The sequence below is a fragment of the Cetobacterium somerae ATCC BAA-474 genome (assembly GCF_000479045.1).
Classification (GTDB): Bacteria; Fusobacteriota; Fusobacteriia; order Fusobacteriales; family Fusobacteriaceae; genus Cetobacterium_A; species Cetobacterium_A somerae.
Map to the genome: position 1 here is coordinate 42,068 of NZ_KI518171.1, position 57,671 is coordinate 99,738.

At 30.4% G+C, this 57,671-nt stretch carries 44 protein-coding genes (1 of these 44 cut by a window edge); 10 read left to right on the plus strand and 34 right to left on the minus strand.

Going from position 1 to position 57,671, the window contains the following annotated elements; genetic code table 11:
• The 8 genes from HMPREF0202_RS15520 to HMPREF0202_RS08290 form a co-directional block, all read right to left on the minus strand.
• Nucleotides 1-530: SDR family NAD(P)-dependent oxidoreductase (locus tag HMPREF0202_RS15520; RefSeq protein ID WP_040406954.1), on the minus strand; the 530-nt coding region annotated here is incomplete at its 3' end.
• Between the two features lie 12 nt (nucleotides 531-542).
• A complete protein-coding gene (gene kduI, locus HMPREF0202_RS08260; RefSeq protein ID WP_023050430.1) occupies nucleotides 543-1,379 on the minus strand; it encodes a 5-dehydro-4-deoxy-D-glucuronate isomerase in 837 nt (278 codons plus the stop codon).
• Nucleotides 1,380-1,432: 53 nt separating this feature from the next.
• Nucleotides 1,433-2,314, minus strand: coding sequence for a carbohydrate ABC transporter permease (locus tag HMPREF0202_RS08265; RefSeq protein ID WP_023050431.1), 882 nt, complete (start codon nucleotides 2,312-2,314; stop codon nucleotides 1,433-1,435).
• A gap of 38 nt (nucleotides 2,315-2,352) precedes the next feature.
• Nucleotides 2,353-3,330, minus strand: a complete 978-nt coding sequence (locus tag HMPREF0202_RS08270) for an ABC transporter permease (protein ID WP_023050432.1) — start codon at nucleotides 3,328-3,330, stop codon at nucleotides 2,353-2,355.
• Between the two features lie 142 nt (nucleotides 3,331-3,472).
• A complete protein-coding gene (locus tag HMPREF0202_RS08275; protein ID WP_040406956.1) occupies nucleotides 3,473-5,011 on the minus strand; it encodes a type 2 periplasmic-binding domain-containing protein in 1,539 nt (512 codons plus the stop codon).
• A gap of 13 nt (nucleotides 5,012-5,024) precedes the next feature.
• Nucleotides 5,025-6,398, minus strand: coding sequence for a sulfatase-like hydrolase/transferase (locus HMPREF0202_RS08280; protein WP_023050434.1), 1,374 nt, complete (start codon nucleotides 6,396-6,398; stop codon nucleotides 5,025-5,027).
• Nucleotides 6,399-6,484: 86 nt separating this feature from the next.
• Entirely contained in the window at nucleotides 6,485-8,779 is a 2,295-nt protein-coding gene (locus HMPREF0202_RS08285) for a polysaccharide lyase 8 family protein (RefSeq protein ID WP_040406958.1), read from the minus strand.
• A 16-nt stretch (nucleotides 8,780-8,795) separates the two neighbouring features.
• A complete protein-coding gene (locus HMPREF0202_RS08290) occupies nucleotides 8,796-13,727 on the minus strand; it encodes an autotransporter outer membrane beta-barrel domain-containing protein (RefSeq protein ID WP_023050436.1) in 4,932 nt (1,643 codons plus the stop codon).
• 256 nt (nucleotides 13,728-13,983) lie between these two features.
• On the opposite strand from HMPREF0202_RS08290, the gene HMPREF0202_RS08295 reads away from it, so the two are divergent.
• Both HMPREF0202_RS08295 and HMPREF0202_RS08300 read left to right on the plus strand, forming a co-directional pair.
• Entirely contained in the window at nucleotides 13,984-14,625 is a 642-nt protein-coding gene (locus HMPREF0202_RS08295; protein ID WP_023050437.1) for a lactate utilization protein, read from the plus strand.
• Nucleotides 14,625-15,170: an LUD domain-containing protein gene (locus tag HMPREF0202_RS08300; RefSeq protein WP_023050438.1), complete on the plus strand. Its 546-nt coding sequence runs from the start codon at nucleotides 14,625-14,627 to the stop codon at nucleotides 15,168-15,170. Before HMPREF0202_RS08295 ends, HMPREF0202_RS08300 begins: the two co-directional genes overlap by 1 nt.
• Nucleotides 15,171-15,228: 58 nt before the next feature.
• Here HMPREF0202_RS08300 and HMPREF0202_RS08305 read toward each other — a convergent pair whose 3' ends face one another.
• From HMPREF0202_RS08305 to HMPREF0202_RS08325, 5 genes are all read right to left on the minus strand, one after another.
• Nucleotides 15,229-16,419 (minus strand): glycoside hydrolase family 88 protein, encoded by a 1,191-nt coding sequence (locus tag HMPREF0202_RS08305; RefSeq protein ID WP_023050439.1) that lies wholly within the window; start codon nucleotides 16,417-16,419, stop codon nucleotides 15,229-15,231.
• 140 nt (nucleotides 16,420-16,559) lie between these two features.
• Nucleotides 16,560-18,557: a helix-turn-helix domain-containing protein gene (locus HMPREF0202_RS08310; RefSeq protein WP_023050440.1), complete on the minus strand. Its 1,998-nt coding sequence runs from the start codon at nucleotides 18,555-18,557 to the stop codon at nucleotides 16,560-16,562.
• A 30-nt stretch (nucleotides 18,558-18,587) separates the two neighbouring features.
• Nucleotides 18,588-20,408: a polysaccharide lyase family 8 super-sandwich domain-containing protein gene (locus HMPREF0202_RS08315; RefSeq protein WP_023050441.1), complete on the minus strand. Its 1,821-nt coding sequence runs from the start codon at nucleotides 20,406-20,408 to the stop codon at nucleotides 18,588-18,590.
• Nucleotides 20,409-20,587: 179 nt separating this feature from the next.
• Nucleotides 20,588-21,382: a helix-turn-helix transcriptional regulator gene (locus HMPREF0202_RS08320; RefSeq protein ID WP_023050442.1), complete on the minus strand. Its 795-nt coding sequence runs from the start codon at nucleotides 21,380-21,382 to the stop codon at nucleotides 20,588-20,590.
• A gap of 371 nt (nucleotides 21,383-21,753) precedes the next feature.
• Complete coding sequence (locus HMPREF0202_RS08325; RefSeq protein WP_023050443.1) at nucleotides 21,754-22,041, minus strand: hypothetical protein; 288 nt, start codon at nucleotides 22,039-22,041, stop codon at nucleotides 21,754-21,756.
• 205 nt (nucleotides 22,042-22,246) lie between these two features.
• Between HMPREF0202_RS08325 and HMPREF0202_RS08330 the strand changes: the two genes are divergently transcribed.
• On the plus strand, nucleotides 22,247-23,269 hold the full coding sequence (locus HMPREF0202_RS08330; protein WP_023050444.1) for a DnaJ C-terminal domain-containing protein: 1,023 nt from the start codon (nucleotides 22,247-22,249) through the stop codon (nucleotides 23,267-23,269).
• A gap of 32 nt (nucleotides 23,270-23,301) precedes the next feature.
• Here HMPREF0202_RS08330 and HMPREF0202_RS08335 read toward each other — a convergent pair whose 3' ends face one another.
• From HMPREF0202_RS08335 to HMPREF0202_RS15625, 3 genes are all read right to left on the minus strand, one after another.
• Nucleotides 23,302-25,416, minus strand: coding sequence for a TonB-dependent receptor (locus HMPREF0202_RS08335; RefSeq protein ID WP_023050445.1), 2,115 nt, complete (start codon nucleotides 25,414-25,416; stop codon nucleotides 23,302-23,304).
• 75 nt (nucleotides 25,417-25,491) lie between these two features.
• Nucleotides 25,492-26,583 carry a linear amide C-N hydrolase gene (locus tag HMPREF0202_RS08340; RefSeq protein WP_023050446.1) on the minus strand — a complete coding sequence of 364 codons (1,092 nt, stop codon included), beginning with the start codon at nucleotides 26,581-26,583 and terminating at the stop codon, nucleotides 25,492-25,494.
• A gap of 81 nt (nucleotides 26,584-26,664) precedes the next feature.
• Complete coding sequence (locus tag HMPREF0202_RS15625; RefSeq protein ID WP_051364147.1) at nucleotides 26,665-29,385, minus strand: autotransporter outer membrane beta-barrel domain-containing protein; 2,721 nt, start codon at nucleotides 29,383-29,385, stop codon at nucleotides 26,665-26,667.
• Nucleotides 29,386-29,627: 242 nt separating this feature from the next.
• On the opposite strand from HMPREF0202_RS15625, the gene HMPREF0202_RS08350 reads away from it, so the two are divergent.
• Both HMPREF0202_RS08350 and HMPREF0202_RS08355 read left to right on the plus strand, forming a co-directional pair.
• The gene (locus HMPREF0202_RS08350) at nucleotides 29,628-30,179 is read left to right on the plus strand and encodes a hypothetical protein (protein ID WP_023050448.1); all 552 of its coding nucleotides are present in this window, start codon (nucleotides 29,628-29,630) and stop codon (nucleotides 30,177-30,179) included.
• Nucleotides 30,180-30,266: 87 nt separating this feature from the next.
• Nucleotides 30,267-30,980: an HI0074 family nucleotidyltransferase substrate-binding subunit gene (locus tag HMPREF0202_RS08355; protein WP_023050449.1), complete on the plus strand. Its 714-nt coding sequence runs from the start codon at nucleotides 30,267-30,269 to the stop codon at nucleotides 30,978-30,980.
• Between the two features lie 11 nt (nucleotides 30,981-30,991).
• Here HMPREF0202_RS08355 and HMPREF0202_RS08360 read toward each other — a convergent pair whose 3' ends face one another.
• From HMPREF0202_RS08360 to HMPREF0202_RS08385, 6 genes are all read right to left on the minus strand, one after another.
• Nucleotides 30,992-31,945 (minus strand): TDT family transporter, encoded by a 954-nt coding sequence (locus tag HMPREF0202_RS08360; RefSeq protein WP_023050450.1) that lies wholly within the window; start codon nucleotides 31,943-31,945, stop codon nucleotides 30,992-30,994.
• A gap of 159 nt (nucleotides 31,946-32,104) precedes the next feature.
• A complete protein-coding gene (locus HMPREF0202_RS08365; RefSeq protein ID WP_023050451.1) occupies nucleotides 32,105-32,833 on the minus strand; it encodes a GntR family transcriptional regulator in 729 nt (242 codons plus the stop codon).
• 97 nt (nucleotides 32,834-32,930) lie between these two features.
• Nucleotides 32,931-34,547, minus strand: coding sequence for a PTS transporter subunit EIIC (locus tag HMPREF0202_RS08370; protein WP_040406961.1), 1,617 nt, complete (start codon nucleotides 34,545-34,547; stop codon nucleotides 32,931-32,933).
• Between the two features lie 16 nt (nucleotides 34,548-34,563).
• The gene (locus HMPREF0202_RS08375; protein WP_023050453.1) at nucleotides 34,564-37,128 is read right to left on the minus strand and encodes a glycoside hydrolase family 38 N-terminal domain-containing protein; all 2,565 of its coding nucleotides are present in this window, start codon (nucleotides 37,126-37,128) and stop codon (nucleotides 34,564-34,566) included.
• Nucleotides 37,129-37,206: 78 nt separating this feature from the next.
• Nucleotides 37,207-37,923: a MurR/RpiR family transcriptional regulator gene (locus HMPREF0202_RS08380; RefSeq protein ID WP_023050454.1), complete on the minus strand. Its 717-nt coding sequence runs from the start codon at nucleotides 37,921-37,923 to the stop codon at nucleotides 37,207-37,209.
• Between the two features lie 43 nt (nucleotides 37,924-37,966).
• Nucleotides 37,967-39,295, minus strand: coding sequence for a 6-phospho-alpha-glucosidase (locus HMPREF0202_RS08385; protein ID WP_023050455.1), 1,329 nt, complete (start codon nucleotides 39,293-39,295; stop codon nucleotides 37,967-37,969).
• A gap of 184 nt (nucleotides 39,296-39,479) precedes the next feature.
• Here HMPREF0202_RS08385 and HMPREF0202_RS08390 point away from each other — a divergent pair, with 184 nt between their 5' ends.
• The 3 genes from HMPREF0202_RS08390 to fsa are packed head-to-tail and all read left to right on the plus strand — an operon-like array spanning nucleotide 39,480 to nucleotide 41,900.
• Nucleotides 39,480-40,319: a transketolase gene (locus HMPREF0202_RS08390; RefSeq protein ID WP_023050456.1), complete on the plus strand. Its 840-nt coding sequence runs from the start codon at nucleotides 39,480-39,482 to the stop codon at nucleotides 40,317-40,319.
• Entirely contained in the window at nucleotides 40,312-41,268 is a 957-nt protein-coding gene (locus tag HMPREF0202_RS08395; protein WP_040406964.1) for a transketolase family protein, read from the plus strand. Before HMPREF0202_RS08390 ends, HMPREF0202_RS08395 begins: the two co-directional genes overlap by 8 nt.
• A complete protein-coding gene (gene fsa, locus HMPREF0202_RS08400) occupies nucleotides 41,265-41,900 on the plus strand; it encodes a fructose-6-phosphate aldolase (protein ID WP_023050458.1) in 636 nt (211 codons plus the stop codon). Before HMPREF0202_RS08395 ends, fsa begins: the two co-directional genes overlap by 4 nt.
• 72 nt (nucleotides 41,901-41,972) lie before the next feature.
• Here fsa and HMPREF0202_RS08405 read toward each other — a convergent pair whose 3' ends face one another.
• Complete coding sequence (locus tag HMPREF0202_RS08405) at nucleotides 41,973-44,210, minus strand: hydratase (protein ID WP_023050459.1); 2,238 nt, start codon at nucleotides 44,208-44,210, stop codon at nucleotides 41,973-41,975.
• A gap of 238 nt (nucleotides 44,211-44,448) precedes the next feature.
• Here HMPREF0202_RS08405 and HMPREF0202_RS08410 point away from each other — a divergent pair, with 238 nt between their 5' ends.
• Nucleotides 44,449-45,762: a CitMHS family transporter gene (locus HMPREF0202_RS08410; RefSeq protein ID WP_040406966.1), complete on the plus strand. Its 1,314-nt coding sequence runs from the start codon at nucleotides 44,449-44,451 to the stop codon at nucleotides 45,760-45,762.
• Nucleotides 45,763-45,783: 21 nt separating this feature from the next.
• Here HMPREF0202_RS08410 and HMPREF0202_RS08415 read toward each other — a convergent pair whose 3' ends face one another.
• The 11 genes from HMPREF0202_RS08415 to HMPREF0202_RS08465 form a co-directional block, all read right to left on the minus strand.
• The gene (locus tag HMPREF0202_RS08415) at nucleotides 45,784-46,413 is read right to left on the minus strand and encodes a GntR family transcriptional regulator (RefSeq protein ID WP_023050461.1); all 630 of its coding nucleotides are present in this window, start codon (nucleotides 46,411-46,413) and stop codon (nucleotides 45,784-45,786) included.
• 127 nt (nucleotides 46,414-46,540) lie between these two features.
• On the minus strand, nucleotides 46,541-47,659 hold the full coding sequence (locus tag HMPREF0202_RS08420) for a M20/M25/M40 family metallo-hydrolase (RefSeq protein ID WP_023050462.1): 1,119 nt from the start codon (nucleotides 47,657-47,659) through the stop codon (nucleotides 46,541-46,543).
• Entirely contained in the window at nucleotides 47,659-48,321 is a 663-nt protein-coding gene (locus HMPREF0202_RS08425; protein WP_023050463.1) for a hypothetical protein, read from the minus strand. Before HMPREF0202_RS08425 ends, HMPREF0202_RS08420 begins: the two co-directional genes overlap by 1 nt.
• 16 nt (nucleotides 48,322-48,337) lie before the next feature.
• Nucleotides 48,338-49,039, minus strand: coding sequence for a DUF5058 family protein (locus HMPREF0202_RS08430; RefSeq protein ID WP_023050464.1), 702 nt, complete (start codon nucleotides 49,037-49,039; stop codon nucleotides 48,338-48,340).
• A 189-nt stretch (nucleotides 49,040-49,228) separates the two neighbouring features.
• The gene (locus HMPREF0202_RS08435) at nucleotides 49,229-50,533 is read right to left on the minus strand and encodes a TRAP transporter large permease (protein ID WP_023050465.1); all 1,305 of its coding nucleotides are present in this window, start codon (nucleotides 50,531-50,533) and stop codon (nucleotides 49,229-49,231) included.
• Between the two features lie 2 nt (nucleotides 50,534-50,535).
• Entirely contained in the window at nucleotides 50,536-51,015 is a 480-nt protein-coding gene (locus HMPREF0202_RS08440) for a TRAP transporter small permease (RefSeq protein ID WP_023050466.1), read from the minus strand.
• The gene (locus HMPREF0202_RS08445; protein ID WP_023050467.1) at nucleotides 51,008-52,036 is read right to left on the minus strand and encodes a TRAP transporter substrate-binding protein; all 1,029 of its coding nucleotides are present in this window, start codon (nucleotides 52,034-52,036) and stop codon (nucleotides 51,008-51,010) included. Before HMPREF0202_RS08445 ends, HMPREF0202_RS08440 begins: the two co-directional genes overlap by 8 nt.
• A 27-nt stretch (nucleotides 52,037-52,063) precedes the next feature.
• Nucleotides 52,064-53,668 carry a mannitol dehydrogenase family protein gene (locus HMPREF0202_RS08450; protein ID WP_023050468.1) on the minus strand — a complete coding sequence of 535 codons (1,605 nt, stop codon included), beginning with the start codon at nucleotides 53,666-53,668 and terminating at the stop codon, nucleotides 52,064-52,066.
• A gap of 26 nt (nucleotides 53,669-53,694) precedes the next feature.
• Nucleotides 53,695-54,741 carry a mannonate dehydratase gene (gene uxuA / locus HMPREF0202_RS08455; RefSeq protein WP_023050469.1) on the minus strand — a complete coding sequence of 349 codons (1,047 nt, stop codon included), beginning with the start codon at nucleotides 54,739-54,741 and terminating at the stop codon, nucleotides 53,695-53,697.
• 28 nt (nucleotides 54,742-54,769) lie between these two features.
• Complete coding sequence (uxaC, locus tag HMPREF0202_RS08460; RefSeq protein WP_023050470.1) at nucleotides 54,770-56,173, minus strand: glucuronate isomerase; 1,404 nt, start codon at nucleotides 56,171-56,173, stop codon at nucleotides 54,770-54,772.
• Between the two features lie 180 nt (nucleotides 56,174-56,353).
• Nucleotides 56,354-57,049 carry a GntR family transcriptional regulator gene (locus HMPREF0202_RS08465; protein ID WP_023050471.1) on the minus strand — a complete coding sequence of 232 codons (696 nt, stop codon included), beginning with the start codon at nucleotides 57,047-57,049 and terminating at the stop codon, nucleotides 56,354-56,356.
• Between the two features lie 180 nt (nucleotides 57,050-57,229).
• Between HMPREF0202_RS08465 and HMPREF0202_RS08470 the strand changes: the two genes are divergently transcribed.
• Nucleotides 57,230-57,671, plus strand: partial view of a phosphatase PAP2 family protein gene (locus tag HMPREF0202_RS08470; RefSeq protein ID WP_023050472.1) — the 5' portion only. It continues 311 nt past the right edge of the window; 442 of the gene's 753 nt are visible here — the first part of the coding sequence; it begins with the start codon at nucleotides 57,230-57,232; the stop codon falls past the right edge of the window.

The window sequence follows — 57,671 nt, forward strand, 5'->3', positions numbered from 1 at the left end:
GCTAACTCATTTGCAAAAGCTTTTGTAAGTCCTGCTACTCCGTGTTTACTTGCTGTGTATGATGGAACAAACTTTCCACCTTGGAATGATAACATTGAAGCTATATTTATTATCTTTCCTCCACCTTGCTTTTTCATCTCAAATGCTGCAGTCTTACTTAAATAGTATATTGAAGATAGATTTAAGTCAATAACTTGTTGCCAATCACTATTTGGTCCCTCTAAAATTGGTGATCTTTTTATTGTTCCAGCATTGTTTACTAGAATATCTATTCTTCCAAAAGCCTCTATACATTTGCTAACAGCTTCCATAGCTACTTCCTCTTTTGATAGATCTCCAGTTGCATAAGCTACCTTTCTTCCTAATGCTTCAACTTCTTTTATAACATTTTCCATATTGTCATCATTATATGTGAATATAAATAGGTCTGCTCCTGCTTTTGCAAGTCCCATTGCAAGTGCGTTTCCTATTCCTACGTTTCCTCCAGTTACCATTGCAACTTTTCCATCTAAATTAAACATGTTTAACATATTTCCTCCTAATTATCTTAACTGATCCATAGCTATATGGTCCATATCAGTAAATGTTTGATTCTCTCCAGCCATTCCCCAAATAAATGTATAGTTTTTAGTTCCTACACCTGAATGAATTGACCAAGATGGTGATATTACCGCTTGCTCATTAGCCATTACAATATGACGAGTCTCTTGAGGTTGCCCCATTAAATGGAATACTCTTGTGTTTTCATCCATATTGAAATAGAAGTAAACTTCCATTCTTCTCTCATGTGTATGAGTTGGCATAGTGTTCCACATATTATTTGGGTCTAATACAGTCATTCCCATTAAAAGTTGACATGATTTACAAACTGCAGGGTGAACATATTGAAATATAGTTCTTTTGTTTGAATTCTCTAAATCTCCTAAATGAACTGCATTAGCATTAGCTATATCTATCTTTACTGTAGGGTAAGCTACATGGGCAGGAGCACTGTTAACATAGTACTTTGCTGGATTTTCTGCAGAATCAGATGCGAATGTAATCTCTTTTACTCCCATTCCTACATATAATCCATCTTTTGAAGCCATTTTATATTCAACTCCATCAAGAATTACTTTACCTGATCCACCTATATTTATAAGTCCAAGCTCTCTTCTCTCTAAGAAAAACTCAGATCCTAACTCTTTACATCCTTCTAATTTTACTTCAGTTTCAACTGGCATAACTCCTCCAGCTATAACTCTATCCACATGAGAATACATTAAGTTAACTTCGTCAGCAACGAAAACTGTTTCCATTAAATAGTGTTTTCTTAACTCCTCTGTTGTATAGTGCTTTGAATCCTCTGGATGATTTGCATATCTTGTATCTAATCTCATAGTAAAACTCCTCCTAAATATTATGAACTTTTATTTTTAATTTTCTTTGTTATTTACTCTTTTACCGCTCCTAAAGTAACTCCTTTTCTAAAGAACTTTTGGATAAACGGATATATAATCATTATTGGAACTATTGATAAAACTATCACAGCATATATTATCGATTGTGGTGATGTTAAACTTTCAGGTGTAATAATCTGCGCTGCTTCTCCAGCCATATTCTTCTCTACTATTAACTTCTTTAAGAAAACTTGTAGTGGTACTTTAGAATCATCAGTTAATAAAACCATTGTCCAGAAATATCCATTCCATCTTGAGATAGCATAGAATAACGACACTGTTGTTAATGCTGAAGTTGATAGAGGCAGGTATATTTTTGTCATAATCTGCCACTGAGTAGCTCCATCTATTCTAGCTGATTCTTCTAGTGATTTTGGTACAGCTTCAAAGAAACTCTTTAAAATTATTACGTTAAATGTATTTACTGCAAATCCTACAATTACAGATGTATAACTATTAATAAGACCTAAGTCTCTAAAGTTCAGATATCTCGGAATCATTCCTGGATCAAACCACATTGTCACAACAACCATTAAAGTTAGAATTTTTCTAAATTTTAACTCTGGTTTTGATAAAACGTAAGCTCCAGTTATTGTAAAGAACATACTTACAGCAGTTCCTACAACTGTTATAAAGATACTATTTGCATAAGCTAACCATATTCCATCTAGACTCATAGCTGCTTTAAATGATGCCATAATAATCCCTTTAGGTAGGAGATACATCTCTCCTATCTCTAAAAGGTATGGTTTTGTCACTGATGCTGAGAATACATATATAATTGGATATATAAACATTATTCCAAATATTGCCAATAGGGAATAATTGATAAAATCAAATATTTTTTCATCTTTTGATCTTTTAATTTTACTCATAAATCTCTCCTTTCAAATTTTTTAACAGTTAATACTTTTTACCAAAGTCCTGATGATGTTATCTTTTTACTCCATCTATTTGCTAGGTAAACTAGGATAAATCCAATAACTGCATTGAATAATCCAACTGCTGTTGCTAAACCAAAATCTTGCATTAACATACCTGTTCTATAAACATAAGTACTTATAACATCTGATGTTGAATATGTTGCTGGTTGATAAAGTAATAAAACTGTTTCAAACGCAACGTTTAGCATACTTCCAACTTTTAGTACTAACATTATAACTATTGTTGGTATAATTGATGGGAAAGTTATAAATCTAAGCTGTTGAAACTTTGTAGCTCCATCTATCTTTGCTGCTTCATATAGTGATTCGTCCACTGCTGTTAAAGCTGCTAAATAGATTACTGCGTTAAATCCTGTACTTTTCCACATATTCATTCCTGTAAATATTCCTCTAAAGTATTCTGGCTTTGATAGGAAGTATATCTTTTCAAATCCAAATCTTTCTAAAATGTGGTTTATTACACCACTACTTGGAGAAAGAATATTTATAGTTATTCCAGCTGTTACAACTATTGCTATAAAGTATGGTAAAAACGAAACTGTTTGAACGAAAGATTTAAAAAATCTATTTTTTACCTCATTTAGCATAAGAGCTAAAATTATGGCAAATGGAAACTCAAACACCAAACTATATATATTTAAAAATATTGTATTTTTTAGAGTTGTATAAAAGTATGGGCTTGTTAAAAACTCTGTAAAGTTTGCTAGTCCTACCCATTCACTTCCTGATATTCCCCTAAATAGATTGTAATCTTTAAAAGCGATTATAAGACCATACATTGGTTTATATGCAAATATCATATACCAAAGTATAAATGGAAGAAAAATCAGATATAATGACATTTGATCTTTTACGTTTCCTCTTTTTAATCCAGTCATTATTTTTTTTATGAGACCTACTTTTTCTGATTCTACTCTTTCATCTAATTCTAAAATATTTTCTTTCATACTAACCCTCCTTACTTATCTGCGTTTTGTAAGGTGATTATAGTTTAAAATTTTTAAAGTGTAAATCATCATTTTAGGATATACCTTTTTCTATATATCATTTTTCTACTTTTAAATCAATAAAAGTACACTTTATTCTTTATTAGTTACTCGAATTAATAAATCTATCATATGACTTTTGATTTATATCTATCGCCTCTTTTAGCCCTATTTCATTTAGTCTATTTAGAAATTCGTCATATGTTTTATTAAAATCTACAGCTCCTAAAATCCACTTTTGATTCATCTCTTTTACAGCCATATTAAGTTGCGAATTTATTTTCTGTATTTTTCTATTTTCCTCTTTTGTATATTTTAAAGTTGGCATAGGATCTACAATATACCCATTTTGCATATACATCTCTGCCCATTCTGATGCTTTTGGATTTCCCCAAGCCTTTTCATACTCATAATCTTGTAGAGCACCTATTCTAAATTGTATCCCTTTATCTCTTAAAACCTGTAGAGGTGTCTTTCCATCTGCCTTCATAACTGTATCTGTAAATTTCTTTTTACCATTTTCCTCTTTAACAAACGTATCATTTTCTATACCCCAGTTTGACAACTCATACCCTTTTTCAGAGAACCAGTAATCAAAATATTTTATGGCTGCAACAGGATCTTTACATGTAGCACTTATTCCCCAACCACCTAAATAAGTTGTTCTAGCATCTGGAGCATAACTTTTCCCTTTATATTCTGGCGGTGCTATTGCAACAAATTCAAAATCTTTCACTTTATCCTTTAACTCTTTATCCTCATTATATGAAGCTGTACTGGCAAACCAATCAAAAGTTACTCCTCCTAAATCATTTCTAAGCATATAGTCTCTTGCTTGGAAACCTCTTGTGAATATTTCAGGATCTATTAACCCCTCTTTATACCATTTTATAACTTGAGGCATAGCTTCTTTAAATCTCTCTGTTGTTGGACCAAATTTTACTTTTCCATTTTCATCTACATAAAATCCTATCTCTGCTCCAAACATTCCAACTAACTCTTTATCAGCAAACTCCACTGATCTTTCAAAGTATGGAATCTCATCAGCTTTTCCATTTCCATTTGGATCTTTTGTTTTAAAAGCTACCATAACCTCATATAGTTCATCCATTGTCTTTGGAGTTTTTAATCCTAACTTATCTAACCAATCCTTTCTTATAAATACTCCTTGAGCTGCTCTCATGTTGTACCAATCATAATAATCTGGAATAAAATAGATATTTCCATCTGCTGCTACAGCATCCATCTTATATCTTGGATATTTCTCAAAAAATGCTTTTATATTTGGAGCATGTTTATTTATCAAATCATTTAATGGCACTATTCCTCCATCCATTCCTAAACTTTCTAATTTTTCAGGATAAGCTAAAGAGATAATATCTGGAAGATTTCCAGATGAAACAGCTAAATTAAAAGCTTGTATCTCATCTGTTAAATTTTTAGAACTATAACTTTTTAATTTCACATTTGTATCCTTAAACGCCTCTTGGAAAACCGTCCAATTTTCATCATATGTCTTTCCATTTTGAATAGCTAAAATGCTTAATTCCAAAGGTTTTTCAGAGATCTTATGCTCATTTGCTAAAACTCCTCTTTGTAAAAGTCCCCCAACTAATAGTAATAACCCGATTTTTTTATTCATGACACCCTCCATTTTATATAATATTTATCCAATCATTTTGCTCTTTTAAAAATAGAGACAATTGATTTTTTAAATTTTTCTTTACCTCTTTATACTCTATATTATCAACCTCATTTTTCATCTCTAAAGGATCCTTTTTCAAATAAAATAACTCTTCTAAATCTCTAGGATCATATATGTATTTAAACTCCTTATCTACTACTGATCTTCTTATATCACCAATAGCCACTTGATTTCCTGAATATTGACTGTAAGCATATCTATGCTTTTTTTGAACCTCACTATTTAAGATATTTTCTCCAACAAAGATCTCTTTACTTTCTAAATTTAAATTCTCTAATACAGTTGGAAGTATATCTAGATGACTGACTACTGTTTCTATCTTTATCCCATTTTTCTCTGGCATTTTTATTATTAAAGGAACATTTATACTTTGCTCATACATCTCCATTTTCTGAAACATCTTATGTTGACCTAGATGATCCCCATGATCAGCAGTAAATACAAACATTGTATTTTCATACTCACCTTTCTCCTTTAACTTTTGAATTATCTCCCCTATTAATTCATCTGCATAATTGGTTAATCCTAAATATGCTCTCCAAACATCTTTCCAATGCTCTAAATCTTTCTCTTCAGCTAGTTGTGCTGCTATCCCCTCTCTTCTTTTAGGTGGTTCACCTTCACATATTTCATTTATATTTTCAGGAAGTTCTGGGTCTGGGAATCTATCCATAAGTTCTTTTAGTACTCTAAAAGGTGGATGAGGAGCCCATATATTTATAAACATCCCTATAGGATTTTCAAAAGTTTCACTTTCTAAATAATTAAGGGCGTTATCAATATAAAACCTATCTCTAAATAGATTTTCAGATTTTTCAAAAAGTGAAACTCTAGAACCTGTATACTGTCTATCTTCATATATATCTCCATGTCTTTCACTAACTTTAACTCTATCTTCAACGACTCCAAATAGTGGGATATTCTCTCTTTTACATATTTTTTCATAGTCATCATCTGTTAAAAATTTTTTAAATTTAACTCTATCTTCTAAAGATGGTTTTAAAGTTATATGTTGCATTCCAAAATGACTTACATCATATCCACTTTCAAATAGATACTCGTGAATTGTTTTACTGTTTCTTGTTATTTCTGGTATGTTTTTTAAATCATTTATTACCACACTATTTTTAGTTGGAAATCTTCCTGTTGCTAGTGCAGTTCTAGCAGGAACACATAGTGGACATGTTGTGTAAGCTCTTTTAAAATCAAAACCTTCTGAAGCTAATCTATTTAAATTTGGAGTTACCTCTTTACCATTTTGTATCATCCCAATAGTATCTGCTCTTTGATGATCTGTTGTTATAAAAACTAAATTTTTCTTCACTAAAAACACCTCCTCTTAATTTTTAAAAACCTTCTAAATTTCCATGACATAAACTCATTTATTTAGAAGGTTTTTTATTAATTATTTTATTTTTTTAGTTGTATATATTTTGTTTCACCACTTCTAATATTATCTATTTTTAAAATAGTTTTATTTTTTTCTGTTCTTATTTTTAAATTTTTATCAGTAGTTTCAACTAGTTTATAAGCACCATCTATCTCTAAAACAGACATTACATTTGAAAGTTGAGTTGGATCACTTACCCAAAGCTCCAATGTATTACCTTTTTCTAAAGCTAATAACGACAGTGTACTAAAACTCTTATATTTATCAACTTTATGTTGATTATCTTGCCAAAAGTTTATTCCAATATAATCTTTAATCTTTATTCCATGAGCTTTATCATTTTGAGATAATACTACAATATCATTTTTAGATATTTCGTCTAAACCTACACTGTACAAATAACCTGCATTTTTAGGATTTTTACCATGATTTATATAAGTTGTTATATATTCAACTTCTATTGGAGCGTCACTTTTTCCACCTATATTTTTCCAATTTCCTACTCTAGACTCTTTTTTTGTTACTACCTCTTCATCTGATAATACTGTATATTTAAAGCTTTCACCATCTGTAATTCTGCTATCAATAGTAGTGTGTATTTCACCATCTGAACTGTTAATATTAGATCCCATTGCAAACATTGTATTATCTATTAAAAACCATGATTTTTTACCTGAAGTTTGATTATTCCATGAAAGAAAATCCATAGCTGCTAAAGTTACCTCACCTGTTGTCACTCCTCCTACAAAAGATTTAGGACTCATCTTAACTTTATGTCTTCTCTCTCCAGATCCATCTCTTCTTTCATTTATACTAGCTGTTACTCCTGGAAGGTGATACATATCAACTGTTGGCCAAAACTCTTTAGATTTATCTGAATTTTCACCATAGATATATGTAACTCCATCTCCTGTGTACCATCCCTTTTTATTTTCTCCATTCATTGTTTCATAATTTCCAATTCTAGATGAATACATTCCTATAACAAACTTTATATTTTTTGGTCCCAAATGAACTACTCTATCCATTCCCCAAAAAACTTTACTTTTTGGTTCACTTATTTTTTCATACTTCTCATTTATTTCTATATCTTTCATTATCTCTTTTAACTTTAAATTGTATATTTTTTCAGTTGTCTTATAAGATATATTTTCATCTAAAGCTTTCTTTACAAGTTTTCTTATCTTAGTTTTATATGGTTCAGGAGCTCCCTCTGATATCATAGCTACTGATGTTACAATTCCTCTACCTCTTTCAAGTTCATTGCTTCCATCTCTTGAAATCGATCTTCCACTAACTGCATCTGTAACTCCACCATTTATAAGTAAAAATGAATATCCATCAATTATAGAATCATATATATTGTTTAATCTCTCATCTTTCATTTCATATTGTGTACCTGATGTAAGGTATAAAATTGAACCTAATCCATTAAACAATACTGAAGCATATGTTCCATTATAAGCGATGTTTCCATGTTGTACAAAAGATGAATCTTTATAAAATCCATCTCCTGTAGTAACATACTCTCCAACATCTGCAACTGCTGAAACCCCATCTAAAACTTGCTCTTTATCTTCCATTAAAAATCCACGTGTAAAAGATATTATTGATGTATCCATTCTATTTCCACCTGTTGAGACTCTTAACTCTGGTGATGATGAGTATTTTGCAGATGGACTATATCCTGAATATTTTGCATAAGGTTGAAAATACTGGGATGCTTTTAAATATTTCATTCTATTTTCTACTGGAATTTCATCATACATAATTGCCACTATTTCATTTATATTTTTTGGTATTCCAAGCTCCCATTGCCACCAGTTTCCATACTCTGGAGCTCCTTCATAATATGCATTTCTATGAAGCCACTCTAAAGAATCCAAAATTTCTTTTTTAATTTTCTCGTCTTTGTAGAAGTCTGTTCCTGGAACTACATAAGCTTTACTTAAGTTTTTTAATCTTTCATAAGTTGTTTGAATTTGAACTCCACTTTTCATATCCTCTAAATCTGAGTATATTGACATTCTTGCTTCATTATAATTGTAGTTTTCTAAATTCTTTTTTCCCATGTTATTCAAAGTATTAATTGTATCTTTTTTTACTTTTGGACTTTCTAATTCTAAACTCTCTTTCCCTGTTAAAAACTCTGCCCATTTTAATCTCATATTTTTAAAATCTTCTTTTTCACTTTGAGATACACTTGATACATTTGCAACTATTTCTTTATTTGAATTTTCTTTAATTATCTTCTTTTCATTTGCTTCAACTATACAAACAGATAGAAGTAGCATTAACATTATCTTCTTTTTCAATGTTCTCCCCCTTTAATTAAAAGCTATAACTTACTCCAACCATTGGTCTAAATGAGTGATATCTATTTTCATTACCTGTTGCTTTATTTTTAGCTTTTATTGTTAATAGTGTAGCTCCTATTGTTCCTGTAAGCCCTGGTGCTAAAGGTTGGATATACTTTAGACTATATCTTGTTTCATAATTTTCAGATTTTATTATCTGAGTTCTTGTGTCATTAGAGTATCCACCATTATATATAGGGAATCTTGCTTCTAACTGAGTATAAGCTCCATTTCCAAAGAAATATCTAAATGTCGGTCTAATCTGAGTTAGTCTTTTTCTTTCTGTAGCATTGTTATGATCATGCCACGTATCCTCTCTAAATAGATTTAATCTCATAAATGCTCTTGGCATAAGTCCAGAATAATCTATTCCACCTTGATTCTCCATTATGAAGTCTCCTTGTCCCTCTTTATCTCCAATATAATTATATTCATATATATTTGTAGAACTTCCATTTAAAGCAAATCCATTACCCAAATTATATATAAAGTTTGGAGTAAGTCTAATTTGGTGAACTCCTCTTTTTACCTCTCTAAAACCTTTTTTACCATAATTTTGTGGTTTTTCACTCGTTTCATTTCTATATGCAATATTGATTCCATATCTTCCTCTAGAGAAGGTATCATTCCATCTAGCTTCTAAGTGAACTCTTGTTGCATGTTGTTCCGCTTCATTTGTTTTTAACCCTTGGAACATTTCATTATCTTTATAATATCCTTCAAAGTAATAAGACCATTTTGATTTTAAATCATTTAAACTCATAGTTAATTTTGGAACATATAATGTAGATGCAGCATAATCACCTGGATATGGATTACCATCCATATCAAAATATGTCCTATCTGAATCATCCTCTGCTTCTAATAAAATATTAACTGTTCCTCTCCATCTATCACTCTTATTTCCAGATAGATTATCGAAATATGTATTCACAACATCTCCTACAGAGTTAAATTTATATTTTCCACCTACAGTTAAACTATCTGAATCATATTCTTTTGATTTTGTAGAAGTATAACTTCCTAAAAGAGAGAAATCCTCAGTTAAATTTAATGATGCAAAAATATTGTATGATAACATATTTTCCATTTTTGTCGTTTCTATTCTATGCTTTTCTGATAACCCTTGAAGTTTTAATACTTTTCCATCTTTTATATTTCCCAATTCTGTTTCATATTCAAAATTTCCACCAACAACATATTTTTTTCCAAATAAATATCCTGTTTTCTCTAAAAGAATTCCAGCCTTTGGAACAACAGAATCATAAAACTCTTCGTCTACAGTTCCTTTACTATTTATAGCTAACTCATTTTGTGGTTTATTTGTTGGCAACGGATCTTCTGTTATATTCCCTTGAACTATTTTAGTCCAATCTATCCCTCCATAAACTCCAAATTTATAATCATCTTTTAAAACATTATATGCAGCTACAGTTCCTAATCCAAATCCATATGTTGGGAAAGTTGAATCAAAACTTCCATAAGTATTTCCATAATTTACTGTTCTTTTTAAAGAGTTAAATGAATTTGTTATTCTAGCATTTGAAGTCAAAGAAAATCTATCTGTAAACTTATAGTTATAATATCCTCCTACATAGATATTATTTAAATCTGCACTTCCATATTCTCCACCTTCAAACTTAACCTTTCCATTAGATCCTCCATATATCAAACCTAACTTAGCATTATTTTCAATCTGCTTTTCTGTAACTCCTAAAATTCCATGCTCTATATATGAAACATCCATTAATCCATTAATTCTATGATTATTATCCATATATATTACATCTTGTGTTGATGAGTTTGTTGCTCTTTCTCTAGTAAAATCACTTTGATTTACTCTATCCATCATTCTTTTTGATAGAGTTCTTGAATTTATAGAAGCTATATCAGCCATATATCCATAAACTCCACCTGAAAGTTGTTTCATAGCACTTGTAAACTCTCCTGCTGTTTGAAGTTGTTCTGCATCAGAAACAGCATAGATTAATGACTTGTCTATATTTTTAGCTTCTAAAGCACTCTTTTCAATTCTATCTCCTTCTAATAAAGTAACAAATTTAGATAATTTAGATGTTGTTAATATATTTTCATAACTGTTTTTCTTAGCTATTATATTTCCATCTTTTACTTCATAATCCCAAATTACAGATGATTTTATATTCGCATTTTCACCTAACTCAATATCCACTCCACCAAAAGCTTCTGATAAGTTAAACTCGTTTCTTCCATCTCCAGATATAAAAGAGAAACTCACATCTCCATTTAAAACTAATTTATCTGCTGAAATTATTGAATTTTCTAAAGTTTTATCAGTTAAAGAATTTTTAAAATCTACAACTAATGTACTGTTAGAGATTTCCAATTTTCCTTTATCTGCTGTTATAATTCCATCATTTTCAAGTTTATTTTTATTCTCATCAAAGTAAGCTTGATTTCCTTGGTTATATTCTAAATCTATAAAAGAGTTATCTATTTTGCTATTTCCACCTGTTGCTGATAAAATCTCATAATTCTCTATTCTTATATCTGATAAATTATTATCTCCTTGGAAAAACAAGGCATCTATTCCTACTCCACCTAAAATATCTCCCTTTACTTTTCCACCTTTTAATACCACGTTATTATTCGTTGGAGCATCATAATATTTTTCAGTTATAGGATCTTTTAATCTAAGAACTTCTGATCTTATGGCTACACCATATCCACCATCTATTACTCCACCTTCATTTACAAATGTTCCATTACTAACTAAAACTGCATTTCCAAAGTTATAGTTTTTAATTTCCCCTGTATTTACAAACTGCCCAGCTACTTTAACTCCTGAACTTACAGAGTAATTTTCTATTAAACCACTATTTTTTCCTGATGATTCTAATCTTATATCCATTCCTATCCCAGTACTATTATTAGATATAACTCCTAAGTTTTCACCATATCCATTTTTTTCTATTTTCATCCCTAAAGCTTTATCAAATACTGTTATTTTTCCATTTTCATTATTTAAAACTTTACTATCTGCTCCAGTTGCACTCATAGCTGATGTATTTATACCTGAAGTTTGGATTAAACCATTATTTTCAACAGTTGCTCCACCTTGAGCTAAAACTGCATTTGATGTTTGACCATCTCCCTCATGAATTATTGTTCCGTTATTTATCCCTACACTTCCTAATCCATCTGCCTTTATACCAGCTGTATATTGTTTTCCTGAAACATAGATATTTCCTGCATTTACTCCCTGACCTGCTCCTGATATTGAGATTCCAGATGAAGAGTTTCCTGTTATAGAGATATCTCCTAGATTTTCTCCTTTTGCTCCTGTTTCAATTGAAATTCCTATTCCCTCTTCTACGACTATCTTTCCACTACTTGTTCCAGTCGCTCCACCACTTAATTTTATCCCTTTTGCTTTATTTAAAACTAAAATATCTCCTAAATTCTTCAGTGATGAACCTTCTTTATCAGCTGCCATTCCCGATGTATTTACCGCTGATACTTGAATCAATCTGTTATTTTCAATGTATCCTCCTGTTTGAGCTAACATTGCGTTTGATGTTTGACCATCTCCCTCATGAATTATTACTCCATTATTTATTCCTGTACTTCCTACTCCATCTACTTTCATTCCTGATGTATACTGCTTTCCTGAAACATAGATATTTCCATTATTTATTCCTTGTCCTTTTGCTGAGATAAGCATTCCTGAAGAAGAATTTCCTGATACATTTATTACTCCTGTTGTTTCATTTATTCCTTGAGCATTTTCTCCTGATACTAAAAATCCAACTGTATTATTAGTTTGTAAATTTATTGTTCCCTCATTTTTTCCTATTCCATTTGCTGAGACTTTTATCCCATTTACCTGTCCCGTTTTTTCAGTGGGAGCTCCATAAGATACATTTATCGTTCCTTTATTTATTGCTTTAGAATTTATTCCTTCATTTACTCCTTGAACCATCATTCCTGATGAGTCTTTTCCTGATATATTTATTATTCCTGTTTCAGTGTTTTCTACATATCCACCATTTTGCGATAGTATTGCATTTGAAATATTAACTCCATCTCCTTCATGGTTTATTATTCCACTATTTATCCCTTGAGTTCCTATTCCAAAAGCTTGCATTCCAACAGTACCTGCTCCAGCTGTAACATTTATTATCCCTTTATTTTCTGCTATTGGATTCTTTTTAGATGATTCGCTTACCTTTATTCCAACAGAATTATTTCCTGATACATTTATTACTCCTGTTGTTTCATTTATTCCTTGAGCATTTTCTCCTGATACTAAAAATCCAACTGTATTATTAGTTTGCAAATTTATTGTTCCTTCATTTATTCCAATACCGCTGGCAGAAACTTTTACTCCGTTTACTGAACTTTCTCCATCTCCTTTTCCATAAGATACATTTATTATCCCCTTATTTATCCCTTGAGAGTTTACTTCATCTTTTACCCCCTGAATTAACATTCCTGAAGAATCTTTTCCTGATATATTTATTACTCCTAATTTACCGTTTTCTATATATCCGCCATTTTGACTAAACATAGCATTCGAAGCCTTTGCTCCATCACCTGAGTGATTTATGATTCCATTATTTATTCCTTTAGCTCCTACTCCAGTTGACTGCATTGCTTTTGCCGTTCCTCCATTGACAACAATAGTTCCTCTATTTTCAACTATTGATGGCTCTCTAGATGCAACCATACCCGTTGCATTTCCACTTATCGTTAGCGTTGCATTATTAATTTTATTTTGGTTTTCATATGCTTGTATAGCGTTTCCCGTATCTTTTACTAAATCTTTATTATTTTCAATTACAGTAAAATTTGAATAACTCACTAAACTCTTGCTAGAAAACAATAGAAAGATTCCTAACAATACCATTTTCTCTTTCGCTTTCATACTACCCCCGTTTTATTTTTATTTTAGTATTCCCATAATACCTCACCAATTTTCGTGTGTAAATCAGCCGTTTTTTATATACTTTTTTCTATGCAAAAAAATATATAGCTAAAATTAAATACCTTTCGCTTCTATATATTTTCTGCTAGAATTTAGCACATATAAAATAGAATATTTACATTTTATACTGTTATATGTAATATTTACCCATTAGAAATATTATTAATATTCTCTTTTCAATTCCTAAGGAGGACACATGAAAGAAATTAAAAAAAATATTCGAAAGAGTCAAATTTTAGAATTAATTGATACTCTTTCTAAAAAAAATTACACTCCAATCTATGCAGATAACATAGTTGAAGCTCGTGATATTGTTCTAAACTTAATACCACACGGATCATCTATTGCATTAGGTGGCTCTGTTACTATCAACGAATTAAATTTAATTGAACCTTTTAAAAGCAACAATTATAAATTATTCGACAGATATAACCAACCTGATTGGCCTTCCACTGTTGAATGTATGCGACAAGGATTACTTGCAGATTATTTTGTTACAAGTACTAACGCTATTACTAAAAACGGAGAACTTATTCAAATGGATTCTGGAGGAAATCGAGTTGCTAGCTTACTTTACGGACCTAAAAATGCCATTGTTATTTGTGGAATCAACAAACTTGTTGATACATGCCAAGATGGATTAAATAGAATTCAAGAGTTTGTTGGACCATTAAATTCAAAAAGAATTAACCATAAAACTCCTTGTAACATCTCTGGAAAATGTGAAAACTGCAATACAAAACAAAGAATCTGTAATTTTACTACTATTGTAAAATCTGGAGAAAGAGTTGATGGTAAAACTTTTATTGTAATTATCAATGAGGAGGTTGGATATTAATGGATCAAAATTTAAAATGGTTTTATGACCTAAAAGCAAAAGAGATTACTAAGTTACTTCTCCATAAAGAGTATGATGCAATATTAGTTAAAGATTTAAATGAATTAAAAAATATTTTAATCTCTAAAATTCCATCTTCTGAATCTTTAGTTCTTGATCAAACACCTTTTCTAAACTCCTTAGAACTCCTTTTTCCATTAAGTAAAAAAGGATGTCGAATATATGATTATAAAAAGGAACAACAGGCTATTCTAGCTGATAACTTTATTGCTGAATGTGATTTTATCACTGAAAATGGAGAGCTTATATTTCTAGATAACTTTGCTAGTTCTGCATCAATCTTTGGACCCAACAAAATTTTTGCTATTGTTGGAATTAATAAATTTGTAAAAAATTTAATTGAAGCTGAAAAAAAAATGCCTGAAATTTTAGAAATTAGAAATCATTTTAACGATACAAATGATAGTTTTGGGATTATTCATCATGGGAGAAAATTTCCAAATAAATATACTGTTCTTGTAGTTCCAGAAAATATCGGTTTTTAATATTTTTAAATATTAAATGCATATAAAAAAGCAGAGTTTTAGCTCTGCTTTTTTCATTCTACCAATATTTTTTCCACTCTGGTTTAAATAATCTTGTTAAAGCCTCTAAATAATAGTAATCTCCCCAGATGTTACACTCTTTAACTCCTGAACCGTGAGGAATTGAGTAAACTGCATCTGTTAAAAGTCCATTAGAATAATCTAAATCTTTTGTACTATAGTTTTTCATAAGTGATTTCATCATTTTATGAGCTGCATTTAAATAGATCTCTCTATCTGGATCATTTGCATCTAAATATTGATCCATCTCTAAAATTCCACATACTGCTATAGCTGCAGCTGATGTATCTCTTGGTTGTCCAGAGCCATCTGTAAACACTAAATCCCAGTAACATACGTCATCTTCTGGTAGATTATTTATAAAGTAATTTGTAACTCTTTTATAAAGGTCCATATATCTTTTATCTTTTGTATAACCATAAGCTAATGGGAATCCATAAACTCCCCAAGCTTGTCCTCTTGCCCAAGCTGAAGTATCTGAATAACCTTGTGCAGTAACTCCTCTTGTAGGTTCTCCTGTCTCATGATCAAAATAATATGTGTGATGAGTTGATGAATCCTCTCTAACAACAACACTTGAAGCTGTAGCTAAATGTTTCGCTCCAATCTCAGCAAATTTTTTATCCCCAGTCATCTCTGTTGCCCAAAATAATAATGGCACATTCATATTACAATCTATAATAAGTCTATAATCCTCTGGTTTTCCTAGATCTCCCCAAGCCTGAATAAACTGCCCTTTCTCTTGAAATCTTGTTATTAAGTGTTCAGCAGCTTTTATTCCTACCTCTTTAGCTAATTCACTTCCTGTAACTCTCTCTTGAGCAACTGCTGAAAGAGAGTATAAAAATCCAATATCATGGTGATTAACGTGCACCTTATTCTCTATTCTTGTTTTATAACCTTTTAATTGGTACTCAGCTATTTTTCTATATTTTTCATTTTCAGTCATCTCATAAGATAACCATAACATCCCTGTCCAAAATCCTACTGTCCAATCATCAAAATCCTCTGCATTTTTTGTTCCAGGATATATATTATTTACACTAGCTGCTCTTGGGTATGTATCTATAAATACCTTTGAATTTTCATCTACTTTCTTCATAGCTTCGTGCATTGCAAAAAATAGATCCTCTTTTGACAGCCTAAACTCTTTTGAATATTTCTCTCTCGTCTTTTTTAATATCTCCATTCTTATCTCCCCTCTTATCAAGTTTAAAATTTAAACTTTCAGTTATAATTTAAATGGATTATACGAGTATTTTTTTTGGTTGTAAATCTTCTTTTTTGCATCTTCCTTTTTCTATCTCTTTTTTATATTCCGTTTTAGCTTTATTTTTCTAAGATCTCTTCTGGATTAAATTGTGTTGGAGATATCCCCTCATATTTCTTGAATATTCTTATAAATGTATTAGAACTATTATAACCTAACTCTTCTGCTAAATCTTTTATCTTTATATCTTTTTTCTCTTTTAATATCTCTTTTGCTTTCTCTATTCTATAAAGATTTATATAATTTTTAAAGTTATCTCCCATAACTTTTTTAAATAATATACTGGTATATTTAAATGATAATCCTAAATAATCTGCCAAATTATCTAAAGAAAAATCTATTTGATAGTTTTTATCTATATAATTTTTTATTTTCTCTCTTATGGCTTCATTTTCATCCTGTTCACTAGTCTTTTTTTGTTTACATATTTCAGTTATAAGTTCATTAAAAATACTTCTAATTTTCTCTAAATTTCCTGTTTTTGTAATACTTTCAATATCTAATTTCTCACAACGCAATGAACTTTCAAACTCTTTTAACTGAACGACAACTCTATTTAAAGTGTTATAAAGTAGTCCTGTAAACTCTTTGATATCCTTTTTATCCATTGCTTCTGGATTTATTCTATCTATGAATATTTCATCTACTATTTTTTTAGCACCCTGTAAGTTTCCATTTAGTAGCTTTGAAACTAATTTCGCTTCTGTTTCAATAGGATATGTAAGTATTAGTTTTCCACTTTTTATATTTTCAGAAAATAGAACTTTTCTTCCTTTAGCCATAAACTTTGCATCTAAAATCTTTTTACAAGTTATATACTGTTGGGGGAAACTCTCTACAGATACAAACTCTTTTGATACTGCAGCTATTAACTCTACACTATATTTTTGTCCTATATTTTCCAACATAAAGTGAAAAGCATCCTCAATAACAGAGTCACTTTCCTCAGGTATTATAAAAGCTATACTTTTGTAGTCTATATCTATATGTTCATAGACTCCATTTGAAGATAAACTTTCTTTTAAATACTCTCTAGCTAAGGTAAAGTTTTTAAAATCTAACCCTTCATCATCACTATCAAATATCTCAACTAAAACAATCTTTAATTTTCTTCCTTGAAGAGATTTTACTTTTCTAGTTAACTCTCCAACTTCATGTATTTTTCTTATTCCTAAAACAAAATCTCTTAAATTCTTTCTTCTATCTACAACTGCTAATGTATTTATCTCTCCTATTAATTCTTTTCTTTCTTTATACAATTTAATAGAATAATCTATTAACATAGCTAAAAGCCCTAAAGCTAAAAATATAACTATCGACATTAAAAATAGCATTTGATAAAAATGAGAATAGTTTGGTGTATATAAAAACTTAAAATTTAATCCACTGCTTCTTAAAACGTAACCCCCATCACCTTTTCTTTTGGTTACAATATTTCTCTCTAGCTGATAGACTTTATTATCTTTTAAAATTTCCCACTTTCCTACTTCATCATCAAAAAGACTTGAGAAAAAAAGATCTCTATCTAAATTTACAATCCAGAAAATTCCCTCTTCTAAATTAAAAATTTTATTTTTTAAAATAAAAACAATCTCTTTTTCTTGAGGAATTAAAATTAAGTTTGAATTTAATTCCTCTTGTTTTTTCTTTTCTACTCCAAGAGTTTTTAAATAGTTATCTTTATTTTTAGTTCCATCTCCTGTAACAATAATATCAGAGTTATCTTTTCCTAAACTTAAAGTATATCCACTTTTTCCATAAATATTATTCTTCTTTTGGATTTCTTGTAAAACTTTTATTAAATTATAGTATGATATCTCCTTTGAGTTATAATACTCCTTTATAGGTTCACTATTTTCCAAATCACCAATAGAGGACATAAATAATTCTATTTTTAAATTTATTTTATTTAAAAGCCTTTCAACTCTTAATTCCTCATCTTTTTTATACTCACTATATTCCTTTACTCCAAATAAAAATATAAATATTGAAGCAAAAAATAAAAATCCCCAAACTTTTTTGTCCAAAAAAATATTTTCACGTTCTTTTTTTAACATATTGCCCCTTTTACAAAACCTTTTTATTTATTATACTACAATTATAACTTCCCATGCAATAGTATAATTAATTGGATTCACTCCTAAATCTATCCAAATTTTTATAAACCTATTTTCCTCTTCACCATATATTTCCAAATTTATTTTTTCACTTTTATAAAATTTATATATTAGATTACCTAAAGATATCTCTTTAAACTCCCCAGTTACAAAAGTATCCTTCATTGGCTTTCCATCAATACTTATAGTTTTATTTTTCAAATTAGAGATTCTCATATTAGCTACAGTTGAGTAAACCTCTCCCTCTCCTGTTATATAATTCTCTAAATAAACCATACCTGTCTTTTTAAAAATATAGTTTTTCTTACTACTTAACTTACCATTCCAGTTGATAAAATCCATATAGGCAACTCCTGAATCTTTATCTCCATATCCTTCAGCTACACTATTTTTAGGCATATTTTCCACAGAACTTTCTACACCTTTTATATTTTCCATTTCCATCTTTATCTCTGTTGTCCCTGGAATATAATAAAAATCTACACCTTTCCAATAATCTATATACTCATCTCCTTTTGAGTATATATATACTGCTCCATCCCCTGTAAACCACCCTTTTGTATTCTCTCCATTAAATGTTTCAAAGTTACCAATTTTTTTTGAATGCATAGCAAGTCCTATGGCAAACTCTCTATTTCTATAGAAAACTCTATCCATCTCATTAAAACACTTTACCTCACTAGAGTAACTTTTAACTTTAATCTTTGAATTTTTTAATACATCTTTTGATAAGTTATAAAATATAGCCCTTTTCTCTTTTTCTGTATATAGATAACATTTATCTAAAGACAGCTCTCTTTTTGCTATTTCTAAAAGTTTTACTCTATTTTCTTCATCCACTCCATGAGCCAATAAAAGTAAAGAGTTTATAACCTCATGTCCTATTTGATGATCATTTCCATCCCTTGTTATAGCTCTACCATTAACTATATCTGTCATAGCTCCTTTAAAAAATAGAGGTTCAAAAGAGTTGTAAACTCTTTCACATATTTTTTTAGTATCTATTTTTTTTCTAAGTTTTTCATCCACTAAATATATTATTTCAGCAATTCCTGATAGTAAAACATTTCCATAAGTTCCTGCATATGGTATAAACCCGTGCTGTATGAAAGATCCATCTGCATAAAACCCGTCTCTATTACTTAATGTTTCTACATTTTTTTCAGATATTATCTCTAAAGTTTCAGATATAGATTCTACTGCTTTTTGACATATCTCTAAACTATTTAAAAGAGCACCTCTTAAAAACATAATTTTGCAAGTATCAATTAAATTTCCTCCAGTTGCTGGTCTTAAAGGAGATCCACTTGGATGCATTGCCACTGGATTATTTCCTAAATATCTCTCATCTGGTAAAAAATATTTTGTTACATCTATTATCTTATCTATTAAATCTTTTTCTAACTTCTCATAAAAAAGAATCAATATATCATTTAATAGTAAAGGATATCCAATCTCCCATTGCCACCAGTTTGTATGCTCTACAGACTCTAAATTATAGTAATTTTCATAATTATTTTCTAATACTTCATGAGCTATTACAAATAGTAGTTCATCTTTATAATAAACTGAATTCTCTGTATTATAAGCTACCCCTAAAGTTAATATTTTTTTATAACTATCTCTAACTCTTTCTACTAAAACTCTTTTTTCGTTCTCTTCAATTAAAGTTTTATTACATTTATATTGTTTTAAAATACCTTCACACTCTTGCTCCAATTTTTTTAAAGTATCCTCTGGTGCAATTTTCCCTGTTAAATATTCTATACGTTTTTTTAATATATCCCCCATTTTTTCTTCTCCCTCTTATAATCTTTTTTCTATATCTCTTAAACTCTTTTGTCTTTAATATACTTGCTATGATATTTTTAGTAAATATACCATTTTCTTTAAACATCATCTTTTTTCCATAAGAAATATATCTTATACAAAATAAAAAGTGTATGCCTTATAATTTCAAGACATACACTTTATTTTCTTCTATAATTTGATGGAGACTCTTTAAATTTTCTTTTAAAAATTAGAGTAAATGCACTTGGCGATGAAAAAGATAAAATATCAGATATATAGCTAATTTTATAATCTGTAGTTTTTAATAATATTGCTGCTTTAGTCAACTTTTGATTTAGTATATATTCTGATGGAAAAATACCTAAGTACTTTTTAAATTGCTCTTTCAATACTTTATTATATGTTTTAAACTCCTTCTCTACATCACTAACAGTTATTCTTCTGTCAATATTAGAATCTATATATATAAGTATATCCATAAAATTTTTATCGTTTAAATAATTAAATCCAATATTATTTTTTCTTTCTCCTAGGTAAAAAATCACATCTAATAATAACTTAAAAAAAGTAAGTTCTTTATCCTCTATTTTTAAAGCTTTTTCTATTTCAAACAGCACTTTTTTTAGATTATAAATCTTTATTCTTCGATACTCTTTCTTTTTTATCTTATTATTTAATGTTTCTAATAAAGAACAATCCTTTATTCTAAAAACATCTAATTTACACTCTTTTGTTAAAACTAAGATACTATTAAAGTAAAATTCATTGCAAATTATCAAATCTCCCTCTTCAAAAAATACATACTCCTCTGAGTTATAGTAATATAAACCTTTCCCTTTTGTACAAATTCTAATAACTGTACCACTTAAATTTTCTAAATCTTTAAAATATCTTCTTTTTCCTTTAACATCCTTATAATTAACTCTAAACAGTTCATAAAAACTATTCTTTATAACCTCTATCTCGCTAGACATTAATTTTCTATCCTCCTATTTAAAGTCAATAAATGGGATATCCTCTCGCTACCTACTTTTTTATTAAAAATCTCTAATTTTACTGATTATCAAATCATACTTTTCTTTAATAAAGGACATCGGGGGACATCTTTATATTCGAAAAATTTTTGTAATGTTGTTTAACTTAAGTCTTAAATAAATATGTTTAAAGTAAATGCGAGAGGATATAGACTTTCTGAATTTTTTGATTTTAGTAAAATAGTCTTGCTCTTATAGTACTCTATTTTAATGAAAAAAAATGTCATTTTAAAAAATATTTTAACACTTTTTTAAAAATATTTTTGTAAAAAAAAAGACTAGATAAACAATTTATCTAGCCCTATTTTCCATTATGCTTTATGAGCATAGAAGTGTTCACAATCTCCAAACTCTTTTTCTTTTAATTTCATTAACTCTTTAATAACTTCATTAAAATCAATATTTGAGAACTCTAAATCTTCAATACCTCTTTCTATAACTGTATATCTATCATCATCTACTTTTGTTAAAGTTATTGTATGATCCTTAGCTAAAGGCATCTCTTTTTTAGTAAATATTACTTTCTCTCCAGTTTTCATTTCGTTTACACACTCTAAAATAAATGCTTCAAATTTTTCTACTGTTATTTTTTTAGACATAGTAATTCACCTTTCCCTTAAATATATGTTAGTTTTATTTTTTACTCTCTGTAATTCTTCTTCTACAAAAAATAGATTTTTCTTTTATTTTTTATATATTTTTTTATTTCATAATTCTAAAGGAATTTCTTTCTTAAGTTAGTAAAGTAAAACATACAATCATATAAATAATTTAATTATAGTTTAACTATAGAAGGAGGCTACAATGGCTCTAAAAGAGGATTTTTATAAGATTTTAGAAGTTAATAAAAATGCCAGTGAGGCTGAGATAAAAAAGGCTTATAGAAAACAAGCTCGAAAATATCACCCTGACAAATTTAGTTCTTCAACTGAAGCTGAAAAAGCTACTGCTGAAAAAAAGTTTAAAGAGGTTAATGAAGCTTATCAAATACTTTCTGATCCAGAAAAAAGAACTCAATACGATAACTTCGGTCACGCTGCTTTTGAACAAGGTGGACCTAGTAGTTCTCAAGGTTATGGTCAATATGGTGGTGGACAAAACTATCAAGATTTTAACTTTGGTAATTTCAACTTTAACTTCAACGAGTTTGGTGGCGGTGGAGGTGACGAAGATTTAGGAGATATCTTTGGATCTTTCTTTGGTGGTAGAGGAGCTCGAAAAAGAGGACCTCAACCTGGAGGTGATCTCTCTATGGAGATTGAAATCTCTTTAGAAGAATCAGCTAAAGGTGGAGAAAAAACTATTCGTTACGCTCGTACTGGAAAAAATGGAACTCCTGAAGAGGTGGAGAAAAAATTTAAAATTCCTGCTGGTATAGCAGATGGACAAAAGTTAAAGTTAGCTAAATTTGGTAATGCTAGTACAAGTGGAGGGCCACATGGTGACCTTTACATACACATAAAAATTAAACCTGATGATCTTTTCATAAGAGATGGATATGATGTTATCTGCAAAGTTCCCGTTAGTTACTACGCTGCAGCTCTAGGTGGAGAAGTAGAAGTTCCAACTTTAAGTGGAAATAAAAAAATTAAAATTCCTGCAGGAACTCAAAGTGGAAAACGTTTTGCTTTAAGAGAGTATGGAATTTTTAATCCTAAAACTAAGAAAAAAGGAACTCACTATGCTGAGATAACAATTGAAGTTCCTGTTGATTTAGATGAGGAACAAAAAAATCTACTTAAAGAGTTTGATGAAAAACTAAAAGATAAAAATAGAAAAATTAAAACTAGCTTTATAGAAAAAGTTAAAAAGTTTTTTAAACTATAAAAAAAGCTGAAGGTCATCTTCAGCTTTTTTACTTACATATATAGTTTCCCTGAAAGAAAATAGTTTATTCCTGAGGCTGGTACTGCTATTAAACTTGTTTCTTCATAGTTATACTTTTGATTAAATATGTTGTTTACTCCAAAACTTACACTTAATATATCTGTAGCCATATATGTTATCATAAGATCTGTATAGTTATAGCTATCAACCTTTGTATCAATAGTATTATTCTCTTTACCATACTCTTTAACTAAATAACTTCCAACAAGATTAAAATTAGCATTAAATTTTATTCTCTCAGTCACTTCATATCCAGCTCCTAAAATAACTTTTCCTTTTGGTACCATTGGTAACTCTTCTCCATTATATAATCCCTTGGTTATCTCAGTATTTACATAAGAAAATGACTGATATGTTGTTAGTTTTTCAAAGTATTGCTCTAAGTATAACTCGCCTCCGAACTTTCTAACTTCATTTAAATTCTTATATTGCCACTCTTTTATCGCTGGATTATGAGAGTTTTTCTGAATTAACATTATCTCATCATGAGTAAATGTCAAAAATAGTGATAGATTTACAAAAGTGTCTCCTAAAAAATCCCTTGCTCCTACCTCAAAGTTATCTGAAGTTTCAGATTTTAAATCATTTGAAATATATGTCATATTGACTTTATCAGTTATCTGCCCAGGAAGTGGTGATGTAAACCCTCTTTCATACCTTGTATAGACAGTTCCTGATTCACTATATCTATAGTTTGTTCCTATTTCAAAAGCATAATTATCACTTCTTTTTTCATCTTCAATACTTTTATACTCATGAATCTTATTCATAGAGATTACTTCTGTTTCACTATCTCTTTTTCCACCATATCTTGAATGCTCATATCTAACTCCTAAAATAATCTCCCACTGCTCTCCTAAACTGTATCTATTAAGTCCATAGATAGCATTGGTCTCTTTAAAAATATCATTTTTAAGATTTATACTTACATCCCCTTTTATTTTTAAATTCGGCATAGGCTTAGGAAAAAATTCTCCATTAGCTCGAATTTTACTATCTCTTAAAAGCTTTGTATAACTATAATCATATCCTAAAACAAACTCTCCTTTGTCATATACATACTTTCCCCTTGTTTTAAAGCCTTTTGTTTCCTCTTTAAACTTACCATTCATAGATGCTGGTAAATCTTTCCCTAAGATATCAAAGGGCATATGTCCAAGATTTGGAAGCTCATAATCCATAAGAGAGTTCTCTGTAAAATCTCTTTTATAATTTTGATAGTAAAAAGTATTTAAAATCGTAAATTTCTCACTAAATTTATACTCATAATCTAAGGAGTAAGCTTCTCTTTTAGAGCTGCTTACAACTGGAAATCCCATGGTTTTTCTATCTATTTCCAATATTTTTTTTTCTACTGGTGTAGAGTAATCTCTATTTTCATCAAAATATGACATTTGAAATTTTACTCTATTTTTATCATTAATTAGATAATCTATTCCGCCACTAAAACTATTGCTTTCCTCTGAATCTCCATCTCTATAACCATCTCCTTTTAAATAGTTATAGTTAAAGTTTCCATATATATCCTCTGTAATGTTTTGTCCTAGAGATAGACCTGCATTTCTAAAATCATATGATTGCATTCCACTTTCTAAAACTAAAAAATCCTTTCTCAAAGAGGATTTAGTTATAATATTTACAACTCCTCCAGAACTTCCCGATCCATTTAATACAGTTCCTCCTCCTGGAACAATCTCTATCCTCTCAATAGAGTTCAAAGAGATTGTATTAATAGGAGTGGTCCCCATAGAATCGTCTATGGGATTTAAACCTATACCATCTTGTAAAATTTTAACTTTGGATATCGATTTCTCTCCATTACCTCTAATATCAACTTTCGGTCCAAAATATGTATTTTGAATAATTATATTTGGTGCTCCTCTTAAAACATCCTCTACATCCTTATAATTCCCATTATCTATCTGCTCTTTAAATAAAAGTGTTACATTTTTATTCTCTGAAAGAATAGGTGTTTCAAACCCACTAGTTGATAGAATTACTGAATCTTCTAGTTTTATTGCCTTTTCTTGAGAGTAAGTGCAAATAGTAGTAATAATAGATAAAGTTATAACCTTTAATATCTTCATTTTCCCAACCCCTTTTTATAGTCCCTAAAGATATTTACTACTATTTAAAAGATGTTCCTTTGTAACTTTTTATTACTATTTTATTAAAATCTCATCTACTGGTTGAATCGTACTCTTATCCATAGTAAGAACTTGAGATTGAACCTTTCCAAAATCTATCTTCTTTAAATCTATTAATCTTATATCTTGATTATACATAGTTTTATAGTAAAACAACTTTTCATTTAAATTTATAGCTGTTGTCCATTGAGTTGCACTTGTTATCTCTTTAGGTATTTCATTTTTATCTGCATATGTCATTCCAATTGGAATATCAAAGTTATTTAAAATATGAAACGCTTGAGTTATTCCCTCCTCATTTCCTACCATTTTTGGAGTGTTATTTGCATAAAAAGCTGCTCTTACAAATCTTGATGGTAGAGTTACATCTCCTGGTAGTCCTAACATTCCTGAACCAGCTCCCATTGGGAATATTTTTTGCTGTCCTAACATCTCTGGTTTATTTCCATTTAAATTTAAATTTACATAGTTATTTAAGTTTGTAAGTTGCCAATCAAATCCTGGTGAGTTTGTTAAAACTCCAACCTTATTATCATATATTTTTAACTCTCCACCATTTATAATCTCTATAACTATATTTCCACCTTTAGCATCTGATACTCTCCAGTGTCCTGTTGGTGATGGTTGTCCATTCTCTATTATTATTGGTACAACATCTATCTTTTTAATAGCTTCCTTTACTTCTTCAACTGTGGAAAAACTCGTTAACATCCACTTTACTAAATCCATATCATTTAATGAGTTTTTTACTTTTTTCTCATTAAAAGGTGCTAGCTCTCCATAGTTTAAAAAGAAAAATACCCCTGCATTTAATCCTTTTTCATTAACTCCCTCTCCTATTAAAGATTCATGCTCAACAGATGCTCCTACAAATCCATACTTTCCCTTCCATTTTTTTCCTAATGTTCTATTTGGCATTGGAGACTGATACTCTTTACCTCTTGGCTCTATTATAATTTGACTATTTATTTTATTCTTAGACCACTCTATTGTTCTTGCCTGTATATTATTATTATTTTCTGTCTTTAGAGAAATTCCCGTACAAGCATCTATATCTATTTTACTAAAAGCTATTAAACATGAAAGTAACGCTATCTTTTTTAACATTTCATTTCCTCCTAAACTTTATTATAAATATTATAACACAATAAAAAAGCTAGGTAAATTAACACCTAGCTTAAGTATCTATTAAAATTTAACTCTTACTCCTCCTGAAACTTTCCAAGAGTTATCCTCTGAAAATATATACTTATACTCTCCATATAAAGATAGTCCATCCCATAGATTTCCAACCTCTGTTCTCACTCCAACCTCTTTAGAAAATCTATTTTTATTTTTCAAATCTATCTCTCCACTCTCACTACCTAAACTATTTACTTTAAATTTAACTGTATCATCTAAACTATTAAGTTCCTGTTTAACTCCTAAATTTAAAGCCATATTTAAAGCACCTTTTCCAATAGTAAATACCTTTCCTATCCCTGTTCCAACGTATCCACTACTTAAAACTCCGTTAAGATTATCTAGCTCTAAACTATATGTTCCTCCACTTTCACTTATATCTCTTTGGAATATTCCAATACTTTCAACTCTTGCAACTGGTTCTAAATATATGAAATTAAAATCATATTTTTTAGATATTTTTCCTAAAGCTCCTACATAATAGTTTTTAATATCTGAACTTAAACTTTCATTTAGACTTTCAAAACTTATATCTGTGAAATCTTCGTTATAATCTAAATAACCTAATTGAACATTTCTATCTAAGTTTCCTTTAGAATATCCTGCAAAGAAGCTTCCAAAAGCATTTACAGTATCTTTATTGTAGTTTAAATACCCTGTTCCTTGGAACATATTGTCCTCTCTTTTTCCTTTATTATCTTTAAATTTAGAATCCAATCGAGTATAACTTAAAATCCATCCAGAGCTTAAGCTCTCTTTTATTGGATAGTTTTTTCCTATAAAGAAACTATTTAACTCATCTGTATATCCTAATATATTTTCGTATACATCTTTTTTCATTTTTTCAAAAGAGTAACCAAAAATATAGCTCTCTTTATTTGTTGCTTGAGTCTTTTCGGATATTTGATTTAAAATAGTTTCATTTGTAAATACAATAGCATCATTTGTTTGATACATTAAAGATGGAAAATAACCTCTACCAAAGATTTCATCTAAATACCACTCAAATTGTGATCCACTTTCTGAAGATGTAAGTATATCAAAAAGTTCATTTTTTGTAGAGTTATTCGAGTCGTAATAAATATCTTCTAAATACTTTGCCAAAACATCATCTGTTAATATCTCAAACCTATTTCTTTTAAACTCATAAACTCCATTATTTTCAATCACTTCATATAGTTTACTATTACTTTTTATCTCTTTAAAATTACTTGTAATTGAAGAGTGTAAATTTAAAACTCCTGAATCTACATAGTAATTTCCCACATAACTTCTTCCTATTACAATTGTTTCTAACATTTGAGATTTAGAAGTATTTATACTTCCACCACTTTCCATAACCAACTTTCCATTATAAGATAGGCTTTGAGTATTAGTCTCCTCTTTATTTATAACTCCCCAGTTATATACAGTTCCTCCATAATTAACCATTCCATATTCACCTAAATTTATAACTCCAGTTGGCATATTTTTACCAATAGCTCCTTCAGTTAAAAAATAAGCAAAATCTGTCGTTAATATTGAACCAGGAGTTACAGTATTAGTATACATATTTATTGTTCCACTATTTTCTAAAACTACAGCCCCCTCTCCTGTCATTGCATTAGTTGCCCTCATTAAACTAGTTGGTGTTCCTATATTTATAACTCCTGACTCCGAGTTAATAGCTGTTCCAAATCCATTTATAAACATTGCACCACTAGGTATTTCCATCGTATTATTACCATTGTTATAACTTGGAGTATTCATTGTTATTGTTCCATTGTTTATAATACTTCCATTTGTTGTCATCATTGCCGAATTTCCATCTAAAACTGTTATTGCTCCATTATTTACTCCACTTCCTCCACCACTTACATAAATTCCTGCAAAAACTCCTAATAGAGATATATTTCCAGTAGATGAATTTTCCACACTTCCACTTCCTAGGGTAGCCATAGCATACCTTGCAGCTCCTAAAATATTACCTTTATTTATAAAGCTTCCATTTTCAACTGTTGCTCCAACTGTATATGAATTATACAGATTTATTGTTCCATTATTCTCTGCATATCCTGAATTTAATATACTCATTCCTATTCCACCATAAGATTCAATATTTATAACTCCACTATTTTGATTTATTATAGTTCCTCCATTTGAACCTTGCATTCCCACTAAAGTTTGAATTTCAGGTAATTTATTAAGAGAGATTGTATTCTCATTTTCTATTACATATCCTTCTTTTATACTACCCATTCCTATTTTATTAGACATATCTACTGTTAAATCACCACCTAATGGTGAACTTCCAGTTTTTAAATCAGTCCCCTCATAAAACACATTATTATAAAAAATATATTTCTCAACTGTTGGTTTTGGTGGGTCTGGTACTATTGGATCTGGTATTGGTTGAATCGGTGTAGGAGGCTTCACTGGGGGTTCTACTGGCTTTACAATAGGAGGCACTACTATTGGTGGTTTTATTGGTTGCTCCACTGGGGGTGTTATAGGTGGATCTATGGGTGGTTTTACTGGGGGTTCTACTGGAGGCTCTATCGGGGGACTTATTGGTGGTGGTAATTCAATCTCTTTTCTCGAATATAAAGATCCATTTTTTAAATAATAGTCTTCCTCTTGGTTTTTAAAATACATAAAGTCTGACCAAAAAATTAGCCCTTTATCTTGAGAAAAAACTTTTGTTCCATGTAGAGCTAAAAGAAGTAGTAGAAATCTATACTTTTTCATATTCATCACTCCTCTTACAAATTTACATGCTTTATACAAAATAAGTAGAAAACTCCCTTTTATTCTTATTATTTTTTTATTTTTAACTTTTTTGACTAATGATTCAAAAAAGCTTTGACTTTTTTTGTAATTTGAATTATAATTCAAATGTAAGAAATTTTTAAACTTTTTCCAAAAATCAAATCAAGAAAAGGCTCTTATTCAAGAGCTTTTTTTTGTAAGAAACAAGCGGAGGTACAATTATGTCTTTAGTAACTATTGCTAATACTGGCGAGGTTATAAGTAATCAACTTTATTTAATTAACTTTATCGATGACTTTCACTACAATCTTCTAAATAAAGAGGATAAAATTAACTATATATTAAATTTTGATTTGAATAAATTTCCCACTTTTTTAAGGGAAGATTTAGTTAACATTGAAGCTGAACAGGAATTAGAAAAATATCGTTTAAAATTCTTTCCTGAGCTACCATCTAGATGTGGAGCACAGTTCGCCTTTGAAAAGTTAACAGACCTTTTAACTGCAGCTAAGATGTATGGATGGAAAGGTACTATTTATAAAATATCTATTGATACTAGCAAAGATTATACTCTATCTAAGCATAATGCTGATATAATCTCTGAAATTAGAAACTCTGATTTCAAATCTATCTCAAATACATTAAATGATTATTGGACTGGAGATATTAAATGGGCAAAGTGTCATGATAGAGATCTACACTTTTTACCTACAACTGAGTATTTAATCGAAGGAAGTATCAATATCATTGAAACTTTAGACAAAGCTATATAATAACAAAAAGAGGAAGTTTTATAAACTTCCTCTTTTTATTGTTTAATCCAACATGTTATAATAAATAAAAAAGTTTAGGAGGAAAAAATGTACGGTCTATCAGAAACAGATTTTTTTAAAATTATTGATATTTTGAAAAAGTACAAAGAAAAAATAGAATGGGTAAAAATTTTTGGTTCTAGATCTAGAGGAGATTATAAAGAAACCTCAGATATAGACTTAGCTATATTCCTAAGAGTAAACAATATTATTGATGATATACGAAATGATTTTTATGAATCAGATTTAAAATATACTGTAGATGTAATTGAATATACTGAGAATATTGGAGAAAATATAAAGAGAAATATAGAAACTGATGGAATCTTAATATATAAAACTAATGAGAAAGGTGGGATTTTAATGAATGAAAATAAATTGAAATATAAACTTGAAGATTTTCAAAAAGCTTTAAAAAAATTAGAAATTGCTTTAGAAAAAGATGCACATTTAGATGAATTATATTTAGATGGTACTATTCAAAGATTTGAATTTGTATACGAATTAAGTTGGAAACTTATGAAAAGTTATTTGGAATATCAAGGTATAGAAGTTGTAAGTCCAAGAGAAACTTTTAGAGAAGGATTTAAAGATGGAATAATACATGATGCAACAGAGTGGATTAATCTCATGATAAATAGAAATAGAACTTCTCATACTTATAATGAAGAAACAGCATGGGATATATATGATAAAATAAAAAATGAATATATAAATTTATTTAAAGATTTTGAAAAAGAAATGATAAAAAAAATAGATTAAAAGAGGAAGTTTTATAAACTTCCTCTTATCTCTTTTATTTGATTTATAACTATTCTAACTATTCTTACAAAGATAATTGATATAAAGAATACAGCTAATGTTGTTGCTGCTACTCCAAAGTTATACCAGAAAATTCCTCTACTTTCATCTATACTTCTAATGTAGTTTGAATACTTTAAAATTGCTGTAGATCCTATTGCTAAAGGGAATGTAAATGACGCATATACTGGTGTAAATTTAAGTCTTATAATTTTAACCATTGATATATAAAGCAGTGCTGTCATAAATATTCCTAATGGGAATAAAAATCCTACTATTGCTGGATTTGGAGTTTTGAAAGCCACTAAATATCCTGCTAAACAAAGATTAGGTGGAGCAGCTATTATTGCAAAAGTTGGAAGTCTTGCATCATCAATCTTCTCAACAAATATAATTCTATATAACATCATAGGCAGCATTACTATGTAAAAAGCAAAACCTATGTAAAATATTACTTGTGCTAATTGTGGCATCCCCATAACCGCTGAGTCCACTGATGCTACAACTATTCCAATTGGTGGCACAAACCAACTTGGAACCATATGCTCTATATTCCAAGAACGAAATCTGTGATATATAAATGATACTCCAAATATTAGATGTAAAAGTATACATAATAGCCATAATCCTTTTCCTAAAACAGGTGAAAACTCATAAAGTACAACTGAGAAATTCATTAAAGCCATATCTAACGTTGGTATAAAACTTCCAAGTGTTGGATGCTTCAGTTCCTCTTTAAACACATCAAAGTGTAGTACATTCTTTATAATTATAGGCAGAAGTAACATTAATGATATAAAGTTTCCTATGTATAAAGCTTTAGGATTAAGTACTACTGCAACTGCGCCGCTGACTCCAGAAACACCTAGAGCTAAACCTGTAAGAGCCACTGGTAAATACTTAAAATAATTTTTTAAATTCTTCATTTTTCTCGCCTCTGGTTTTAATTTTTTTATATTCTAATTATAGCACACTTTTGAATCGTGATTCAACTTTTTTTGTACATATTTAATTTACAAAAATTAAATATACATATATTGCACTATTATACCTATTTTATCTACACTTTCTTTTAATTTTTACTTTTAATTTCCTTCTGCTATAAATTTAAATTTATACTTTTTTTGATTATAGTATATTTTAGAATATTCCAAAACCGTACCTTTTTTTAAATAAGTAATATTTTCTGCTAAAAGAATAGGTTCATTCCTTTTAAGTTTTAAAGCGCTAGCTACATAATCACTTGGTATCTCTGCTGATATCTCTCTTTCACTATTTCCAATCTCTAAACCTAAACTTTTTATATAATCAAATTTTGATTTTAATAAATTTTTTTCTTTTAAATTAGGTAATAACTTTACACTTATATAACTCTCTTCAAATACTGCTGGTACCTCATCTATTTGTCTAACTCTTTCCATTCTCCAAATACTTTCTCCCTCTTTAATACCTAAAATTTTACAGATATTTTTAGGACAAGGCATTTTTTCAAATGCTAAAACTTTGTTTTCTGGAGTTAGTCCCATTTCACAAACTTTTTGAGTAAATCCACGTAATCTATTTATTGGTAGTTCTATTTTCTTTTCTATACTACAAACATATGTTCCTTTACCTTGAGTTCTTTCTACTAACCCTTTTATTGTCAAAGAATCAATAGCTTTCTTAGCTGTCATTCTGCTGATACTATATTTTTTTGAAAGTTCATTCTCTGATGGAATCATATCTCCCGGTTTTAAATCTCCGCTTTCTATCATCTCTAATAGAATATTTTCAAGTTGAGCATATATTGGAATATGAGAATTTTTATCTATCACTGGAACACCTCCTAATCTATATTTTTTTATAATATCTTAACATATTTTCAAAAAAAGAAGCTAGCATTTTATGCTAGCTTCATAATTTTAATACCTATTATACTTTCTTTGCAAAAATATAATCATCAATAAGATTTCTCATTTTAGTAACTCTTCCACCGTAAACTATATGCACATTGTTGTTATCAGGAATAATAATACCATTTGGTTTAGATTTTTTAATTAAACCCTCGTTAATTAAAGATCTATCTTTTATCTCTATTCTTAATCTAGAGATACAATTATCTACATCAACTATATTTTTTATTCCTCCAAGACCCTCTATTAACTCTTCAGCTACTTTATTATTCTCTGTATCTAAAGCCTTACCATCATTTGAAATCTCTTCACTTTCATCAAAATCACTATAACTTCTTCCCATTGTCATAACATTAAACTTTCTAATTACAAAGCTATATGCAACATAATATAATCCAAAGAAAATTGGTCCTAAGAATAGGTATAAGTACCATTTTGTTTGCATTCCTTGTAAAGTTCCAAACACAAACCAGTCAATTATTCCACCTTGAATATTTCCAATTGTCACATTAAACATCGCTGGTACCATAAATGCTAAACCAGCAAGAATCGAGTTAACAAACCAAAGCATTGGTGAAATAAATATAAATGTAAACTCTATTGGTTCAGTTATCCCTGTTAGTATAACAGCTGTTAATCCTGGAATAAAATATTTAACCAGTTGCTCTCTTTTTTCAGGTAAAGCACACTTATACATTGCAAATATAGCTGCTGGCATTCCAAATACCATGTGTAAGATCTTTCCTTGAGCTAAGTATTGTGTTGCTCTTGGAGAGAATGCTAAATGATTTTCTAATTCAGCAAAGTATATATTTAAAGCTCCAACTTGTGTATGTCCTGCTACATTTTCAATTCCACCAAGAGCTGTAAATCTAAAAGCTTGGTTTAAAATGTGATGAAGTCCTGTTGGGTTTATCGCTTTTTCTAAGAATCCATATAAGAAAACTCCAAATATTTGTAACTTTGATATAACTGTTCCTAAACTCATAATTACGTCATTTATAAGTGGCCATATATAAACTAATCCCATTCCCACTAAAGGCATAAATAGAGCAGCAGCTATAGGCACGAATCTTTTCCCACTATAAAATGTAAGTGATGGATGTAACTCAATTTGTCTAAATCTATTATGGATAACCACTCCTAAAAGTCCAGCTATCATTCCACCAATAACATTCATGTTATATACAAATATTCCTAAAACATTTGTAAACTGTGAGTTATGAAGAGTAGCTTCTACTGCTGTCATTCCATCATTATCCATAAGATACTTTATAGCAGTTGTAGATGGATTATAACCCTGTATCCCTAAAAGATAGTTCATACCAACTAACATAGCTATATAACCAACAACTGATGAATAAACTGCTACCTCTTTATCTCTTTTAACAACCCCAAGTGGAATAGCCATAGCAAATAGCAGTGGCAGTTGTCCAAATGGAATTCCAGCTAACTTTCTAATAAATCCTAAAAATGTTTGTACTCCACTTCCTTGAAGAAAAGGTAGGAACTTAACTATATTTGGATTTTGTAATGCTGCGGATAATCCTAAGAATATCGCCATAAATGACAATATTGATATTGGAAACAGCAATGTTTTTCCGAAACTTTGAAGATCTTTTTTAAATTTTTGCATATTAATACCCCTTTTACTATTTTCTCTCAATTAATATATTTAAAATCTCCTGGCTTTTTATTTTATATTCTTTTAATGTATCTAATTTTTCCTCAAACATATTGCTAAAGAAAACTCCCTCGTTAAATACTAATTCAACCTCTTTTTCTGTAGGATTAAACACTCTTATAAATGTCTCACCTGTTTTTTCACTCTCTTTTAATGCGCTTACTACACACCCTTTTAATGTTAAATTTAAGTTTGTAGTTATATTCTTTCTAACATTTGGAATATTTATATTAAATCTATTGAACTCTTTTAATTGATATCCCTCTACTGGAGTTAAAAACTCTTTTGCTTTTTCACTACTATTTTTGTCAGTTTTTACAAAAGTAAATCCTAATTTAAAATTAAAGCTCTCTTTATATAGTAGATTATCAGGAGTTTCTATCTCTATTCCTGACGGTCTTCCTGGTCTATTTATAAGCTCTCTTTTCCCTAAGTGTGAGAACGTTCTAAACAGAGTTATAAATATTTTTTTATCTACAACCTCATACTCTTTTAGTCCGTATGAGAAAATAGTTGCTATTTCTTTTTCATCTTTAAGTGAAACATATGAGTTAAAAGTTTCAATGGATACTGGCTTTTCTGCCCACTTATCCTCTTCCCAAATACTTAACTCTTTTTCAAAATATACTGGTTTTTCAACTACACAAAGATGAGAATCAGATTCAACTGTATTTGTTAAAATCTCTGTATTTAAAACAGCTCTAAATCTTGTATCTTCTAAATAGTTAGTATGATCTATTGCTAAATTAACTACATCTCCCTCTCCTAAAGAGATAGTTACACCAAATATAGCTTTACCATCTAAAACTTTTTCATCTCTTGATTTCTGGTTTTTAGGTGCACTATATATTAAGTCATATTTTAAAACAGACTGATTCTTAGATTTTAAAACTTCACACTTTTCTATTTTTACATCTTTAGAATTTAAAATTAAATCTTTATGAGGAGGCGAATAGTCATAACTATCTCCTGCATCTCCACTAGTTTCTATTGAAAATACATCATCAATAACTCTATCTTCATTTTTTATTAAAAGATTAAGTTTATTATTTTCTACATATATTTTGTATAGACTATTTTCTACAGATGTTTCAACTTTTTTCTCACTTCTTAATGAATAGATCTCTCCATCTTCATAAGTTAAATATTTAACTGATAATCCATCTATCTCATCTATTACAAAAGCAACTTTACTTTTAAAAACTTTAATATCTAAAAGTCTAGCAGCTACTTGTCTATCTATAAGACCAGCATCTACAAGCTCTTGATTTAATAGTAAGTAATCTACCTCTTTATCCCCATTAAAAATTTTGAAATCACTAGTTCTTGTAATAAACTCCATTTCAACTTTTTCATTAGATCTTTTATATGGCAGATAGTTATAAAGGGTTACTATATTTCTATTTTCATTAGTAGAAGCTAAAGAAATAAGTCTCATATATAGCTCTATCTGAGTATCTAAAATCTCTTTCACTTGAGTTAACCTTTGTTTTATATCTCTATTTACTAAATCTGAGTTGCATCCACCGATACTATCATGTGCATGAGCTCCAAACAGTTCTTTTAAACACTTTTCAAATATCTCATGTGGATAATCAATATTTAACTCTTTTCCTAATAAAGCTAATGGCTCTAAAACATTGTATATTTTATATTCTAACTCTGTATTAAGCAGTTTTATATCCATTCTAGTTGATGTTATAGTTTTGTGAATTCTTGCATGTTTACTGTGATTTAATTCACCTTCAACACTTTCTAAAACTAATCCTTTTAAACTATCAACATAACTTTCAAAATCTGATACAGAAACTTTATCACCTTTATAAAAATCTCTTATATTCTCCATAATTGAATGAATATTCTTTTGAATTGGCATCTGATCGTGACCATTCATTACAAGTCTTGCATCCCCTGCAGAGTACTTATCTAGAACTTTCATTATCTTATCCATTCTAACCTTTAACTCATCTTTATCACTTTCTAAATACTTAGCCCCTTGGTAACCAGTAGCTAAGTTAACTCCAAATATCACACTTCCATCTATTCCTTTCCATAGGAAGTCTGACTTTTCACCTTTTAACTCACTGTATCCTCTCCAGAAGAAAGTACTATCTATTCCAAACTGAGAGTATATTTGAGGCATTTGAGCTGAATGTCCAAAAGTATCAGGAGCATATCCAACTTTCATTACATCTCCATACTCTAAAGCTTTCTCCATTCCATAGTAAAGGTTTCTAATAATTGACTCACCATGTACTAAGAGTAAATCTGTTTGTGTATACCAAGGTCCAACTCTAAGAGCACCTTTTTTTACTAGACTTTCTGTTCTCTCTTTCCACTTTGGAGCAAACTCTATAAAGTCATCAAGCATTACACTTTGACCATCTAAAACGTAAATTATATCTTCATTTTTTTCTAAAAATTCTATAACTTCAAACATATGATTTCTAAGAAGTACCTGTGTTTCAGCTTTTGTAAAGTACCACTCTCTATCCCAATGTGTATGCATCAATATTTTTATATCTCTACTCATTTAATTACCTCTTTGTTCTTTTTTTAACATTATTATAATCTAACAGAACAAAATATCGTAATCCTTTTTTATGGATAATTATCCATTTTGAACTCTATTTATTAGTTCATTAACCATAATTATCATATGTAGCTGCTGTTCACGAGATATAGCATCTAATTTATCTATTGAAATATTATGAGTAAATGTAAAATCACAGATTTCATCTAAAGAACTTTCTGATTTTGTTATAGCTACTACAGTTTTTCCACTCTCTTTAAACTTTTTAGCTACATGCTTAACTCTTAAAGTTTCTCCTGAACTTGATAGGATAAGCAGTATAAAATCATCAAATTGCTCTATCATTCTCTCTTCACCTACTACAATAGCTTGAAATCCTAAATATAATAGCTGTCTCTGAAGATAAGAGGCTGTTATTTGAGAAGCTCCAAGACCATATATTAATATTTTTCTATTCTCTTTTATTACCTCTGCTATCCCTTGAACATCTTGAAAGTTTATATTCTCTATATAAAAAAATGTATTATTTATACTTAAATTCTTTGAACTTTCCATCTTCTCTAGGTCCTGTTCAATGGAGTATTTCAATTCACTAAACCCTTTAAAACCTAACTTTTTACAAACTCGATTTACACTTGCTTGAGAAGCATAAGCCTCTTCACACAGTTTAACTACAGAGTATTTTGGAATTTTATCAAAATTTTTCTCAATAAAATCTAAAATGCTCTCCTCACTTTTAGTAAACTTTGCCTTTAACTCTCTTGTTTGTAATAGATTTATAACTTTATACTCCATTGAAACCACCCTTCTAATTTTATATTAATTAGATATTAACATATTATCTTAATGTTGGCCAATACTCCTTATTTGCCTCAATTAATGCATCTAAAATTTTTCTAGCTTTTTTAGCATCAACAATTGTTCTATTTAATGTTAAAGCTTGAAGTGCTTTAGCATATGATCCTTCAAACCAAGCCTCTACTGTTAATCTTTCATAAGCAAACTGCTGCTCCATAAGTCCCTTATAGAATGTTCCTATTTTCCCAACTCCAAATGGTCTTGGTCCGTTGATTCCTAAGTTAGCCGCTACCTCTACCATTACATCATCATCTAAGTTACTTATCAGTCCGTTATTTTGAACTATCACTATATAGATTCTATTTTCATTGAAAGCTATTGATTCAGCAACTTCAACAATCATCTCCCCATGAGCATCATTATGAACAACATTAGACTCTCCCATACTTCCTCTTGCTGCAATCTCTCTGCACTCTTCAAAAACTCTTTTTTCTCTTCCATTCATAACTTCATTGGCTCTAGTGTACTCTGGATCTAACTTTGCCTTTTTATACTCAGGGTAGTAATAGTATTGTAAATATGTATTTGGCATATAGTCAGGGAAATCCACTAACATATCTCTTACCATTGCATATGTGTCTAACCATGACTGATCTCTTTGCTCTGCATCAGCTGGTTTAAATCCAGAGTTTAAAGTTATATCCTTTAATTTAGGAACTAAGTCCACTCCATTTTTATCATAGATATTTGTGAACCATCCAAAGTGATTTAATCCAAAATAAACAGGTTCAAACTCACTTGAATCCATCCCTAAAAGTCTTCCATATGATCTTAAAAGATTTACTGGTTGATCACAGATATTTAGAATTTTTTTATCATTTGGAAAAGCTTTCTTAAGTGCATCTGCCACTATTGCTGCTGGGTTTGTATAGTTTAAAAACCAAGCTTCAGGAGCGTATTTTCTAACCTCTTCTATAAGTTTTATCATATCCCCAATAGATCTCATACCGTAAGCAAATCCACCTGGACCACAAGTTTCCTGACCTATTGCTCCTAGACTTAGTGGTATCTTCTCATCTAACTCTCTCATTTTATATCCACCAGTTCTAATTTGACAAAATACAAAATCTGTCCCTGTAAAAGCTACTTCTGGAGAAGTTGTATACTCAAAATCTACTGTTGGATATTCCTCCTTAAAAAGAACCTTTGCAAACTCCCCTATAACTTCTTGTCTTTCAGGATTATTGTCAAAAAGTACAACTCTTTTTAATGGGAAAGTTCCCTTCCTTTTACACAGAGCCTTTAAAAGCCCTGGTGTCCAAGTACTTCCTCCACCTGCAATCGTTATTGTAAACTCTTTTTTATTCATAAATCTCACCCCTTAAATTTGTATAGTTGTATATACAACTAATATATAATAAAAATTTAGAGTTGTCAATTTTTAATTTACCTCTAAAAATTATTTAAAAAAGATTGTAGGTTATTTATAAAGTTCATAGAACTATACTATATATACCTGTAATTTTTTGAAAAAGATTAAATAGGAGGTTTTTATGAGCGATATTATTCAAATGGAAAAGTTTGCTAAAGATATTCGAAAAGAGACGCTAAAAATGCTTTTAAATAGAGGTTTTGGACATATTGGTGGAGCTATGTCTATTGTAGAAACTCTTGCAGTTCTATATTCAAATATGAAGATTAATCCCCAAGACCCTAAAAATTTAGATAGAGATTTCTTTGTTTTATCTAAAGGTCATGCAGGTCCTAGTTTATACTCCACTCTTGCATTAAAAGGATTTTTTCCTTTAGAAACTTTAATGACACTAAATGACAATGGAACTACTCTACCTAGCCATCCTGATAGAAATTTAACTCCAGGAATTGATATGACAACTGGTTCTTTAGGACAGGGCATCTCTGCTGCCGTTGGAATAGCTCTAGGTCTTTTAAGAGATGGTAGTGAAAGACAGGTTTACTGTATTGTTGGAGATGGCGAACTAAACGAGGGACAGTGCTGGGAAGCTATTCAGTTTGCTGCTCACTTTAAACTTACTAACTTCACTCTTTTTGTAGATAACAATAAAAAACAATTAGATGGACCTAATGATGAGATTTGTGAAACTTTTAGTATCTTAGAAAAACTTAGAAGTTTTGGATTCCACTCTATGCAAGTTAAAGGCGATTCTGTTGGAGAGATTCAAACAGCTTTAAAAGGGGATAACTTTGGAAAACCTAAAGCCATTGTTTTAGATACTATTAAAGGTCAAGGTGTTAAATACTTTGAAGATTTAAAAGCAAATCACCATGTTAGATTTGATGATGAAATGAAGGGAGTTCTTCTTTGGGAGATTCAAAACTTTGAAAAAGGTGATAAGGAGGATGACAATGAGTAATCTTATATTAGAAACTACAGAGATGAGAAAAGCATATAGCGAAACATTAAAAGAACTTATTAAAGAGGATAAAAACGTATATGTTTTAGAAGCTGATCTTTCAGAGGCTATAACTACAACATCTATTGGTGTGGATTATCCCAATAATTTTGTTAACTGTGGAATTATGGAAGCTAATATGGTAGGAGTTGCAAGCGGATTATCTCTTCTTGGAAAAATCCCTTTTATTCATACATTTAGCCCTTTTGCTACTAGAAGATGCTATGATCAGATATTTTTATCTGGAGGTTTTGCTAAAACAAATATAAAAATATTAGGTTCTGATACAGGGATTACATCACAATATAATGGGGGAACTCACACATCTTTTGAAGATATTGCTCTTATGAGAGAGATTCCCGGAGCTACAGTTATCACAGCAACTGACGCTACTATGTTAAAATATCTAATTCGTGAGATAAAAGATATCTATGGAATCCACTATATTACAACAATTAGAAAAAATGCTTATAAAATATATGATGAAAATGAAAAATTTGAAATTGGAAAAGGAAAAGTCTTAAAAGATGGTAAAGACTTTACGATAATCAGTAGTGGTATAATGGTTGCAGAAGCTTTAAAAGCTGCTGAAGACCTGGAAAAACAAGGGATTAGTGCTGCTGTTATTGATATGTTTACTATAAAACCTATAGATAAGAATCTAATTATTGAATATGCTAAAAAAACTGGAAAAATTATAACAGCTGAAAATCATAATGTAACTGGTGGTCTTGGAAGTGCTGTTGCTGAGGTTCTTGTTGAAAACTATCCTGTACCTATGAGAAAAGTTGGTGTAGAAGATAGATTTGGACAAGTGGGAACACAAGACTTCCTACAAAAAGAGTATGGTTTAACAGCTGAAAAAATTATAGAAAAGGCAAGTGAACTTGCTTTGGGAGGAAAGCTATGAAAATTTTTATCGACACTGCTAATGTTAACGAGATTAGAGAAGCTGCAAAGATGGGGTGTATCTCTGGAGTTACTACAAATCCATCTCTAATTGCTAAAGAGGGAAGAGATTTTAAAGAGGTTGTAACTGAGATTTGTGAAATTGTAGATGGGCCTATCAGTGCTGAAGTTATCTCTTTAAAAGCTGATGAGATGATTGCCGAAGCTTTAGAGCTTGCAAAAATTCACAGCAATATAGTTATAAAACTTCCTATTACAAAAGATGGATTAGAAGCTTGTAGACATCTTGTAAATAGAGGTATTAAAACAAATGTAACTCTTATTTTTACAGCTAACCAAGCTCTTTTAGCTGCAAGAGCTGGAGCTACTTATGTTAGTCCTTTCCTTGGAAGACTTGATGATACTGGAGTAAATGGTATTGAATTAATAAAAGAGATTGCTGAAATTTTTAAAATTCATAATATCAGTAGTGAAATTATAGCAGCTAGTATTAGAAACACTTACCATTCTAAAGAAGCTGCTAAAGCTGGAGCACATATTGGAACAATTCCATACCCTATTCTTTGTAAAATGTTAGAGCACCCTCTTACTGATGCTGGAATCGCTAAGTTTTTAGCTGATTGGAATAGATAACCTACACACACTTTATCAAATAGAGAAGGCTAGATATTTAAAATATCTAGCCTTTTTTCATTATCTTATTTTCTATTTATAGTAGTTAATTAAACACCCATCTACTAAGATTTTTCTCTCTGTATCTGTTAAGGCTTCTAGTCTTAACTCAATCTCTTTTATATCTTCATTTTTAGTTGAGATTACATAACCTTTTATACTATCATCTTTATTTTCAATAGCTGATTTAATATCCTTTATATAGATATAGTCATCATTTTCAAAGTTAATATCCTGCTTTACTATAAATGGAATCATACCCCAGTTTATTAAGTTTGATCTATAACGCTTCGTTGCATACTCTTTAGCTATATTAGCCCATCCACCTAATACTTTTTGACAAGAAGCAGCTTGCTCTCTAGCTGATCCATCTCCAGGTTTATTAGCGTAAATTGTACTTCCTATTCCAATCTCTAGTGGTTTAGCACCCTTATCTATTCCTTGGATTTTGTTCAATACTTTTTCTAAATCCCCAATAAATGGATTTTCACCATTTTCTCTTAAAATTTCAGCTTTATGTATCTCTTTAGCCTTTTTTGTATAATCAGGAACTCTTCTTGAAAGAGTAAACTCTGCAAGTCTCATAGGGTTTGAACGATATGACGATGTTTCTCCCGATGGAATAAGCTCATCTGTTGTTGTAACAGGATCATTTATAACTGCACAAACTTTTAAAAGCATATCTTTTGTTAGTGCTGGCATTTTTGGCCAATCTATTATGTTTGGTCCATAGATTAAATCTGATGACTTAGGTTCCTCAAACCCATCATACACTTTATTTTTATAAACTTTATCATTAAACTCATATTTTGGTTTTGTAAACTCTATATTTAACTCAGTTGCTGCTGTTAGTCTTCCACCATTAATAGCTGTTGCTGCAATAGATCTAGCATCCATTAGAGCTACCATAGAGATTTGACCCTCTCCAGGTTTTGATCCTTCTCTACTCGGGAAGTTTCTAGTTGTATGTCTAAGACTTAACTGCCCATTAGCAGGAGTATCTCCAGCACCAAAACATGGTCCACAGAAAGCCGATCTTACAACTGCTCCGCTTTCCATTACTTTAGCGATTGTTCCATTTTTATTTAACTCAATATATGTTGGCTGACTTGATGGATACACACTTAAAGTAAAATCTACACCTACAGATTTATCCTTTAAAATATCTGCAGCATCAACTATGTTGTCGTAAGTTCCTCCTGCACATCCAGCTATAACTCCTTGCTCTGCAAAAAGTGAACCATCCTTTATTTTACTTTTCAAATCTATTTTCATTCCCTGTTCAAGAGCTTCAGCTTCAACTTTTGTTAGTATCTCCTCTAGATTCTCTTGTAACTCTTTTATTGAATAAACATTACTTGGATGGAAAGGTAGAGCTATCATAGACTCTATTTTATCTAAATCTACAACAACCATTCCATCATAGTAAGCTACATCTTCAGGTGATAACTCTTTATACTCCTCTACTCTTCCATGCTCTTCTAAATACTCTTTAACTTTATCATCTGTTTTCCAGATAGATGTTAAACATGTAGTTTCTGTAGTCATAACATCAATTCCATTTCTAAACTCTACATCTAGATTTGATATTCCCTCTCCTACAAACTCCATTACTTTATTTTTTACATATCCACTTTTAAATACAGCTTTTATTATTGTAAGAGCTATATCTTGAGGTCCAATACCCTTTTTAGGTGCTCCCTTTAAATAGATACCAACAATTCCTGGATATTTAATATCATAAGTTTTACTTAAAATCTGCTTTACTAACTCTCCTCCACCTTCACCAATGGCCATAGTTCCTAAAGCTCCATATCTAGTATGACTATCTGAACCTAGTATCATCTTTCCACATCCAGCCATAGTTTCTCTCATATACTGGTGAATAACTCCTTGATGTGGTGGAACATAGATTCCTCCATATTTTTTAGCTGCTGACAATCCAAACATATGATCATCCTCATTTATTGTTCCTCCAACAGCACAAAGAGTGTTGTGACAATTTGTTAAAACATATGGAATTGGAAACTTTTCAAGTCCACTTGCTCTAGCTGTTTGAATTATTCCAACATAAGTTATATCGTGTGATGCTAAGCAATCAAATTTTAAACTTAAATTTTCCATATTATTTGAAACATTATGATCAGCTAAAATTTTATAAGCAATAGTCCCCTTTTTTAAATCCTCTTTATTATATTTTACACCAGATTCCTCTGATATAATCTCTTTTCCATTAACTAAAACTACTCCATTTTCATATAAAGATATCATAAGTCCTCCCGCAATTTTCTTTTTTGAATAATTGTATACAATTACAATTTATATTTTTTTTTCAATTTTGTCAACTGTTTTTTTATTTTTATTTTCACATAATATGTTAGTTTTTAGAAAGTAATGTTTTTTAAAAAAATATATTGACTTTTTCAAAACAAATATTTATAATTTGCACAACAAGAATTTTTGTATACAATTGTTCAATTCTAAAATGAGATTTTTGGGAGGTTTTATTATGTTACTAGCCCTTGCTGGTTTTATTATGCTTTTTGCTATGATGTATTTTCTTTTTAAATCAAAAACTATACCGTTAGTTGTATTTATTACAATACCTTTTATTGCTGCTATCCTAGCTGGTTTTTCATTTCCAGAAATTGTAACCTTTGTTAAAAAAGGTGTTGGTAAAACTAGTGAAATGGCTGTTTTATTTATTTTCTCTGTTACTTTCTTCGGTCTAATGTCTGATGCCGGGATGTTTGACGTTATTGTTGATAAGTTGGTTAAAAAAGCTGGTACAAATGTTATTGCAGTTGCCGTTGTCACTGCCATCGTTGCCATTTTCTCCCACCTTGACGGTGCCACTGTTACAACTGTTTTAGTTACAGTTCCAGCTTTACTACCGCTTTATAAAAAACTTAATATCCGTCCTCAACTTCTACTTATGATAGTTGGAGCTGGTATGGGAGTTATGAATCTTCTACCTTGGGGAGGTCCTGTAGCTAGAGCAGCTACTGTTTTAGGTATGAACCCTAATGATCTATGGCATATTATGATTCCTATTCAAATTTTAGGAGTTGTAACTACAATAGGACTTGCTATTTTTGGTGCTATGAGAGAGGTTAAATTTAATGGAGCTGGTATTTTAGAAAAAAGCTCTCCAGAGTTTGAAATAGAAGAGGGAACACATATCTCTCAAAAGAAAGAGGATGAGTTAAAAAGACCTAAACTAACTGCATTTAATATGCTTTTAACTCTTGGAGTTTTAGTTTTACTTTTAATTAATACTTTCCCTCCATACTTTGTATTTATGATTGGATGTGCCATTGCACTAGTTGTTAACTACCCTAATCCTAAAGATCAAAAAAATAGATTAAAAGCACATGCACCTGCTGCCCTTGATGTATCATCTGTTATGTTAGGAGCTGGAGTTATGGTTGGAATTTTAGGTAATAGTGGAATGTTAGAAGCGATGACAATCCCTCTTTTAAAAGTTATCCCAGCATTTATTGCTTCACAACTTCATATTTTAATGGGTGTTCTATCACTACCTCTTGGATTAGTTTTAGGAACTGACTCTTATTTCTATGGACTAATGCCTCTTGCTATTGAAGTTGGAAAGAACTTTGAAATAACACCTTTAAGTATGGCTGTAGCTATGACTATTGGTAAAAATCTTTCTCTTTTCATAAGTCCACTAGTACCTGCAACTTTCTTAGGAATAGGACTTGCTGGTATTGAGTTAAAAGATCATATTAAATACTCTTTTGTAGGTTTATTTAGTGTTTCTTTAATAATGATGGCATTTGCCCTATCTATAAAAATGTTTTAATAAAAAAAAGACCGTCAAAATCTATTTGATGGTCTTTTTTACTATCTCTTTAGCATTTAATAGATGAAGTTTATTAGCTTCTTTTGCCTTTTCTAACTCTCCATCTCTAAGTAAACTTATAATCTCTAAATGCTCATTGTAAGCTTTTAAAACTCTACTCTCACTTTTTAAAGATTTTCTTTTTAATGCTGATATTATAAAATCGTAGTGTCTTAATATTTTTACAGCATATTCCAGTGATGACGCTGAATACACCAATGAATTGTACTCTAAAAATAATCTTCTAGCTTCATCCCAATTTTCAGTATCTATAAGATATTTTGTTAAAATTAGGTTCTGGTATATTCTATCTACTCCATTTTTATTTTTTACAATAGAATCAAATAAAATACCTTCAAGACATATTCTAATTTCGAATATCTCATCTATTTTTTGTGGAGTTATATCCATAATTCTAAGTCTACCATTTGGTAATCTCTCAATTATTCCTTCAATCTCTAACTTCTTTATAGCTTCTCTTAAAGGAGTTCTACTAACATTTAATTTATTTGCATAGTCAATCTCTACTACTTTATCACCAAAATCGATATTTCCAACTAACAGATCATTTTTTATTGTTTCATAGATATTATCACTACTACTCTTTCTCATTATTATAATCTCCTAACTCTTTTATATCTAATATGATACTTTTTTTTATAACATTTAGCAAGAAAAAAAGACCGACTTAAAATAAAATTTTAAAATCGATCTCTATTTTTATAAGATATTAACCTTTTTATTTTACAATATAACTATTTAAAGCCTCTATAGTTTTAAATAACTCTCTTGTATCTAACTTTTCATTTACAGTGTGAACGCCTTCCATTCCCACTCCAATGATTATTGAATTATAACCTTTTTCTGCAAATATATTACTATCTGAACCTCCACCTATAATTTGAAGTTCAGTAGCTATTCCCATACTCTCATATACCTTTGCAAACTCCTTTGCAAATGCAAGATCATCTGTTGGTTTTAAAGTTGGGAATACACATATTTTTTCAAATAAAAATTCTCCACCTAACTTTTCAACACTATTTTCACAAGCCTTCTCATAAGAGTTTAAAGTCTCAAATATAGATTCTAAAGAGTGTCCTCTAACCTCTCCTGTAACAACACAAAGATCAGCTACAACATTACTTGGAAACTCAGAGTGAATTGTTCCTAAATTTGAAGTTGTTAAAGTATCTATCCTTCCTATATTCATATTAGAGATAGCTACTCCTGCTAAAGTTATAGCATTTATTCCCTTTTCAGGTTCAATTCCAGCATGAGCTTTTCTACCTTTAAAAGTGATTTTAAAATCATACTTACTTGGAGCGGTATGAGCTATTAATCCAGCTCTACCTGAGTTATCTATAACAATCATATTCTTTGCTGGAACCATATGAGCTGGAACTAAATTCCAATCTATATTTTTTGCTCCTAGCATTCCATTCTCTTCACATGGAGTTAATAAAACAAATACATCTTCATGCTTTGCTTCGCTCTCTATTAGGTTTTCTAAAACCTCTAATATAGCTGCAATACCAGCCTTGTCATCTCCACCTAAAGTTGTAGTTTCATCAGTTTTTATAAAATCCCCATCTACAATTGGATTTATATTTGCACATGGCTCTACTACATCCATGTGAGCTGCTAATGTAACTCCCTCTCCAGAAACATTTCCCTTTAATTTAGCAAATATTGTAGGAGCATTTCCACCATATTTTTTAAAACCTAAGTCTAAATATACTTCAAGTCCTAATCTCTCTAATTGTTTTACTAGGTACTCACTATACTCCTTTTCATTTAATGATGGAGAGTATATTTTTACCATATCTATAAAACTATTTATTACTCTCTCTTTTTTCATTATCCAACCCTCTTTTCCATAAGTTTTTTAGCAAATAGTATACTTGAGAAAACTGATACTAATGTTATTAAAAACGCTGGTTTTCCTGGAATAAAGTTAACTAACTTTGTCATAGTAAACGATACTGCTAAAGCAAAAACTGCAACTTTTGGTGACTTTATTGCAAACTGTGCAAATACTCCTCCAAAAAGACCTGGTATAACTAGTGTCAATAGTGCCATAAAGCTTGGTGGTAATTGACTCAATAGAGCTTGTCCAGCTAAAACTGATAGTATTAAAAATACAATACCAATCCAGATAGAAACCCCTATTCCAATAGTTCCCATTATTGAACCCTCTTCAGTTCCTGCAGGACACTCAGAAGCTTCCTGAGCAGATATAGCAGCAGGTATTCTCATGTTTACAAGGTTTCCTGATAAGAATCCCATGTATAGTCCAGCTCTACCAACAATTGGATAATAACTAATTGGCTCACTAAAGTAGAAAGCTCCAGAAACAGAAGCTTGTGATATAGCTCCAGCAATTATTGCTGCTAATCCTGGATTAAATCCAAAGTAAAAAGTCATAATAAGTGCTGGTAAAAGAGAAGCTAAAAATCCTAAAACCATTGTGCTTCTTCCAATTTTTGTAACATCATCTATATATCTATTATAAATTCCCATTTTTTACCCTCCCAATTTATGCTGCTAAAAGCCCGATAGCTGCTCCACCAAACATAGCAAAAGTAAGTGCCCACTCTTTTAACCAAGCCATCTTCTCTCCTATTTTTAAGCAAACTACCATAATTATCATTCCAGATATAGCTGCAATTGTTACATCAGGATTTGTATTAAACTTCATTAAGTTTCCAACGTTAAAGAATGCGAAAGACCCTAACATAGCTCCCAGTCCAACTGCTGGTAAAAGAGCTTTTCTTCCATTTGTTAATAATCCATTAACCTTATCCATCTTATGTGCAAATAGGAAAACGAAAACAATCCATCCCATTGATCCTAATGCCATAGTCCAAAGTGCATTTGTAAATACAACTGGTAACATATTTGTTGAAAGCTCAGATCCCATTGCTTGAGCTCCAAAGTTTGCTGCCATTGCCTCAAAGTTTGAACTTCCTATTAAACTTAATCTTAAAGTTGAAACTGGCGATCCCATTGTAACTAAAAGTGCTAGTAAACTTCCAACAACTCCTAGTGCTGGTCCAATACTTGCCATTGCACTAACTTTAATTCCCTTTGTTATTTTATCGTTAGATATCCCTAACTCTTTAGCTGTTGATATTGATTTTTTGATAATTAACCCCGATTGAAGTAATACAATAATAATACCAAAAATAGCTGTTCCCCATATAATTGGGTGTGATGCATAGATCATATGCCCGTTCATAAATCCCTCCTAAAATGTCTTAAATAAGTCTCTAATTCTTGAAACACTTGATTATAGTAGCATTTTGATTAAAAAATGTCAATATTATAAACATAAAAATCTCTTTATGAAAAAAACAAATACTAAAAGGACAATATCATCCATTGATGATATTGTCCTTACTATTGACAAAAATCTTTTTATTTTAATCTACTTAATTAACCCCATTAATTTTGGTAGTGCTGTTGAAAGTTGAGGTACATAAACTACTAGTAATAATACTGCTATTATAACTGCATAGTACTTTACCATCTCTTTCATAACATCTTCCATTTTAAGTTTAGCAACTTTTACTCCAACAAACAGTGTATTTCCAACTGGTGGTGTAATATTTCCAATACATAAGTTAAATACTATGATGATTCCAAATTGAACTGGAGTCATTCCAAAAGTTTTAACTATTGGTAGGAATATTGGTGTAAATATAAGAATTGCTGGTGTAACATCCATAAATGTTCCAATGAATAGTAAAAGTACATTCATTAGTAAAAGAATTAGATATTTATTATCAGAGATTCCTAAAATCATATTAGAAATAGCTTGAGGCACACCTGTGAAGGCCATTACCCATGACATAATTGTTGAAACTCCAATTAGGAAAACAATTATTCCTGTCATCTTTGCACTCTCTTCAAATATTTTAACTAACTGCTTTACAGTTATACTTCTATAGAAGAACATAGATAGTAATAAACTATATACAACTGCTACAACAGACCCCTCTGTTGGCGTGAATATACCTTTAATAATTCCACCAATAACAATAACTATAAGTGCTAATGATGGTATAGCATCTACAAATGTAGCAAATACAACTGAAAACTTTGCTGCTGCCTTTCCTTTCATTCCTCTTTTCTTAGCTAAGAAGAAAGTTAAGATCATACAACCTAATCCCCAAAGTATTCCTGGAATATATCCAGCCATAAATAGAGCTGCAACTGATGTTCCTCCACTTACAAGCGAATAAACAATTAGTGAGTTCGATGGTGGTATTAGTAGCCCTGTTGGTGCTGTTGAGATATTTACTGTAGCACCTAAAATTGGGTCATACCCTTCCTCTTTTTCCATAGGTAAAAGTATTCCACCCATAGCAGCACAAGCTGCAACTGATGATCCAGAGATAGCTCCAAACATCATATTTGCTAAGATATTTGTTTGCATAAGTGATCCAGGTACTCTTCCAGTTAAAGACTGAGCAAAAGATACCAGTTTCTTAGCTATTCCACCTTGATTCATTATATTTCCAGCTAAGATAAAGAATGGTATAGCTATAAGTGTAAAGTTTGATATTCCAGAAAATATTCTTTGAGCTCCTGTAATAAGTGTGTTATCAAAAGCTAAAGATGGTAATATAGCTAATATAGAAGATATTCCTATACTTATAGCTATTGGGAATCCTAAAATTAGTGTAACTATCAGCACACTAAACATAATTAGAGCTGTTGTTAAAACCATTTTTACATCTCCTCCTTCAGTTTCTCTAAAATATCCTTAATATTTAGTAAAGAGTATATACAGATTATAACTCCAGATATTGGAAGTACTGCATATATATACCCCATAGATATTCTAAGAGCAGGAGTAGTTTGTGTCATAGTAAGAGCTGTAATTGCTGATCCACCTCTCACTAAAACTCCAAGTGAAAATAGAAATATTACAAGCTCACTTAAAACTCCTAGTAGACTTTGAGTTTTATTTGTAAGTTTCTCCACAAAGAAAACCATTTTCATATGGTCTCTCTTTCCAAAGATATATGCTGCTGCTAGCATTGCCATCCAAGCAAATGAGTAAGAGATTAACTCCTCAGAAACTGTACTTGGTGATTTAAAAATATATCTTGATGAAATTTGATAAGTTCCCATTAAAGTCATGAATGCAAATAGTGCCACACAAGTTCCTAGTAAAACTTTATCCAAACCTTTTCTTATGTTATTCATTCTCTTTTCCTCCTGTCATAGACTTTCCAACTTCTTGAATCTTCTCATATATTGGAACTAATTTAGGATTTGATGTCATTACCTCTTGGTGTAGTGGTAAAACTCTCTCTTGGAACGGTAACACCTCTGGATAGAAGAACTGTACGTTCATCTCCTCTTTAGCTTGTTTAATAGATTTCTCTACAGAATCTCCCCAAGCATCTCTTTGAACTCTTGAGATTATTTGGAATCCTTTATCAAAAACCTCTCTCTCCTCTGGTGAAAGATTACTTAAAAATCTCTCATTTCCAATAACTATATCAGGTACCATCTGGTGCATGTTGTAAGAGTAATACTTAGCAACTTCACCATGTTTGTTACTTGTTACAGCTAACTCGTTATTTTCCGCTCCATCTATAACGTTTTGTTGCAGTGCTGTATAAACTTCTCCAAACCCCATTGGAGTAGCTGATCCACCAAATAGTTGCATCATTCTAATATTAGAAGCACTCTGTTGAACTCTAATTTTTAACCCTTTTAAATCATCTGGAGTAAGTATTGGTTTTTTAACTGTATAGAAGTTTCTAGTTCCAGCATCTAACCAAGCTACTGCTTCAAATCCAGATTTTTTTGTAGATTTAAATATTGGATCTACAATCTCTTTATCATCCATAACTGCATGATAGTGCTCTGGACTTGTAAACAGATATGGTAAGTTAAAGATTTGATATATATCTTCAAAACTCTCTAATATTGCATTACTTGCAACAGTAAAATTAATAGCCCCTGTTTGAGTTAACTCAACTGTATTTACTTGAGAACCTAAAAGCTCATTTGGAAATATTTGAACATCATACTTATCACCAAGATTTTCCTCTATGTACTTCTCAAAAGCAAGCAGCCCTATGTTAGTAGGGTGATCTGCCGCTTGGTTGTGTGATACTCTGATGATTTCTTTTCCATTTCCTTTATTACAAGATGTAAAAAGAGCTCCCATGACAATTGCCATAGTTCCCATTAAAACCTTTTTCATTATTCTCATCTTTCTATCTCCCTTTAATTAAGATTCTTATTTTGCCTCTAAATACTTGTGTAAAGTATTTCTAACTGCATCCTCCCCAGATAGCATTTCTACAAAATAATTTTCTATTAATTCTGAAAGACCAACTTCTTCTAAGTTAACTCCAAAGATTCTATCATTTGTAAGCACAGTTTTTAGTTGCCCTTTGTAGCTCTCAGGTTTTCCAAACTCAATCCCTACTAGCTGTTCTTTAAGCATCTCTAACATTGGGTCATTACTAATTGATCTCTCTAATCCCTTATCATCCACTCCTAAAAGGTATCTAAACCACCCAGCTAACACTAGTGGAATATATTTTAATGATTTAACATCTAAATTCTCATCAGCCATGTATGACTTAATAGTCTCTCCAAATCTGATAGCTATCTTTTGAGATGTATCTGTAGCTATTCTTTCAGGTTGATCTGGAATATATGGATTTAGGAATCTCTCATCTATAACCTCATCTATAAAGGCCTTTGGATCGATTATCTTTGGACTTTCAACAACTTTTAAAGCCTCATTATAACCAACCTCTTTTATTAATCTGTTTAAATCCTCATCACTTGCAGCATCATAAATTGATTTCTTATTTAAGATACATCCAAATATTGCAAGTGTTGTATGTAGTGGGTTTAAACATGTAGTTACTTTCATTTTTTCTGTTTTCTCAACAGTTTCTCTATCTGTTAAAAATACTCCAGCTGCCTCTAGGTTTGGTCTTCCATTAGGGAATTTATCCTCAACTATAAAGTACTCTGGTATTTCAGCGTTAACAAAAGGAGCCACAAAGCTGTTTCTATTTGTAATAACTGGTGCCATATCCTCAAATCCTAACTTCTCTAAAGAGATTTGTACCTCTTCAGCTGGTCTTGGAGTGATTTTATCAATCATAGTCACAGGGTAAGATACTTTAGACTCATCTTTTAAATATGCTAAGAACTCATCTTCAACATATCCATTAGTGTTCCAAGCAGTAGCTATCTCTAAAACAGCTGCCTTTATTTTATCCCCGTTTCCAGAACAGTTATCCATACTTACTAAACTTATTGGTGTTCCATTAGTTTTAAATCTTGAGTAAAGTAGCTTTGTAATTAAAGCCATTACATGCTTTGGTGAAGTAAATCCGTTTTTGAAATCCTCTAATATAACTCCAAAATAGTTTCCTGAAGGATCCTTTAAGTTATATCCCTTTTCAGTTATTGTAAAACTAATCATCTGAAGTGAATCTTTTTTTACAATCTCCTCTAAAGTTTTGAAGTTCTCATCAGTAGCTTTTATCGACTCAACGATACTACCAATAATCTCATTTTGGAAATCTCCATTTTTATTTAACGTCGTTAAGATAGTTAAATTGTCAAATGGTGTGTAAGCTTTATCAATGATCTCAGTGTCAAAGCTCTCAGCTACAATAATCCCTGTATTCTCTAGATTTTTTTCAATTAAAACTTGTTGTACTTTCCCCATGTATGCTCTAAAGATATTTCCAGCACCAAAGTGTAACCACTTTGGCGTTTTTAAAGTTTCTTCTTTTACTGCTTCAATATCATATTTTGGTACTATTACCCCTAATGAACCATCTATGTTTTTTATATCCTTTAAGTTTAATTTCATCTCAAATCTCCTTTTGTTAATAACTATTACTTTAACTTAGAAAGAGTCTCCCAAATTCCTGTTATATAACTTGCTCCTAAAGCTCTATCATATAATCCGTATCCTGGTTTTCCTGTTTCTCCCCAAATCATTCTTCCGTGATCTGGTCTTAAATATCCATCAAAGTTATTCTTATGAAGTGCTGCCATAATCTTAACTATATCTAATGATCCACACCCTGAGTAGTGAGCTGACTCTTCAAAGCTTACTCCATCCTCAAGAAGTTTTACGTTTCTTACGTGCATAAAGTGGATTCTTCCCATTGCACTGTACTTATCTACTAATCTCTCCATGTTGTTGAAGTTAGCACATCCTAATGATCCTGTACAAAGAGTTAATCCGTTGTACTTACTATCAACTAGACTTAAGAATCTATCAACATTTTCCTCACATGTTATGATTCTTGGAAGTCCAAAGATTGGCCAAGGTGGATCGTCCGGGTGAATAGCCATTTTTACATCAGCCTCTTCAGCTACTGGAATAATCTCTTTTAAGAAATACTCTAAATTAGCCCAAAGTCCCTCTTGTCCTATACTTTTATATCCTGCAAATAGCTCTGCTAACTGCTCTTTTGTGTAACTTGAATCCCATCCTGGTAGTGATAGGTTACTATTTAATGGATCTAACGCATCAACTTGGTCCTTATAGTAAACAAGTGCTGTTGAACCATCCTCTAACTCTTTATCTAACTGTGATCTAGTCCAGTCAAATACAGGCATGAAATTATAACATATAACTTTAACTCCTGCAGCTCCTAAGTTTCTTATGTTCTGCTTGTAGTTTGCTATATACTCATCTCTTTTTCCAATACCTAACTTTATATCTTCATGTACTGGTACACTCTCTATAACATCAAATTTTAATCCAGCTTTTTCAACTGTCTCCTTTAAAGCTAATATCTTATCCATTGGCCAAACTTCTCCAACAGGAACATCATATATAGCTGTTACAATACTATCCATTGTTGGAATCTGCTTTATGTACTCCAGTTTTACTGGATCAGATTCTCCATACCATCTAAATGATAATTTCACTTTCTCCTCCTTAAAATATCTATATTAATTAAATTTCTAACTTAAAGTAGTTCTTTGCATTGATAAAACAGATCTCTTCAATCATTGCTTTTAAGATCTCCTCATCATATGGAACCTCTCCATCCTCTACCCAAGTTCCCACTAAGTTACAAAGTATTCTTCTGAAGTACTCGTGTCTTGTGTAAGATAGGAAACTTCTAGAGTCTGTAAGCATTCCTACAAATCTTCTTAAAAGTCCCAGTTGAGATAGAGCTGTCATTTGACGAATCATTCCATCCTTTTGATCGTTAAACCACCATCCAGATCCAAACTGAATCTTTCCTGGAGTATCACTATTTTGGAAGTTACCAATCATAGTTCCAAGAACTTCATTGTCCTTTGGATTTAAACAGTAAAGTATTGTTTTTGGAAGTTTTCCATCTACATCTAAACTATTTAATAACTTTGATAAAACCTCTCCATAGTTATTATCTGCTATTGAATCAAAACCAACATCTGCACCTAGTTTTTTAAACATTCTTTCGTTGTTATTTCTAAGAGCACCCATGTGTAGTTGCATTCCTAAATCATTTTTGTAATAAATCTTTCCAAGAGCTAAGAAGATCTCAGTTTTATAAATATCTGCTTCCTCTTTTGTTAAAGTCTCTCCTGCTAATCTCTTAGCGAAGATTGCCTCTATTCTATTCTCAGTATCTCTTCTATAAAAAGGTGCCTCTAAACTGTGGTCAGTTACAACACAACCATTTTCTACGAAGAACTCCACTCTTCTCTCTAAAACCTCTACTAGTTTTTTGAAAGAGTCTATCTTTTCATTTGAAACAGTTTCTAATTTTTCTAACCAGATTAGGTAATCATCTTTTTCTAAATAGATGGCCTTATCAGGTCTGAAAGTTGGAAGAACTTTTACTTTAAAGTTCTCATCCTTTAAAATCTCTTGATGAAACTCTAATGTATCAGCAGGATCATCTGTTGTACAAAGTGCCTTTACATTTGATCTCTCTACAAGTCTTTTAGCTGTAAACTCACTTGTTTTTAAAAGCTCATTAGCTTTGTTCCAGATGCTCTCAGCAGTCTTTCTATTTAATACCTCTTCTATTCCAAAGAATCTCTTAAGTTCTAAGTGAGACCAGTGGAAAAGTGGGTTTCCATAAGCGTATTCCATAGTTTCTGCAAAAGCTAAGAACTTCTCATAGTCAGTTGCATCTCCTGTAATATACTTTTCATCTACACCATTTGATCTCATAGCTCTCCACTTATAGTGATCTCCATAAAGCCAAATCTGTGTTATATTTTCATAGCTTTTATTCTCAGCTATCTCCTTTGGATTAAGGTGACAGTGATAATCGAATATAGGCATTTTTTCTGCATATTCATATAGTTTTTTACTTACATCATTTTTTAATAAAAAATCTGAATCCATAAATTTTCTCATTTAGAAACTCCTTCAAATCTTTTTGTATTAGTTGTATGCAAGTATGATAACCAATCTTTTAGAATTTGTCAATATATTTTTTTGTTCTATTTCAAGAGTTTAGTGTTCTATTTTAAACAAAAAGCACTTGAAATATAGTAATTTGAACTATACCTCAAGTGCTACATCTCAATATTTTTTTTACTTACTGCAAAAATACTCTGGATATTTTGCTTCATATTTTTTAATTACATCTTTATAATTTAGAAGATGTTTTTCAATCAGTGTATCTACATTTTTATCATCTTTATTCTTTATTAACTCTACAATTTTTATATGTTGATTTAGTGTAGCTTCAATATTAGTTTTCTCTAAAGCATCTAAAAGTCTAAGTCTATCATAGTGAGTCGATAATCTTTTAATAGCTTTCCAACTATTCTTTTTATTGTAGTGCTCAAACAGTATATAGTGAAACTCGTTATCTAAAGTGAAAAACTCATGTAGATCCCCATCAAAATTTAATATTATCTTTTGATACTCTATATTTTTCTCTAACTTCATCACTAAATCATTTACATTTTTATCACACATAGCCATTTTTAAAATTCTCTCTTCACAAGTTTCTCTAACAAAGATAGCTTCCTCTACTAAGTCATAATCTATCTTAGAAACAAAAGACCCTTTTTGAGGAAAAACTTGTAGTAACTTCTCCTCTACTAACTGTACAATAGCCTCTCTCAGTGGCGTTCTACTTACATTTAGTATCTTACTTAACTCTATCTCCCCTATTGATTCCCCTGGTTTTAAATTTAGACTCATAATATTCTCTCTCAAAACTCTATATATATACTGTCTAGTATTTTCTTTAGAATTTTTACTTACCCCTTGTAATCTCATCCTTTTCTCTCCTATAAATGTTTTTATATATTATATCAGCATTTTGTTTAAATGTATACTAGTCATACCTTTAAAATTGTATTCAATTTTTTTATCTTGAAAACAACAAAGGAAATATATTGTTTTTCTTGTATTTTAGTAGAGAAATAGAAGTTAAATCAAATTTTTCAGGAGGTTTTTATGATAGATATAGGAACGATATTTTTAGTATGTTTAATCATCTATATTTTATTCAAAAGAAGAGATCTTATTAAACTAGATTTAAGAATTCAAAGGATGCAATACATACTCTTTATAGTTTTTGTTATATTCTTGCTTTTTGTAATAAACTTCTTAGATCAAAAAATCGCTTTCATTATATCTAATCAATACCCTCAAGGTTTACTAGCTAACTATCCTCTAACAAATGAAACTCTAACTGATATTTTTAAAGGGATAACTCATCTAGGTGAACCTAATTACTTAGCTTTAGTTGCTTTTCCTGCTTTTTTATATTTTAGATATAAAAAAAATACGAAACTTCAAACTTTAATTTTAAGCGCAGTTGTTATAATGATGTTTGGTTCTTTAATCTCAACTATTTTAAAAGCTGTTTTTGTAAGAAGTCGACCATATCAAGAGT

What these genes read in the sequence shown, in the direction of transcription:
- HMPREF0202_RS15625 (WP_051364147.1), bottom strand. Translation starts at nt 29,385, where the DNA reads ATGAAAAAGTATAGATTTCTACTACTTCTTTTAGCTCTACATGGAACA.
- HMPREF0202_RS08270 (WP_023050432.1), bottom strand. Translation starts at nt 3,330, where the DNA reads ATGAAAGAAAATATTTTAGAATTAGATGAAAGAGTAGAATCAGAAAAA.
- HMPREF0202_RS08320 (WP_023050442.1), bottom strand. Translation starts at nt 21,382, where the DNA reads ATGTCTAGCGAGATAGAGGTTATAAAGAATAGTTTTTATGAACTGTTT.
- HMPREF0202_RS08340 (WP_023050446.1), bottom strand. Translation starts at nt 26,583, where the DNA reads ATGTTAAAAAAGATAGCGTTACTTTCATGTTTAATAGCTTTTAGTAAA.
- HMPREF0202_RS08435 (WP_023050465.1), bottom strand. Translation starts at nt 50,533, where the DNA reads ATGGTTTTAACAACAGCTCTAATTATGTTTAGTGTGCTGATAGTTACA.
- HMPREF0202_RS08405 (WP_023050459.1), bottom strand. Translation starts at nt 44,210, where the DNA reads ATGATATCTTTATATGAAAATGGAGTAGTTTTAGTTAATGGAAAAGAG.
- HMPREF0202_RS08375 (WP_023050453.1), bottom strand. Translation starts at nt 37,128, where the DNA reads ATGAGTAGAGATATAAAAATATTGATGCATACACATTGGGATAGAGAG.
- HMPREF0202_RS08410 (WP_040406966.1), top strand. Translation starts at nt 44,449, where the DNA reads ATGTTACTAGCCCTTGCTGGTTTTATTATGCTTTTTGCTATGATGTAT.
- HMPREF0202_RS08275 (WP_040406956.1), bottom strand. Translation starts at nt 5,011, where the DNA reads ATGAATAAAAAAATCGGGTTATTACTATTAGTTGGGGGACTTTTACAA.
- HMPREF0202_RS08335 (WP_023050445.1), bottom strand. Translation starts at nt 25,416, where the DNA reads ATGAAGATATTAAAGGTTATAACTTTATCTATTATTACTACTATTTGC.
- HMPREF0202_RS08390 (WP_023050456.1), top strand. Translation starts at nt 39,480, where the DNA reads ATGAGCGATATTATTCAAATGGAAAAGTTTGCTAAAGATATTCGAAAA.
- kduI (WP_023050430.1), bottom strand. Translation starts at nt 1,379, where the DNA reads ATGAGATTAGATACAAGATATGCAAATCATCCAGAGGATTCAAAGCAC.
- HMPREF0202_RS08265 (WP_023050431.1), bottom strand. Translation starts at nt 2,314, where the DNA reads ATGAGTAAAATTAAAAGATCAAAAGATGAAAAAATATTTGATTTTATC.
- HMPREF0202_RS08465 (WP_023050471.1), bottom strand. Translation starts at nt 57,049, where the DNA reads ATGAGATTACAAGGGGTAAGTAAAAATTCTAAAGAAAATACTAGACAG.
- HMPREF0202_RS08425 (WP_023050463.1), bottom strand. Translation starts at nt 48,321, where the DNA reads ATGGGAATTTATAATAGATATATAGATGATGTTACAAAAATTGGAAGA.
- HMPREF0202_RS08430 (WP_023050464.1), bottom strand. Translation starts at nt 49,039, where the DNA reads ATGAACGGGCATATGATCTATGCATCACACCCAATTATATGGGGAACA.
- fsa (WP_023050458.1), top strand. Translation starts at nt 41,265, where the DNA reads ATGAAAATTTTTATCGACACTGCTAATGTTAACGAGATTAGAGAAGCT.
- HMPREF0202_RS08295 (WP_023050437.1), top strand. Translation starts at nt 13,984, where the DNA reads ATGAAAGAAATTAAAAAAAATATTCGAAAGAGTCAAATTTTAGAATTA.
- HMPREF0202_RS08330 (WP_023050444.1), top strand. Translation starts at nt 22,247, where the DNA reads ATGGCTCTAAAAGAGGATTTTTATAAGATTTTAGAAGTTAATAAAAAT.
- HMPREF0202_RS08440 (WP_023050466.1), bottom strand. Translation starts at nt 51,015, where the DNA reads ATGAATAACATAAGAAAAGGTTTGGATAAAGTTTTACTAGGAACTTGT.
- HMPREF0202_RS08290 (WP_023050436.1), bottom strand. Translation starts at nt 13,727, where the DNA reads ATGAAAGCGAAAGAGAAAATGGTATTGTTAGGAATCTTTCTATTGTTT.
- HMPREF0202_RS08355 (WP_023050449.1), top strand. Translation starts at nt 30,267, where the DNA reads ATGTACGGTCTATCAGAAACAGATTTTTTTAAAATTATTGATATTTTG.
- HMPREF0202_RS08305 (WP_023050439.1), bottom strand. Translation starts at nt 16,419, where the DNA reads ATGGAGATATTAAAAAAGACGAGAGAGAAATATTCAAAAGAGTTTAGG.
- HMPREF0202_RS08310 (WP_023050440.1), bottom strand. Translation starts at nt 18,557, where the DNA reads ATGTTAAAAAAAGAACGTGAAAATATTTTTTTGGACAAAAAAGTTTGG.
- HMPREF0202_RS08360 (WP_023050450.1), bottom strand. Translation starts at nt 31,945, where the DNA reads ATGAAGAATTTAAAAAATTATTTTAAGTATTTACCAGTGGCTCTTACA.
- HMPREF0202_RS08420 (WP_023050462.1), bottom strand. Translation starts at nt 47,659, where the DNA reads ATGAAAAAAGAGAGAGTAATAAATAGTTTTATAGATATGGTAAAAATA.
- HMPREF0202_RS08370 (WP_040406961.1), bottom strand. Translation starts at nt 34,547, where the DNA reads ATGCAAAAATTTAAAAAAGATCTTCAAAGTTTCGGAAAAACATTGCTG.
- HMPREF0202_RS08450 (WP_023050468.1), bottom strand. Translation starts at nt 53,668, where the DNA reads ATGAAATTAAACTTAAAGGATATAAAAAACATAGATGGTTCATTAGGG.
- HMPREF0202_RS08300 (WP_023050438.1), top strand. Translation starts at nt 14,625, where the DNA reads ATGGATCAAAATTTAAAATGGTTTTATGACCTAAAAGCAAAAGAGATT.
- uxaC (WP_023050470.1), bottom strand. Translation starts at nt 56,173, where the DNA reads ATGAGAAAATTTATGGATTCAGATTTTTTATTAAAAAATGATGTAAGT.
- HMPREF0202_RS08380 (WP_023050454.1), bottom strand. Translation starts at nt 37,923, where the DNA reads ATGGAGTATAAAGTTATAAATCTATTACAAACAAGAGAGTTAAAGGCA.
- HMPREF0202_RS08385 (WP_023050455.1), bottom strand. Translation starts at nt 39,295, where the DNA reads ATGAATAAAAAAGAGTTTACAATAACGATTGCAGGTGGAGGAAGTACT.
- HMPREF0202_RS08395 (WP_040406964.1), top strand. Translation starts at nt 40,312, where the DNA reads ATGAGTAATCTTATATTAGAAACTACAGAGATGAGAAAAGCATATAGC.
- HMPREF0202_RS08445 (WP_023050467.1), bottom strand. Translation starts at nt 52,036, where the DNA reads ATGAGAATAATGAAAAAGGTTTTAATGGGAACTATGGCAATTGTCATG.
- HMPREF0202_RS08350 (WP_023050448.1), top strand. Translation starts at nt 29,628, where the DNA reads ATGTCTTTAGTAACTATTGCTAATACTGGCGAGGTTATAAGTAATCAA.
- HMPREF0202_RS08315 (WP_023050441.1), bottom strand. Translation starts at nt 20,408, where the DNA reads ATGGGGGATATATTAAAAAAACGTATAGAATATTTAACAGGGAAAATT.
- HMPREF0202_RS08415 (WP_023050461.1), bottom strand. Translation starts at nt 46,413, where the DNA reads ATGAGAAAGAGTAGTAGTGATAATATCTATGAAACAATAAAAAATGAT.
- HMPREF0202_RS08325 (WP_023050443.1), bottom strand. Translation starts at nt 22,041, where the DNA reads ATGTCTAAAAAAATAACAGTAGAAAAATTTGAAGCATTTATTTTAGAG.